Genomic DNA, 57,671 nt, shown 5'->3' on the forward strand with positions numbered 1-57,671 from the left:
ATTGAAACCGTCTTTGACCAGTTAAAAAATATAGCTCAAATTGAGCACACCAGGCATCGTAGCTGTATATCGTTTATGGTGCACTTAATCGCCGGATTGATTGCTTATACATTTAAGCAACAAAAGCCGAGCATCAATGTAACTCGGCTTTAAATCTTATGCAGATCTGAGGTTACTTATCTCGGTATGGGATTGGGTGCTGCGTCTTATAGGAAATAGTGGCAATACTCTCTCATATTTAAATAATGCTTTAAGGCTCGCTTTTTTATAACCCATCGAGTGTCTACAAAAAGAAGATCAGAGGGCTTGTGAATATTTACTATTTTTACTTAGTTAAGTCAGATGTAGTATGTATTTGCTTGATATGGATTCATATGGCAAATGAGTGCTATTAAAAAGCTGCCTTCCTTGTGCCTTATGAAAGAACAATCGTTAAATCAATATTGGAATAATCAAAATGCAAAAAACAATTGTAACCACTTTTGGGGTGTTTGCTTGTAGTTTTGCGATGGTTACAGATGCTTCTAACTTAGAGGTTTCGAAGTCTGTAGTGATGTCAGCTCCAGTAAAGGTATCAAAGCCATTACGGGAAGCGGCAAAGCCATTACCTAAAATTACTCAGCAACGTAAATTTAAAATGACTCAGTCTGGAGAGCAGGTTCCAGGTTATGATAAAACATGGGAAGTTCCTAACAGGTTTCCTTTCAAAGACGAAGATTTACGCTTACCGGAAAATTTTGTCGATCCGGTTGCACAAACTCAATTAGAAAAATCGCCTTACCGACGATTAGCACCTGAATTAGGTGTTAGTTTTGACGGTGTCGCGAACGTCACTGGTGCGGTTCCACCTGATACTAATGGTGATGTGGGCCCTAATCATTATGTTCAGAGTGTTAATGTTGCATTAGCAGTCTTTGACAAAAGTGGAAACGAATTATTAGCCCCAACAGCGATTAATGCTTTATGGACAGGTTTTGGCGGTATATGTGAAACCAACAACAATGGCGATCCTATTGTTTTGTACGATAGCGCAGCTGATCGTTGGATGATCAGTCAGTTTGCTTTAAACGGCACTGATAATCATCAGTGTATAGCTGTTTCAACCACTAATGATCCGACAGGAAGTTATTACCTTTATGATTTCGAATACGGAGAGTTAATGAATGATTATCCGCATTTTGGGGTTTGGACTGATGGTTATTACATGGGGGTTAACCAGTTCGATTCTACCAATGGATTTTCTTTCCAAGGTGGTGGTGTTGTTGCTTACGAGCGAGAAAAAATGTTAGTAGGTGCTCCTGCACAACAAGTTAAGTTTGATATGGACGGAAATGTTCCAACTGTATTTACACCTATGCCATTGGATATTGATGGCTTACTGCCACCACCTGATGGCTCTAACCAATACTTTATTTGGTCTAGTGCCGATACTGGTCAAACAGATCGTCTCCATGTTTGGGAGTTTGATGTTGACTGGAACAATACAGCTAACTCAACATTTACTCCGGTAACTACTATTAATGTTACGCCTTATGGTAGTGCTCCAGCTGTTACACAGCCAAATGGTCAAGATTTAGATTCGTTAAGTATTCGTTCTATGTTTCGTGCTGCTTATCGAAACTTGGATGGACAAGGTAAAATAGTTTTTACTCATAATATAGCTGGCCCAAATGCCGACCAAGCTGCGCTACGTTGGTATGAGATAGATGTTGATCAAGTAGCTGGAAACGCAAGCTTGGTGAATGAAGGCACTTTCGCGCCTGATACTGAGTCTCGCTGGATGGGAAGTGGCGCGATGGACGTAAATGGAAATATTGCGTTTGGTTACAGTATAGCGAGTAGCACTCGGGTACCATCAATTAATGCTGCTAGCCGTTTAGCTGGTGACCCTGCGAATACTTTAACAAATGAAATTACTTTACACACAGGCGAAGGTTCTCAGTCAGGAGCAAGCCGTTGGGGTGACTACTCCAGTATGAGTATTGACCCAACTGATGATTGTACATTCTGGTTTACCACCGAATATTATAAAGCTGGTGATGATGGATCAACGGCTTGGTCAACTCGAATTTCTTCATTTAAAGAGCCTTCTTGTACAGCGGGGCCTAGAGGTGAGTTATCAGGCACAATTACTGATGCGGATTCAGGCGATGCTATTGCCAACGCTACTGTCACAGCCGGGTTGTTCTCAACTCAGACTGATGCTGAAGGTAATTATAGCTTAACACTTCCTATTGGTGATTATGATGTTACTGCATCTCGATATGGTTGGAATGAGTCTACTCCGGTTTCGTCTACTGTAGAGGAAGAGCAAGATACGGATCGAGATATTTCGCTAACCCCAGCAGACGCTGTCGTGGTTACCGGAAATGTTTCTGATGGTGGTGGTCTAACGGCTGCATTATATGCGCGGGTTGACGTTACTGTACCTGGAAATGTATTAACTGCTTATACGAATCCTAGTACTGGAGAGTACTCTATTTCATTGTTTGAAGGCACAACGGTTGTTTTTTCTGTAAGTGAAGTTGGTTCTGGTGGCTATATGTCGGCTGATCGCGACGTACTACCTGAAGCAGGAATGAGCAATGAAGACTTTGTACTAATGCCTAATTCAAACTGTACAGCTTTAGGCTACGAATGGTCAGACCCTGCATTTTTTGAAGCTTTTGATGTATTTCCTGCTGAAGGCTGGAGCGTTATCGATGAGAACAGCGGTGGTTTAGTTTGGAGCTCTTATAGTGCTTCTGGCCGATCGCTTGGCTTTGAGTCAGATGCTGCGATCAGTGATAGCGATGCTGCTGGCCAAAGTGTGACTGGTGATACTTCCCTTGTTTCGCCAGTGATTAATGTGGCAGATTTGGGAACTACTGTTCTTGAGTTTGATTCATATTTTAGAACATTCACAGGAGCCGATTCAGTTGATATTGATATCAATGTGGATAATGGTGGCTGGACAAATATTGGCTCTTTAAGTGCAACAGCAGCAATTGAACCAAACTCAATTGATGTTGCCGCTAATATTGCTGGAGCTACAAGCTTCCAGATTAGGTTCCGTCATTATAATGCAAATTGGGAATGGTACGCTGTTATCGATAATGTTCGATTTGGCAACCGTGCTTGTGTTGTAGCTGATGGGTCGGTTGTTTCTGGTTTTGTGATTGATGCAAATACTGGTACTAGCTTAAACAACGCAGAAGTTCAGGTTGAAGGTGAGCTAGTTGCAATGTCTTCAGCGACGCCGGGTGATGATGTAATCAGTGACGGTTACTTTAGAGCATTTATTCCTACCGATGCGACAGATATTACTGTTTCATTGCCTATGTATGAGATAGCAAGTGTTGACGCCTCCGACATCTCTTTGGCAACGCCTGTTGCATTAAACGCAGGCTTACTGGAAACCAGTGCCGAAACATTGTCTGTTGAACAAACAGCAGGACGTAGCAGCTCTGAAACTCTTTCTGTTACGAACTCGGGTTCCGCTGAGGCAGAGTTCAATGCATTCTTTATTAGAGGTGATGCTACTGAGTTGATGACAGGTCCATTTCATTCAACTACACGTCACTTTGGCCCTAAAGACTTGAATGAGTTTACAACCAAGAAAATCAGACATCACGTAGAGCTCGATATAGAGAGTTTTGCCCCAGGTGATATTGTTGGTGTGTTTCCGACCGAGTTAGCATTAGGCTGGAGTATTTCTACGGATCGCAATACTGGTGAATTCTGGGTTGGTGATTTGGTCGCAGGTGGTGCAAGTGCTGATGCAATACATAAGTATGATTCGTCAGGCGTGCTAACAGGCGAAAGCATAGATGTTTCTGGATGGGTAGAGTCTTTCCATGCAGACACCGCGTTTAATCAGCGTACGGGTAAGTTGTGGTCGGTTAATGTGGGTGGCGATAATTGTATTTACGAGTTAGATACAGAAGCCCTAATATCTACTGGTAATACTATCTGTCCTGCATTTGGTGTTTCACAACGTGGTTTAGCCTATGATCCTGTAACAGATACATTCTACTCAGGCTCATGGAATGACAGCATCATTCATCAGTTTACAACCGACGGAGAACTTTTACGCTCGATAAATGTTGGGTTGGCAATTGCTGGTTTGGCTTATAATCCTGAAACCCGACACTTATTTGTTAGTGTAAACGGAGCTTCATCAGATGGCGACTTTGATATTGTAGTGCTTGATGCTGCATCTCCAACATTATTTAAACTTGGTGGGTACAACATTACTTTAGATGTTGATTCTGATGGAGTTGTTGATGATGTGATTACTGACTTTGGTCAAGCTGGTTTGGATCTTGATTGTGAAGGTAACCTGTGGATGGTTGAGCAAAATCAGCAGTTTGCTATTGGATTTGAATCTGGTGAAACCGGCGTTTGTAATTGGAATAATGTGCCCTGGTTGTCATTATCATCCATTGAAGGAGAGCTTAGTGTTGACGATGCAAATGATATTGAGGTTACTTTTGATTCAGCTGGAATGATGGCTGGAGAATATGCTGCGTCAATTGTATTTGCTAATAACACTCCTTATGGCGTTGAAACTGTACCTGTAACTATGACTTTGAATGAGCCGCAGTTTGGTTCTACACAGTTTGTTGTTACATCAGTTGATGTTAACGAAGGTGAAGATGCTACGGTAATGGTTGAGCGTGTTGGGGGAGCTGACTTCTCAATATCGGTTGATTATGCGACATCAAATGGCTCAGCTACCGCGGGAACTGATTACACTGCAACTTCAGGAACGCTGGTATGGTCTGATATGGATACCTCTGCCAAATCAATAACCGTTCCAACTTTCGAGCTGAATGAGCATAAAAGTTTTACTTTGATGTTATCCAACCCACAGGGCGGTTCCGAAATGGGGACGAAAACCACAATGGTTGTTAGTATTATCGATCAACCGAAAGGTGGTGGTGCTATTGGTGGGGCTGTGCTGGCATTCTTATCACTGATGATGATGTATCGTCGTCGTCAAACCGCAATCTAATTCTAAAGTGAACCTATTGGGAGTTACTCATGTAACTCCCAATTTTTGGAATAATATTAAGAATTAGATTTAGGAGTGTATTATGAATAAATTAATTTGTTCTGCTGGTTTGTTAATAGCAAGCTCATTAATTAGTGCAAACGATAATATTTCGTTTGACTATTTACAAGCAGGCTATTCAACAGTAGAGCTCGAAAGCTTGCCTGGTGATCCAAGTGAGTTTACAGGGTATAGCATTGCTGGCTCATATAAATGGATGGAAAACGTTTTTATTGCTGGTGAATATAATTCGACATCAGATATTGGTGTTGATGTAAACTACTCTAAGTTAGGCGTTGGTTACATTCACCCTTTAGAAAACGACATGTCAATGTTTTTGCAAGCAAATTATATTGTTGCTGAATTAGGCAGTCGACTCGCTGGTGACTTTGATGACAAGGGGTTTAGTGTTGAGGCTGGACTAAGGGCTTTGCTAACTGACAGTTTTGAATTAAAAGGTGTAGTTGAATTTCAGCGAGATGCAGATATGGATCGAAACTATGTCGTTCTGGGCGGAAACTATAACTTTAATTCTTCGCTTTCAGCTTATATTGATTATAAGACAGAGTCAGATAGTGATATTATAGTTTTAGGTGCTAGATATAACTTTTAACCATCATCAGGTGTTTGTATCTACAGGCACCTGAATTTTAACAACAGTGTATATGGTTTATTATTTGAGATTGATATGAAAAATACCGTTATAGTTATCTTAATGCTATTTACTATTGGATGTACGACTAACAATGATGAAAATATGACATCGAAAGACTCTGAGAAAAAAACGCCAAAAGTATCTAAGGTTGAAAGCAAAACATCTCAACCAATTAAACATAACGAAGGAAATGTAGAAAAGAGTGAAGAAACATATGAAGTCCCTAATCAATTTCCACTGGAAGAAAAGGGTACTTTTTGCAAGGGAAAGGATAAGGTTATTGAAAATAAAGATGATAAAACTCAAGGTGGTAAAGCTAAAGATCATAGCTCTTCTGAAAAGTGTGAAAATAAAAGTGAATAGTTTTATTCATTAGCCAGTGATAGAGTAAGTCGATTTATTCTCTCTATCTTATTTGTCCAGCTTTCAAAGCTTAATTTTCTTCTCTATTAAATCTAAAATTATTCACAGCCTTATCTGGTTAGAAAAGTTGTGAGTATCATAACGAAGTCCAGAATGTTTATTAATCAAAAATCTAGAATGTTTAGTTGCTTTTTGCCAAAGCTCAGTTGTTATTATGCGGCTGCTATAATATTAAGTGTTACGCTAGTTACTTCTATAAATTTAAGTGCCTCATCTCCAGCAAGCTTAAGTAAACAACAGAATGGTAGTCATGCTTCGGAATCAGTGGAAGACAAAATAACAATAACCTTGATTGAAGATCCTTTGTTATCGAAAGCACCTGAGACAGTATCTGCAGAAAATATAAACCTTAATGATATTATTGAACAACCTGATTCAATTTTAGATTTTATTGAAAATGCTCAAGGTGTTTCTGCTAATGGGCAGGGAGGATTATTTCAAACTTGGTCTATCCGAGGTGTGGCTAAACATAGAGTGCGAACATTAGTTGAAGGCATTCCTCTGGTTACTGAAAGAAGAGCAGGGATCTCTGCGTCGTTTATTGAGCCGACTATGCTAAGTTCAATTGATATTGTTAGAGGGCCTGTTTCAACATTTTTTGGTACGGGCGCTTTAGGGGGAGCTGCAAATATGTATATGGCTGACCCTGTTGGAACAAGAATTAGTAGTGGATTTCAAACACAAGGGAATGCACGGTATTTTTCACTATTGCATCAAGAGGGTTCTTCTGCACTTGGTATTTCTCATCGCAAGGCAGCAAATAGCGAAGCGGCTAATGGTCAAAAACTAAATGATAGGTTTGAGTTGAAAAACTTTTATTGGAAGCAGCAGTGGGATGCTGAATCAACCCACTACGAGTTCATTTGGTTGGAGGCTCAAACAGATAATATTGGTAAGTCAAATTTACGTTATCCAAGCGAACGTGTGACGACTTATCCTAAAGATGATCATCGACTGATTCGATTGTCAGCGAATCAAGAATCAGGAGCCAGCTGGGCATTATATTGGCATCCAAGCGATTTGATTTCTGAGAACGTTCGCGTTGGTGAGCGAATTAATACAAGCATTAATCAGTCTGATGACTTTGGTGCTAATTTTCGCCAACCTCTATGGTTTTCTGAACATTCCCAAACAACACTAGGTCTGGATTGGTTCGCCAGACGCTCGGTAAATGCAACCGAGAGAGAACAACAAATTAATGATGAAAATAGTCAGTGGTTTTCAATAATGAAGAGTGGGGAGCTAGATGATATAGGAATCTTTTTATCAAGTCGCTTCCAGTATAGTGATACAAATTGGCACATAGGCACTCGTTATAATTGGCATCAGGAATCCGTTGGTCATTCAAAAAGCATAACCGATGAAGCATCGAGTGTTTTTATCGGTTTAGACACAACACTATCCTCAAACTGGATATTAACAAGTAATCTTTCAAGCGGATTTCGTTTTCCAACTTTGTCGGAAAGGTTTTATACGGGAACTACAGCACGAGGTGAAGTAGTTTCTGTTACTGAGCTAGAAACTGAACGTTCTACTAACTTTGATTTAGGGGTGAAATGGTCTTATAAGTCAAGTCAGTTGCAATTGCAGATGTTTCATATGAAAGTAAATAATTATATCGAGCGGGTTAAACTTCAAGATGGTCGAAATTCATATCTCAATCGTGATCAAGGTAATATTTCAGGTCTTGAAATTCGCTATCAACAGCGTAAAAAAGAGCATTTTTGGAAAGTAGATTATAATCGATATATAGGAAAGGATGAAAACGGTCGTTGGCTTTCCGATATACCTGCAGATGAATTGACGGTGACTTATCGTTATCAAATTGAACAGTGGGATTTAGGTTTTAATTGGCGATATCGTAGAGAAAAAAGTGATGTGGGTATCGGAGAGTCGGCAACTGATGATGCTAATATTATAGCGCTGCGCCTGCAATATATGTTGGATCAACAGTGGACATTCTCGGGTTACATCGACAATGCTTTAAATAAATTATATGTTGCGTCAAATGATGATTTAGATACTTGGGCTAAAGGACGCACTGTCGGCTTTAGTGTTCACTGGACCATGCTCCCTTAATTATAGAGGGGAGGAAAGCAGTTAAAAATTGTTTTAGTTAATTCAACATTGGAATTTAGCGTAATCAAAAAAATATAATGTCTAGGCCAATCATTCTTTACTACGATAAGAGGTTAAGTAAAGAATGCTGTTCTCTTCATCACTTCCAGGATTGACGATCTAAATTAACATCGTGCAATTCACTGGTATTAAATACAGGTTGTTTCACACCAGCTTTTAATTGTTGATCGTAATCATTCAGTGCTTTTTGGCCGGTTTTAAATAAGAACGCCAGCGCAATTAGATTACCCAGTGCAAGCAATCCTACCGCTAAATCTACAGGGATTATTTACCTATCGTAAATTCTATTTATCCTGAAAATATTGCAAACAATTACTTCACAAGTAAAGACATGTCAATGCCAACTGCTGATTGTTAGCCGCTATCAAACCACTGATATACGCATCTTGCGGCAATTGATTCACTGCTTAGAATTACTAATTGCACTCTAAAAAGATATTGTTTTACGAAATAATATTTATGCAAAACGTAATAAAAATGTTGTTTTTCGCTATTTTTTAGCCTAGAGTATAGGTTCGTAATCATCAAGTGAGTGTTGTTATGTCTGCTCGTGTTTTGCTTTTATTTTTAACCTTATCAGTGGTGCTCACTGTTGCTGTGACGATGATTTCTGCTGTTGCCGCTATTGCTTTACCTTTATTGAACGAGTCTTTGTTAACTTCCTGGTCGGTGGTTTCTGGGCAGGGGAGTGAGGCTGTTATGGTTGCCGAAGCGAGCCAGTCGTCGTCAGTTGAGTTGACAGAGGGCGTACTAACCGTAAGTACCACTACGATTACTTTCGGCTTTATTCGAGCGATGAATATTTTATTAGTGGGTGGCGTTGTTACTGCAATTATCTGGAGTTTGCGTCAGGTAGTGAGTGATATTCAAAGCGGTCGTCCATTTAATTCGAGTAGTATCCGATATTTAAGGCGCACAGGCTATTTGTTGGCATTGTTACCCGCTTGGTTGTTCATGGAAGTATTTATTCGGTTTTATATGTTTTCGCCCAGTGCAGTCAGTAAGGCAGACTTTTATATGACTCATATAAAATTTTTGACAGAAGATGGAGCTCAGTATTTTATTTACCCAGATTTTGATATGGGCTACTTAGTCGCTGGCATGTTTGTTTTGGTGATTGCTCAGGCATTTAAAGTGGGACATGATTTACAACTCGACAGCGATGAAATTATCTAATGACAATTATTGTAAACCTTGATGTGATGATGGCGCGTCGAAAAATAAAGATGAAAGACTTAGCATCTGCAATGGATATATCAGCAACCAATTTGTCATTGTTGAAAAATGGGCATGTACGAGGCATTCGTTTTGCGACTTTGGAAGCTCTTTGTCGCATCCTCGAATGCCAGCCTGGTGATTTATTAGAGTATAAGGATGATTCTGAATGAAAATATTAATATTTATTTGTACATCAGTATTGCTGATCGGATGTAGAAATATAAAGACGGAACAGTTAACGACTATTCCCGAGAATGTAAAAAGTAGTATTCAAAAAGCGGTTAATAGTGGTCATCGGCCGGGTGTCGTAATTGGGCTAACTAATCCAAACGGTTCCTATTTTTATAGTTACGGAACTGCTGAGGCTGGAAAAGAAAAAGCAATTAACAAGAATACGCAATTTGCTATTGGCTCGTTAACAAAACTATTCACTTCTGAATTACTGCATCTACAGGTAAGAGATAAAGTAGTAACTTATCAAACACAGTTAAAAACAATTTGGCCTCAAGTTAACGATGGTGCCAATACTGAGTTATGGCAGCTTGCGGATCATAAAGCTGCCTTACCAAGAAAAATTTCAAGCAATGCTCTAGCGAATAATGATGCTTCAGAACTTTTAGCTCTATTGAAAAGAGAAGTCACTCTGCCGAGCAATACTCAATATTCAAATGCGGGGTTTGCAATATTAGGATTGGCTCTTATGGAAACAACTGAGGCAGATCTGTCCTCTTTACTTGAAAAAAAAGTACTCAAGCCTATGGGGCTTAAAGACACTGGCTATCAAGCTAGTTTTGAGCATTTAGCCAGTCCGCATCACGTTATGATGTCGATAAAGTCTTTTCGATCAGAAGTTCCATCTATTGCCCATGGTGCTGGAGGTCTTTATTCAACTGCAAATGACTTAATTACCTTTTTAAATGTTAAAATGGAACCTGCATCTAAAAATCTATCCAGTACAAAGTCAGTCGAAGACTTTTCATTTGAAAAACTTGGCTGGAAGAAACATCAAGATGATTCTTTTATCAGTTATTATCATGGTGGTGATGGCAACGGCTATCAGGCCTTTATTGGGTATCGACCGGATAATAGAGCTGGTGTTGTGTTATTAAGCAACTCGAGTGCTGATGATGATTTGCAGCAAATTGCTTTACACTTAATTAATCCTGGTATTGATCTGCCAGACTTTGAAACTCCTCCAGCAAGAATGCTCAGTCATGAAAGTTTAGCGCCATTAGTCGGTGAATATTTCTTAAAAAGTGATCCAGAGGGTAATTCATTTAATTTTATTAGTGATGAGGGGCAAATGATTTATCTGGAAAAAACACCAAATAATAAAGTTGTGCGTCGTACTCGATTATTTGGTGTTACCGACAAAAAATTTGAGATGGCTGAAATGCCGTTGACAATTGATTTTTCAATGTCAAAAAGTGACTCTTTCGATGCAATCATGCGCTACCAGAATAAAGTATTCTATCTGGTTAAAAAGCAATAGTCTCATTTATAAATTATTATGAGAATATTACTTCCATGATTGACGATCTAAATTAACATCTTGCAATTCACTGGTATTAAATACAGGTTGTTTCACACCAGCTTTTAATTGTTGATCGTAATCATTCAGTGCTTTTTGACCGGTTTTAAATAAGAACGCCAGCGCAATTAGATTACCCAGTGCAAGTAACCCTACCGCTAAATCGGCAAAAGCAAATACAGTGCCGAGATCTTGCAGCGAGCCCCATACGATTTGCAGCAATATAATAACGCGGTAGGCATTAAACAATGGTTTATTATTACGGCTAAAAAAGTTCAGGCCGTTTTCGCCTAAGTAATACAAATACAAAATGGTGGTAAAAGCAAACAGCATTAAAGCGATGGTGACAAAAATACCAGACCAGTCGCCTATGTGTTCGCTTAAAGCAATTTGAGTCAGTGCTATTCCGCCGATATCACCACTTAAAATATTGATGTCCGACAATAAAATGATCATGGCCGTGACGGTGCAAAGGATCATGGTGTCAATAAAAACACTGAACGATTGAACAATACCCTGATTCACCGGATGTTTAACATGGGCAACCGCAGCTACATTAGCGGCGTGACCCAATCCGGCTTCATTTGAAAATAATCCCCGCTGCACACCCATTAATATGGCAGCACCCAGGCCACCGCCTATGGCAGGTTCAAGCCCAAAGGCACTGTTTACAATAAGCATTAGAGCTTCAGGGACTTTTTCGACATTTTGGCCAATCACAAACACACCCAGTACAAAGTAACCAATGGCCATAAAGGGCACAATCCATTCGGCCACTTCGGCGATCCGCTTTATGCCACCAAAAATAATCAGTGCGGTGACAATAGCCAGAACAATGCCGGTGTAATGAGTGGGGACGCCAAAGCTTTCGTTAAATGATGACGCAACAGTGAAAGATTGCAAAGCGATGAGTGCTGTACCAACGCTTAAGGCGAGTAAGCCCGAGTAGATAACTCCCATCCATTTTTGATTCATGCCTTTGTGCATATAATAGGCCGGACCGCCGCGATAGGTGCCGTCGTCTTCCGATTGTTTAAAAATTTGGGCGAGCGTGCATTCGTAAAAACTGGTGGCCATGCCGATCAGTCCGACCATCCACATCCAGAATATAGCGCCGGGCCCGCCCAGTGTAATGGCAACGGCAACCCCAGCAATATTACCGGCACCCACGCGACCGGCGACACTTACCAGTAAGGCCTGAAATGAACTGACTCGACCCTTTTCGTGCCGCATGCCCTGCTTAAACACTTTGAACATTTGCGCAAAATATCGAAACTGCACAAATCGTGACGCGACGGTAAACCAAACGCCCACTCCGATCAGCATTACGATGAGTAGTTTGCCCCACAATATTCCGTTAACAGTATCTAACATTTGTTGATGGCCTTTTTATTGTTATTGGTTGGTCGGACACTACTTAACAGCGCTCACAATTTTCAACGAAGCAACAGTTTATTCATAAACCAGTGTTAAACACAAGCAAGCAAAATGACCATTGATATAACGCTCAATTATGTGACGTTAATGTGAGTTTGCTAAATGAATACCTTGCAAAGTTTAATCTTCGCTTGAGGATTGTTTTTGCATCAGGCTGATAACTTTACTGCCGGGTTTTACTTCGTAGTCCAGTTGTGGACTGAATATATGAAGGTGATCGCGCAGGCTAATGGCAAATAGTGGGATCACCCGACCTTTATGATGATTCAGGTAGTCGTTATAACTGAATTCTTCGCTAATATTGGTGGTTTTAATTTCAGCATCATTTTTTATTAACTCGGAAAGCTTGTTAAAGGTGGTGTCTTTATCAAATAAAATCAGCCCCCGATGTTTTTTCGCTACTATGTGTTTATCCACATCGCTTTTGTTCGGATCGTCAGGCAGTTCATAAACACTATCAATACCAAATTCGTATTTAAATCGCTGGCAAGATAAGGAATTGTAATTGCCGCGAGCGGTGAGGGCGAGCAGACGACCTTTGCCCACCAGATCTAGATAGCGATCAGCGTGTTCCGAAATTACGTTACCAAAATAGGTTTGCAAGCCTTTCATGCGCGCTTCCCGTGTATCGCGCCAGCTGGTGGAGCTAAGGGTGACTTCAAAGCCAAGTTCTTGCAGCGCTTTGCCGATGGCTCGAGCCACAGGATTGGCGCCTACTATTAATACACCAATCGGTTCCGGGTGCGCCACTTTCAGAAATTTGGCCAAAGGTTTGGCGGTGAGACTCTGAAAAATTACCGTCCCCATTATGATAAGAAAGGTTAACGGCACCAACAACTCTACTTGTTCCCAGCCTAATTCTCCCAGACGAATCGCAAACAGTGCCGATACCGCTGCAGCAACTATGCCTCTTGGAGCTATCCAACTGATGATGGCTTTTTCGCGCCAGTTTAATTTGGTGCCAATACCGCTGAGCCATACGGCAACCGCTCGTGGCAATAACATCACAGCCAATAACACCCACCAGGCACTCATACCCATATTGCTGTAAGCGCCCAAATCAACACGAGACGCCAGCACAATAAATAAAATGGCAATCAGTAACAGGCTTAAGCTTTCTTTAAAATCGATGATGGATTCCAGATCCAGTCCTTTTTTATTGGCCATGGTGAGACCCATAATGGTGACCGCAAGTAAGCCCGACTCTTTTTGAATAAACTCGGCCAGTGCAAAGAATCCTATGACCACCGCCAGTGTGGCAACGTTGTATAAATAATCGGGCAGCCAACGCCTTTTAAGCACCGTGCTCAACAGTTGGCCGCCAACAAATCCAATCAATAATCCGGCGCCCACCAGCAGGGTAAAGCTTTCGGCAACGTTTAATAATCCTGTGGTTTCTTCTCCGGCAATAAAAAAGTTATACACCAGTACAGCGAGTAAAGCGCCGATGGGATCAATAGTAATGCCTTCCCAACGTAAAATATTGGCAACGGGTTCAACCGGACGAACAGTTCGCAGAATCGGGATCACCACGGTTGGTCCACTGACAACAATAATGGCGCCAAACAACATGGCCAGTTTAATAGGAAAGTCGAGAAACACATGGCTTGCCCAGGCACCGACGCCGCCAGTGATTAAGGTGCCAAGGATCAACAGTCGCCAAACAACTTTGCCGGCATCTTTTAACTCGCTGAATTTTAAACTCAGTGCGCCTTCAAAAAGAATAACCCCTACCGCCAGGGAGACCATAGGGAACAATGAATCGCCGACTAATATTTCCGGATCAATAAAGCCGGTTACCGGTCCCATTAGTAACCCGGCAATTAACAGATACAAAATGGCAGGCAATTTGGTGATCCAGGCAAGCCACTGGCAAAAAATGCCAACCACTATAATCGACGCAAGACCAACGAGTATCATATGTTCCATAGTAGAATTCCGGTTTGTTTATTTGTTTATTTGTTTATTTGTTTTATTCTGTTTTGAGTTGAAGATGTTCAAAGCATGCTTTTGACAGTCGCGGTCATAGTTATCATTACAATCATCGTTATTTTGACAATCACAGTTATTCTGACAATTATAGTTACTCTGATAATCGTTGCTACCATCAGAATCAAGGTTACTATTCTTTTTAAACCACAGCATTAATCAGGCTCAGTACTTAGTGTAGCCGCTGTTGTCAAAATAACACTTGCAGGCTGTTTGCTTAATCCTTTTTACGTTGATTTGTATGGCAATGGAGCAACGAGTAGAAAGCTTTTAAATATGGATCCTTCAAAGACCCTCGATATTGCTTGCCAGCGTCTAAAAACAGGGTTATAACGCAGCCTCTTAAATGTTCAGTGAATTTAAGCTGACACCCTCTTTTCGTAAGGGCAAATCTTTTTGTAAGGGTAAACAATGAGTGCAACCGCTAAACAGTTGGGCCAGCGACTCGAACAACAAACGGGCGAGATTAAAACGCCCGATTTATACGAAGCCATTGCTGAAGATTTGTATCGTCAGGGGTATAGCATTCGACCGGCACAATTGCCGCATCAACTTACCTTTGATTTATTAACGCAATTGCAGAGCATTCCCGAGCACGAATTTGAACAGGCGGGTATAGGCCGGGAAACCGATTTAACCATCAACCAGTTTGTGCGCAAAGATGAAATCGCCTGGATAACCGGTGAGTCTATGGCCGGACAGCAATGGCTCAACTGGGCGGCAGGATTACAGCAGCATTTAAACCGACGCTTGTTTCTCGGCTTATTTTCGTTTGAAAGTCATATGGCCCATTATCGGCCCGGTGATTTTTACAAACGCCATTACGATGCGTTTAAAGGTGAAGCAAATCGAGTGCTGTCGATAGTGGTCTATCTGAATCCGGACTGGCAACTGGATGAGGGTGGCGAAATGGTGTTGTACTTGAATGACGATGATCAACAGGGCATTAAAGTAACACCCGGTTTTGCCACCGTGGTTGCCTTTTTAAGTGAAGAGTTTCCGCACGAAGTTTTGCCAGCCAAACGGGATCGCTTTTCCGTTGCCGGATGGTTCAGGGTGAATACCTCAATCGGTGATCGGGTTGATCCACCCAGTTAATTTAAAGCGGATTGCAGTTGAGTCTTTCCTACTTTTATGTAGTAGAAGAATGGAAGGACTATGGCTTTAACGGCAAATTATAATGGTAAAAGGTTTTGTCCCGCCGGTAGCCTTTCGATTCGTAAACCTGTTGCGCAGCAATGTTTCGCTGCAAGGTGGAAAGCTGGATCACAATAGCGCCCGTGTCCAATGCCATCTGTTTGGCGGCGTCTAACAATGCAAAACCAACGCCTTTGCGACGGGCAATCGAGCGCACATAAAGATCATTCATGGTCCAGATGGGCTTTAGATGAACCGAAGAAAAGCCGGGGTATAGATGAATAAAGCCTACCGGCTGATCATCCAGCTCGGCAATAAAGGCTTTCGACTGATTTTGCTCCAGCCTCTGCTTCAGAAATTCTCTTCCTGCGGAGACATCCGAAGGCTGTTTATAAAACTGTCGGTATTCATTGAACATATCCGCCAGTTTATCAAGTTCATTGGCGGTTACCGGTTTTATTGTCAATTGGTCGCTCATGGCTGTTTCAGGTTACACTGTGTGACGGGTTTAGGCGTAAGCTTACCAGTGTTGGTCGAGGGTTCAATCCATTAATGTGTTATAAGTGATCTATTCAGCAAAATATGCAACAAAATATGCAGCAAAACCATCCAACGTTGTCCGTTATTGCAGACTTAATGGCATGCTCTGCAGCGCTTCTGCCTTCTCGTCATCGATTACCACTTATCTGTTATGAGTCTGAGCCGGTTTGTTCACTGGCAAAGTCGGCCAGCTGGCGATTAATTACTCAGTTACAACAGGCCTTTTCAAACGCACAACAAAAAGATAGCCCATCTCAGGTGATGGAAACGGCATTAATTTTATCTGACGGTTCACTGGATGAGTCGAATACGGACATGAGCGCTGAAATAAACGCTGAAAAGAGCAGTTATCGCCTGTTAAAGACTGCCCAGTATCGACAATTACTGGGGCAGGAGTGGCCGCTGATTGTGATTGATGCCTTGTACGGCGTGCGGGCTAATGCTCTGGCTGCTGCTGTTGGCGCTGTGAAAGCCGGCGGATTTTTAGTGATTGTTGCACCGCCCGAATCAGACTGGCCAGGCGCCGCCTGCGATGAATCGACTCGCTTGTTTGGCAAAGCAACATCAGAGCGCTCATTGTTTATCGAACGAATTCAGCAAACGCTGCACAATTATGGTCTGCGCTATAACACCGACACGGAACAATTGCGGTATCGTGAACAAGATTTCGATGATAACGCTAACGATGATAACCCTAACATAGCTGCTGTTATCGAACGCATAGTATCGGAAGCGTGTCCTACCGGGCAAAGTCACATTGATACAAGTGCTTTGGACACAAGTTCACCAGACGAAAAGCCTTCCAGACAAGATCTTTCGGATAACCCTTTTGCCGAGCAGAGAGCCGCCATTGAGCAAATTTGTCGGGTATTTACCGGCCATCCTCGAAGACCACTGGTATTAACCGCAGACAGAGGCCGTGGAAAAAGTTCGGCACTGGGTATGGCAGCGGCACGTGTAGTTAATCAAACGGGTAAACGTCTGTTGGTGACCGCACCGACAAAAGCCGCCATTGCCGAGCTGATGCGATGGTATCAACAAAACACCGATAACAATCTAGCCGACTCGTTGCAATTCTGTTTACCGGAAGACTTGTTGAGCCATGGCAATCAACTGGCGCAGTCGTTTGACGGTTTACTGGTGGACGAAGCAGCCGGTATTCCGGCATCGCTTTTGACGCTAATGGTGAAAACATTTAATCGGGTGGTGCTGTCAACAACCGTGCAAGGTTACGAAGGAACAGGGCGAGGGTTTGAAATTCGATTTAAACAAACTTTGAATCAATTGCGGCCTCAATGGCGACAGGCTTATTTGCATCAACCCATACGTTGGGGCTCGGGTGATCCATTAGAAGCCTGGAGTAACCATGCATTGTTGTTGGAGCATTCGGTTGAGCAAAGTGAGCGATTACCAATAGATCTCTTGTCAACTGAGTCATTGCCAGCTGAGCTATTACAAACTGAACGACAGGATCCGTTACCGGATCCTAAACTGAACTTATCAACCCTTGTTAAGCAATCGCAATGTCAGCTGGTTAAGCCTTACGAAACGATGGATGAAAATACCATTAAAGCAGCCTTTGGCTTGCTGGTGGATTCCCATTATCAAACCACCCCCGATGATTTTCGTCAGTTTCTGGATCACCCCAATCGATATCTGTTTATCCAAAAAATTAAAAACTCTGTAGTGGGGGTTGCTCTGATATTACAAGAAGGTGAAATCCCTTCAGAGTTGATTAAATTGATCCAGCAGGGCAAACGCCGTTTGCGTGGTCATCTGGTGGCTCAGTCATTGGCGTTTCATATGAATCAACCTCAGCTTGCCGAACAAAAAGCCTGGCGCATTCAGCGCATTGCCATTCAGCATAATTATCGTCGATGTGGTTTAGGAAAGTCGTTATTACACTCTGTTGAACAAACCGCCGAACAAATGCAGGTGCATTATTTGAGCAGTAGCTTTGCCGCGTCGGAAGATTTAGTGCCGTTTTGGTTTGAGGCAGCTTTTAAACCTGTACGCCTGGGTTTAACGCGCGATCCTGCTTCCGGCTGCCACAGTTTGATGGTGGTGAAACCTTTGATGAATGAAAGCAATCATGAGCCGGTCGGCGTTATTTCGGACAACGCACCGTGGAAAGGTTTGTATCAACAATTTTATCAAACCACTCGACTGCTGGCTGCGTCGAGTTTTTGTGATGTTTCTCCTGTTTTAATGGCGCAGCTATTAAGCAGGGGTGTGTGTCCACAGGTAAGCAGCAGTGAGTGTCCGCAGGGCAGCGAGCTAAAAAACAGTTTAAAAAGTGAGTTAACCGATAACACAAAAGCCTTGTTACAATGTTTCATAGCTGGAGAGCGTTCGTTTGAAGATTCGGCGTTAGCGATTGAGTCGTTATTAATCAACCGGCTTAAACAATCGAACTCAAATATTCTCCTATCATCAATGGCTCAGTTGATTGCGAAGCTCTGGCAGGGGCAGTCGACTCAACAGTGGTGCCATTGGTTTGATGCGTCAGGTAAAAAAAATATGGCGCAACGGTTAAGACAGGCGACAAAGCAATTATTGGATGATCAATAATTCAGTCGTAAATGCGAATTACAAAGCAGGATAACAATGAACGAACTGGTTGATGAACTAAGAGAAAAAAATGAAGATCGCTTTGGCAGTGTTGAATTGCCCGATTTGGATTTGCTGGTAGAAATTGAAGAACAGATTTTAATTTCGTTGCCAAAAGAGCTGAAAGAATTATTGTTGAATGTTAGCGATGTTATTTACGGCTCCATTGAGCCTGTGACGGCGAGTGATCCTCAGCTGCATACCTATTTACCGGAGGTGGCCGCGGTAGCCTGGGATCAGGGCGTGCCACGGGAATTTATTCCAATCTGCCAATATCGGGATAACTTTTTTCTGGTCAGTCAGGAAGGTGATGTCAGCTACTGGGTGGATGGCGAGATGCATGAAAAAGAATGGGACTCCATCTGGAACTGGGTCGATGACGTCTGGCTCAATGGCAATATTCCGGAGCAGACTTATTAACGGCGTTTAAATTAAAAGCAGCGTATTTGGTCAATACTTTTTGATTAAGAGCTGAACTCCCTCCCCGCTATTATTTTTCGTTTGGAAGTTCAGCATAGCCTTGTTGAAAACTGGGGAATTTAAATTGGTAACCCAGTTGACGAATCCGCGAGCTGTCGCATCGCTTACCTTGATTTTTAGTTAAAAAGCTGTCAGTTGAAAAGTTGTTAGATGAATCGCTGTTAGAAGAATGATTGCTACTTGCCTTAGGTGATGGAAAGTCAAAACGGTTGGCAATCCATTCAGCCACTTCAAATTGTGGTGTTGGGCTATGATCGCTGCACAGATAAATGGGATCCAGTGGTTGATTAGCTTTCATCTTCTGCAGTAAGAAACAAATAATACCGACACAATCATCCTGATGAATTCGATTGCTGTAGTAAGGTGGCAATTTTTGTAATTCAACACCCTGTTGAACTCGTTTAAAAAAGCGCGTCCGCTTGTGATTATAAATGCCTGAAAAACGTACTACGCAATTATTCAGCGAATGAGAAAGCACCAGGTTTTCTGCTTCCAGCAAACACTTTCCTTTGATTGATGTGGGCAATGTTTCGGATTGCTCATCCACCCATTCGCCACTATTTTGCCCATACACTCGTGTCGAGGAAACGTAAATAAAACGTGTGTTTGCGTGTACCGACTTAAAGTGCTCAAGCAAATGGTGTACGCCTTTTACATAGGTTTGATGGTAAGCGTCATCGGTCATGGCATCCGGTGATAAGGTGATCACGGCAAAGTCAAAATCAGTTGGTAGTGATGTTAAGGTTGTCGCATCGTTTAAATCCAGATAATGCATCGACAATGATGATGGTAGGTTATGGTCCTGAGTTAGAGTTGTGCGTTTAACCCCTGCTAATTCAAAGTCGTTAGAAAGTTGTGTTGCCAGTTGCTGTGCCAGCTTGCCAAAGCCAACCATTAATACCGATGCCATTGTTTTCCTATGTTCCTGAATGTTTGTCTTAAGATTTATAATTTAGCACTTTTTTAGTCTTAATTCGAAAAGCCGCTGTTGCACTTATTTGAACCATTCATTGAATCCATTTCTCTCAGTTTGCATGTTTCTGGTGCATAAACCAATCCCTTCAGCGTTTAAAAAGAGCATTTTATCGCTTGGCATAGCCCCTGCAATGCTCTCGTTGATTGCATTTTAAAAGCCAACAAAAACAGCACTATTAAAATACAGAGGGGAACACCAATGAAGTTAATCGCGGCAATTGTTAAGCCGTTTAAATTAGAGGCGGTACGCACCGCACTTAATGATGCCGGAATATCCGGTTTAACGGTAACCGAAGTGAAAGGATTTGGACGACAACGGGGCCATACCGAACTCTACCGGGGAGCAGAGTACAGTGTCGACTTTTTACCCAAGGTAAAAGTAGAAGTCGCAGTGCCCGATGACAAAGTGGATGAAATTGTAGAAACCATTATTGAGCAGTCACGAACCGGAAAAATAGGTGACGGAAAAATCTTCGTTTACGCATTGGAAAACGTTGTGCGTATTCGCACCAGTGAAATTGGAGAAGAGGCCATTTAACCATTTCTTATAGGCACAGGCTTAGTGTCAATAATGAATTAAATGTTAATGATGGCTTAACTGTCGATGGTCGGGTAATGGAGATCATCAACAAACAAAATTTAAACCGATGCAGCAAAACATCGGTAGTTTTATAAAGGGGATGAACAATGAATGAAGTAAAGTACGCACTGGATACGTTTTACTTTTTAGTATCGGGTGCACTGGTAATGTGGATGGCGGCAGGATTTGCCATGCTTGAGGCTGGACTGGTACGTTCAAAAAACACTACAGAGATCCTTACCAAAAATATTGCTCTGTTTGCCATTGCCTGCACCATGTTTTTACTGTTTGGCTACTCGATAATGTATTCAAGTGCTGCCGGTGGCTGGTTGCCAAATTTTGGTGCCTTATTGGGCAGTGAACACAGCGTCGATGCTGTTAATGCGGGTAATGCTGATCATGCACTCTATTCGGATTTTTTCTTTCAGGTTGTGTTTGTGGCAACGGCCATGTCGATTGTGTCTGGTGCAGTGGCCGAGCGAATGAAGCTGAATGCTTTTCTTATTTTTTGTGTGTTACTTACCGGATTTATTTATCCGGTCGAAGGTTATTGGAAATGGGGTGGCGGATTTTTGCATGAACTGGGATTTCAAGATTTTGCAGGTTCGGCCATTGTGCATATGGCGGGTGCCGCCGCCGCGCTTGCCGGAATTATATTACTGGGTGCTCGTAAGGGTAAATACGACGCTAAGGGCAGCGCAAAGGGTATTCCGGGGGCTAATTTACCCATGGCAACATTGGGCACCTTTATTTTGTGGCTTGGCTGGTTTGGATTTAACGGCGGTTCACAGTTGTTGATTTCCGATGTGGAAAACGCCAATGCTGTGTCGCGAATTTTTGTTAATACCAATGCCTCTGCTGCAGGCGGCGTGATTGCGGTGTTTCTTTATACTCGTATTGTCTATAAAAAGGCCGACCTAACGCTTATTTTAAATGGCGCCTTAGCTGGATTGGTAGCCATTACGGCAGAGCCATTAACCCCAACGCCATTAGTGGCAACCATTATTGGGGCTGCTGGCGGGGTTATCGCATCACTATCGGTAACAATGCTGGATAAATTACAACTGGATGATCCTGTTGGGGCTATTTCAGTGCACGGCGCTGCCGGAATATTTGGTGTATTGGTGGTACCGCTAACCAATCATGGTGAAAGTGTGTCGTTTATTACCCAGCTTCTTGGGCTTGTGGTTATATTCAGCTGGGTGTTCGCCAGCTCATTTGCGGTGTGGTATCTGTTGAAAAAACTGATGGGGATCCGGGTGAGTGATGAAGAAGAATACGTAGGACTGGATAAAGTGGATTGTGGGCTGGAAGCCTATCCTGAGTTTGCAAGGATCAGCTCGACCAATGGCAACTAGTGAAGTCGGAAGGTTTAGAGGGGCTTGATTTTCTTTAACTCAGTATCAGTGATGTAAGTAAGCCCGGTGGTTAAACTGCCGGGCTTAAGCTGTCATGAATTAACGATTATTGAAAAATAACTTCCGCATCCGGCGCTACTTGATACACAGCGCCGTGTCCTTTAACCCATTCACCATTTTTCAGGTAGTGAGCCTGAGTCTTAATGGAGCCATCCTGCTGTATCCAGGCTTTTGATTTTACCTCGGTGACGCCATTGTCGTTCCCGGTTACTTTTTCTCGACTTATCATGGTCTTACCGTTAAAAGTTACGTCCGCTTCGGTATAAAACCCGGCGGTTGTAAAGTAGAAGTAACGTAATTTCCGCTTTGCTTTGTCATAAAAAATAATGGTTTCGCCGCCATATTCTCCATTGTTAATTGAGTGTTCAATACGTATTGCCTGCCCATTTAAATGGCGCTCCCAGCGAGATACATCAATCACACGCTTGTCAGGTGTCGAGCTGTCAAACTCACCGCGATAGGTTTTGCCGATAAAGGGACGAAATTTTTCCAGTTCGGGAATGAGTTTGTCACCGGCCGATACCGTTAAGTGCAGCGACAGTACAAGAAAAAGGGCGATATATTTGAACATAGACAGACCTTATTTATGGTTGCTTACAGGAATAGTTGAATAAAGGATATACGGATATAGGTATAATATACCTTGGGTTCAGACTGAAAGTGAAGGGGGATATGCTGCATAGGATAATTCAAAGCTTTTTAGAGGCACATATTTATGGGGTAATGTATATAGGTCATCAGGTGAGCTCTTTTAGTAAAATAAGCACTGAAATTAACGGCGTTTTCGCCTATAGTTGAAGATAGACCTTTTTTCTTATCAAAGTGTTTCGTAGAAACTAACGGTATTGGGGCAGGATTTGATGGGAAGGGTAGCAATAGCGTTGCGTTGCAGTAATGATTGCGCCTGGATAACATTTATTTAATCGCGACGTTTAGCTTTGCTCTTATAAATAAAGAGTCATCGCAAAATGGACTTATAATGAAGTTAATTACAAAAATAAACTTAATATTATTGCCAGTTGTTCTGTTATTTGCACTGGGCTTCATTGCGCTTACCTATCAGGGAATGGTTTCATTTAATCAAGAACAACTTGAACAGCAGTTAATCTCCGACTTAAATCACTTTGATCAAAAACTGGGTTATGAACGACGCTATATGCTTTACGACTCAAGGCGTATAGCCGTTAACCTGCATGGCGTATTTGCTCTTAAACCAACGCAGCGTAATCAGGCGCTTCAACAAATTGCTTATGACTTGAACAGTCAGGGCGGCCTTATTGATACCATTCAGCTGTTCAATTTGCAGGGGGAGCTGGAGCATTCTTCTGAGCTAACCAATCAATTCAGTAACATACCCCGGGTACCTATAGAGTCGTCAGTCATTGAGCAAGCGAACCAACTTTCTGCTGATGCCGTTAACAGTTCGTTGCAATCGTCTTATTTTGTGACGTTGGATAAACAGGTGTTGTTTTACAGTATCTTTCTGGTTCAGGCCGATACCATTGTCAGTGAACGAAAATTTAACAAGCTGGCTCTCATTGTTCGAAGGCAGTCGGTGATGGATGATTTTATCTTGCAGATGAAACAGAAGTACGGCCAAAGTATGGTCATTAACTTTGAGCCTCATCAATCTTCTATTGCGTCACAAGCCGGTCAGATTGACGTTACTTCCGATTCAGCCATTAACATCACCATGAACACTCAAGACTTTTCTTTGACAATGACATTGCCTTTAACCTATGTGCAAACCATGTTGCCATACAGCTTGAGTCAGATTGGCTTTTTTGTATTTTTTATTTTAATCATTTCATACGGTTTACTGGTTACTTTACTTTATTTTAATGTCGGAAAACCGATACATCAGCTATTGGGTACCATTAAATCTACCCGGTTTGGCGACGATGTTAAATTAGCCAAGAAAAAGGGCAACAGTGAAATTAACGTATTAATAAATACCTACATTGAAATGTTAAATAAAATGAATCGACTGGCAGCGTTCGATTCACTAACTGGCTTGTCAAACCGAAGAAGTTTTCACAGTCAGTTTCAAAAACAACTCAACCGGGCCATCCGGCGGGGGAGTTTGATGGCTCTGTTATACATTGATCTGGATAACTTTAAAAAAGTAAATGATCATTATGGGCATTCAACCGGAGATCGTTTATTAAAGTTATTCAGCGAGCGTCTGCAAAAGTCCATACGTCCATCGGATGTTGCGGCTAACCTGGGTAAAGGTGAGATCGCGCGGTTAGCAGGCGATGAATTTTCATTGTTGTTGACCGATATAGAAGGTCCTATTGCCGCAGAAAAAGTAGCCGATCGAATTTTACAGATGTTTGACAGCGGGTTTCAGCTGGATGGTGTTAATCATAATGTGCAAGCCAGTATAGGAATTGTGATGATCCCCGACGATGGCAATGATGTTCAAACATTATTGCAACACGCTGATGCTGCCATGTATCAGGCAAAGTTAAAGGGAAAAAATCGACTGCAATTTTTTAACCGCGATATTGCCGGTGGCATACAACGCAAACAATATATTGAGCGCGTATTGATAAAAGCAATTCATCACGGTCATTTTAATCTGGTGTACATGCCCATTTTTGACTCGCAAAACTTAAAGCCAGTAGGCGTTGAGGTATTGATTCGAGCACCTTCTTTGGCATCGAAAGGTATAGGGCCCGAAGAATTTATTCCCGTGGCAGAAACAACTGGATTAATTAAGGATATTGATGCCTGGGTGTTAAATGAATCCTTAAGTCGCATTACTTATTTAACCGACAAATATCAGTTTGATGGCTTTTTTGCGATTAATATTTCGGCTGTAGAACTGCATAATCGAGAATTTCCGCAAATGGTGAAAAGTATGTTACTTAAACACCAGGCTGATCCGTCGCGTATTGAACTTGAAATTACCGAAACCAGCTTTGTGGATAACCTTGATAACAGCATTCGTCAGCTGAATCATTTAAAATCACTCGGTGTTTCTCTATCTCTGGATGACTTTGGTACTGGCTACACTGCCTTCACTCAGTTAATCGAGTTCCCGGTGGATAAATTGAAAATCGATCGCTCATTTATTCAAGGATTGGATGAAGGCGCATCTGAGAAAAAGCGAATGGTCGATATCGTATTAGCACTTGCTGATTTATACCAGTTGAAAGTTGTGGCTGAAGGGGTTGAGAGTGAAGAGCAAATAGAATATTTGAAATATCGTGGATGTGAAATGCTCCAAGGCTATTTTTTATCGAAACCTTTGTCTTGGGATGACTTCCAGTTATTGATTGAGCAATCCCACTCTTCTCAAACCGCCTAAAAAGTTTAACCGATAATTTTAATGTTACGATACTTTTTATTATTAGCCATCCTATCTAATTTTGCTTTCTCCGATGAGCTAACCGTGGCGGTGGCGTCAAATTTTGTAAAGCCGATGCGCGACCTGAGCAATATTTATCAAGTATCCACTAACCAGTCGATTACTATTGTTTCTGGATCGTCCGCTAAACTGATGGCACAAATAAAACAAGGCGCGCCTTATGATTTGTTTTTTTCAGCCGATCAGGAAAAAGTTAGCAAGTTAATCGAGTATGGTTTGGCCGATACTGCAAGTCGGCAACAATACGCAAAAGGCCGTTTAGTGCTTTGGTCAGCGCAATGCATGAGTCAATCTAAAGCGACAGCAGAGCCATCAAGCTATCGTCGACTAGTTAACAATGATTTTAATCACCTGGCGATAGCTAATCCAATATTGGCGCCTTATGGCCGGGCGTCGGTAGAATCTCTCAAATCATTAACGTTATACAGCAATTTAAAAAGTAAATTGGTTTACGGTGAAAATATTGCCCAGACATATCAGTTTGTTTACAGTGCAAACAGTGATTTGGGGTTGGTAGCACTGTCACAAGTGATCGAGTATTTATCACCTTCAACTTCATCTTCAACTTTAACGGAAAAAAATGATTCGCAAAAGACGCAGCAATGTGGCTGGTTGGTTCCTGAGCACTTGCACTCGCCAATAATTCAGGAGGTGGTTGTTGTTAAAGGCAAGAATGAAAATGCTGCCCAAAAATTTTTAGACTTTATGGTATCTGATAAGATACAACAACGATTACTGCAGTACGGCTATGAGTCTTTCTAAGGTGGTAAATGGGGTTATCTGAACACGATTTAATGGCTATTTTTTTAACCTTAAAGTTGGCGCTTTTGGTGACGTTGATTTTATTGTTAATCGGAACGCCTATCGCCTGGTGGTTATCAAAAACACGTTCTTTTTTAAAAGGTCCGGTAAGCGCATTAATCGCTATGCCTCTGGTATTGCCGCCAACGGTATTAGGGTTTTATTTGCTCCTGGCCATGGGACCAGAGGGACCCATTGGTCAATTAACTACTTTTTTGGGCTTAGGTACCTTACCCTTTACGTTTACAGGCATAGTTATCGCTTCTGTTATTTATTCCATGCCATTTGTTGTGCAACCATTACAAAATGGATTTGAAGCAATAGGCGAGCGACCATTAGAAGTTGCCGCCACATTACGATGCAATGCCTGGCAGCAATTTTTTTACGTAGCGTTACCTATGGCCAAACCGAGTTTTCTTACTGCATCAATATTGGCTTTTGCCCATACCCTTGGTGAGTTTGGTGTGATTTTAATGATAGGCGGCAGTATTCCAGGCGTTACCCGTGTAATGTCTGTACAAATTTATGATCATGTCGAAGCGCTTCAGTACACTCAGGCGCATTGGTTATCGGCTGGGATGTTAATTTTATCGTTTATTATTTTATTGTTGTTGTATTCGCGAAATGCCTTAGTGCCTCGTATTTTTGGGGTGAAAAACTAGAATGAAACAGTCTGAATTCAATAACAATAATTATCAGATCCAAGGCGATATTCGGGTTAAAAAAAATAACTTTATGCTCGATGTGTCCATCAACTTTCCACTCAATGGTGTGACCGGAATATTTGGGCACTCAGGTGCTGGAAAAACGACGTTACTTCGAAGCATTGCTGGACTGGAAGCATTTAAGGGGCAGCTATTTTTCGGTGAAAGTTGTTGGCAACAAAAAGGATACGGAAAATCATTACCTGCACATCAGCGCTCTATCGGTTATGTATTTCAGGACGCAGGACTGTTTCTTCATTTAACGGCCGAGGGTAATTTACGCTTTGCCGAAAAACGAGCAACAGAGAAATCCATTATAAGTTTTGATCAGGTCGTAGAACTGCTTTCTCTGAACAAGCTTTTAAACAACAAGCCTGAGCAATTATCCGGCGGTGAAAAACAGCGCGTGGCAATTGCTCGTGCCTTACTCATTGCGCCGAAAATATTGTTGCTGGATGAACCTTTGGCATCTCTGGGACGAACCCATAAAGAAGACATCTTGCCCTATCTTGAAAGATTGAAAGGCGAACTCAATATTCCAATGCTTTACGTTTCCCACAATATGGATGAAATTGCTCGACTGTCCGATCATATTTTGCTGCTGGAAAATGGCAATAAGTTAGCGGAAGGACCAATTCATCAGGTCACCAGTCAACTGGCCGTTTCCGAGCAACTTATGAGTGATGCGGGTGTTGTGATGGAAGGCAAAGTAACAGCGGTTCACGATGACTGGCATCTTGTTGAAGCGGCAATTGTCAGTTCAACTGAAACTCCAACAGTTACTAATGAAAGTGCGTCAAGTGGAATTGTTTTAAATAAATCTATTACAAAAAAACCTGAGCTAAATAATAGTCTATGGCTAAAAAATAATAATTTTACAGTCGATAAAACAGTGCGTATCCGGATACTGGCCAAGGATGTGAGTATTTCAAAAGATAAACCAAAATTAAGCAGTATTTTAAATCAGTTGCCGGGAAGTATTGTTGAAATATTAAATGATAAGCATGATCAGGCCATTATGCATGTGAAAGTATGTTGCAATGAGTCGCCCGATCAATTTGTGATTGCCAGCATTACCAAAAAGTCACTAGAGGAGTTGGCTTTGTCTGTTGGCTCAAGCGTTTGGTTGCAAATTAAGTCGGTGGCGGTGATTGCCTGAATATCGTCTATTTTAATTGCTCTATTTTTTTTAGTTTGTCAAAAAAGTCATTTTCAGCAAGTTTATTGGTTGACTCAATTTGATACTTATTGTGAAAGTGAATGGTCAGGGAAACATTGTTATCCTGCAAAATAATGGTGTAGCCATCAAAGTCAGACAGGGCAGTGACGCCGAGTAATGTGTGGCCATCGCCATGTTTTTCACCTGCTTTCACAATTTTATGAAAAACTTTTAAAGCCTGATGAATATTGAGTTCGTTTTCCATAATTTTTCCTGCGTTAGTGATGACAAGTTTGTATATCGAATAGATTAAGCCGGTAACTGAAGACTTTCAGTTACCGGCTGTGTTTGTGAACCCATTGTTTTAATAACAGCTACTTTACTACTGGCTATTTTTCGCTGGCCCGTAACATCCAGGCCGTTTTTTCGTGGATTCTCATACGATCGGAAACCAATGCAGCGGATGATTCATCTTCAGCATCCTGTGCGATCTTTAACGCTTTACGACAGGTTTTTACGACCTGTTCATGGCTTTGGGTTAGAATTTTCACCATATCGTTGGCTTCTGGCACACCATCCACTTCTTTTATGGCACTAAGCTCAGAAAATGCTTTGTAAGTTCCTGGAGCGGCTATTCCAAGTGTTCTGATCCGTTCGGCAATTTCATCTACCGCCTCGGCAAGCTCTGTATAATGTTCTTCAAACATTAAGTGCAACTCTCGAAACAATGGCCCGGTAACATTCCAGTGGAAGTTATGGGTTTGTAAATATAAGGTGTAAGAGTCCGCCAAAACATGTTTTAACGCTTCGGCAACGGATTGACGGTCATCTTTGCTGATACCTATATCAATACTACTCATTACTTTCTCCTAGTTATTGGTTACGGATTCATTTAAACGCAATCAATATTTTAGCTCAAGATATTTAAGCGTAAAAATCATTACAATCGCTTTCTTCGATAATCATATTTGTAAACCACAAAGCAGAGTGTTTAATCATTGTTGTCTAAATTTACTTGACTGGCACAAGCTATGCATTCAACAAGCTAGAGTATTTTTTCAAGTATTTAATAACTGCTATAAATAGAAAAAAGACAGCAGCTATCAGAATAAATCTTTATTTATGCTAACAATCTAAAGAGGTGTTTATGCGAGTAGCAGATGTGCTTGTGGATGTATTAAACCATCATGGAGTGGAGCAGTTGTTTGGTATTCCCGGAGATGCCATCAACTCAATTATGGATGCTGTCAATCACCGTTCAGATGTATCTTTTATTCAGGTCAAGCATGAAGAGTCAGGAGCATTTGCCGCATCGGCGCAGGCGAAATTGAGTGGTCGATTATCAGCTTGTGTCGGCACCAGTGGGCCGGGTGCTTTGCACCTGTTAAATGGTTTATATGATGCAGCGATGGACAATGCGCCTGTTGTTGCGATTACTGGTCAGGTAGAGAGTCATTTGGTGGGCAGTCAATATCATCAGGAAGTGAATCTGGAATCCTTATTGAAAGATGTTGCGGTTTACAGTGTAAGAGTCTCAACGGCTGAACAAGCCGTCAGGGCAATTAATGATGCGTGCCGGGCCGCGCGCTCAAAATCCGGTGTTGCCCATATTACGATCAGCTCAGATATTGCAAAACAGAACGTGAATTATGACTCTGAAGCAATATCCGAAATTGCTATAAGTAAACGCATAAAGCCCGATGAAGAGGCCATGGAGCAAACCATTGAACGCATTAATAACTGTAACAAGATTACAATATTAGCCGGCATGGGGTGCCGACATGTGGCTAGTGAATTAATTGAGCTGTCAACAAAACTTAAAGCACCGATTGTCAGGACATTACCGGCTAAAGACTTTATTGATGAAACCGTTCCTAACTGTGTTGGTGGTACCGGATTATTGGGAACAAAGCCCGGTGTATCGGCGATGGAGAACTGTGAGTTGTTACTAATGTTAGGGAGTGACTTTCCTTACGCAGATTTTTATCCGGACAGCGATAAAATTATTCAGGTTGACACTGACGCCAGTAAACTGGGTCGTCGTCATTCTGTATCACTGGGTATTCAGGGCGACTGTGGATTGGTAATTAAGCAATTACACGAGCAACTCAATGAAAAGAAAAACAGTACATTTTTAGAATCTTTGTTAGCCGAAAAAGAAAAGCAGATAAATAAACAGTTGGATCAGGAAACACCAAATGATGTTCAGACTGAAGCGTCGAAAGACAATAAGCAAAATAATAATCATCCACTTAAACCACAATTAGTGATGCACGAGATTGCTAAGCGCTGTCCTGATGACAGTATTTTTATCTGTGATACAGGAACGGTTACGGTTTGGGCAGCAAGGGATTTACCTATTAAACAGCAGCAGCGATTTTCTTTGTCTTCCAGTTTGGGCTCAATGGCGTATGCATTACCCGGTGCAATAGGTGCAAAACTTCGTTATCCGGACTCTCCAGTAGTTGCTTTAGCCGGTGATGGAGGATTCTCAATGCTAATGCCTGACTTATTGACGGCTGTAAGGTATCAGTTGCCATTGGTGATGGTGATATTTAATAACCAAAAGTTAGGCTTTATAGAGCTAGAGCAAAACGCCGATGGTTATGCGTCAAGTGGGATCGATGTTACCAATCCAGATTTTAAAATGATGTCAGAAGCCTGTGGTGCCATAGGCATTGAAGTAAACAGCTATCAGCAATTGATCGAAGCGTTAGATTCCGTACCAGAGATTGATAAACCGACGGTCATCGATGTCAAAGTGAATCCTGATGAGTGGGTGATCCCGCCAAAAATTAAACTAAAAGAAGCGATGAATTTTGGATTGTCAAAAATTAAAGATGCATTCGGGTAGTCAGTTAACTCAGAATGGCTTTAATCTTTTATTATATTCCAAAACAAAAAAGCCCCGCAATAAATGCGGGGCTTTTTGTTTTTTCTGACTTAAATTCAGAAATTATCCGTCATTCAAAAATAACTTGTTAGTTAAACTACTCTCTGTTTTAACCCTATTCGTCTTCTTCGATCATGGTCATTAATGACGTGTTTCCACCCGAGGCAGTCGTGTCGGTGCTGACGGTTTTTTCTGTTAGCAGTCGCTGGATCAGGTTATCCGAATATTCTGCGGTAATAACCGGTAAAATAGCGCCCGTTCGCTCAGACAGTTTTGCAGCAAAGTAGGCACTCCGATCGGCGTTACTGTCAACCACAACTCCGGCCAGATCAGGATGCATCAGTAGTGCGTCAAGGTGTTTTAATCGGGCAACCTGCAACACGTTTTCCGGGGTATCGGTTGAAACAAATTTATCCCGAAAAGCTAAAGCTTCTTCATAGAATAAATCGGATACCACGGAAACAACGGTATTGCCGGTAGCTAATGCTTTAACAATCGACAGCGCCCAGTATTCAAAGGTTACGTCTTTGTCAGCAAAACACACCAGAATGCCTCTTGACTCAAGAAACAGTAAGTTCGATTCGCCGGTTGGTCCGGGAAGTTGAATCGGTTTGCGTAACAGGCGTTCAATACTGGTGAGCTGAGAGCGCGCATTGGCCAGAGTACGATTTAAGTCATCCGCTAATTCATCGACGATTTCAACTTTGGCTATTTTGGCCAGTAGCTGTCGCACCGATGAAATACGGGTGTTTAAATCCGTCAGACGCCATTTTTCATTTCCGGTTGCTGCCTGCTCCATTATGGTGTTGGCTTCTTTCTGCGCGGCTTCATCACTCTCCAGTGCTTTATCTTCATGCACCGAGTCGTTAATGATTTCCTTTGGTGTGGCTTTTTCTTTCATCAACCGTTGCAGGTAATGTGGGCCACCGGCTTTCGGGCCAGTACCGGATAAGCCGCGGCCACCGAAGGGTTGCACACCAACAATGGCGCCAATCATATTTCGATTGATGTAAACATTTCCGGCGCGGGACAATTTGGCCAGTTCATTGCAGCGCTCTTCGATGCGCGAGTGAACGCCCATGGTCAGGCCGAACCCTGTGCCGTTTATTTTGTCGATCAAGCTTTCAATTTGCTTCGATTTGTAGCGCACAATATGAATACAGGGGCCAAACACTTCACGTTCCAGCACATTAATATCATCGATTTCGTATAAGTGCGGCGCAAAGAAAGTGCCATTCGCGTGTTGCTCAGTCAGCTCCGGTGCAAATAGCAGTTTGGCTTTGTCTTGCATGGCTTCTGCGTGTTCCTGCAACGACTTAAGGGCTTTCTCATCAATTACAGGGCCTACATCGGTGCTTAACATGGCCGGATCGCCCAGTGTTAACTCTTTCATGGCGCCAATCAGCATGTCGATCACGTCATCGGCGATATCTTCCTGAATAAACAGTACGCGAAGCGCTGAGCAGCGTTGCCCGGCACTTTGGAAGCCTGAGGCAATAACATCGTCCACCACTTGCTCGGGCAATGCGGTTGAGTCGACGATCATACAGTTCTGGCCACCGGTTTCGGCAATCAATGGAACCTGCTCACCCCCTCGGGATGCCAGTACCTGTGAAATTAATGTACCGGTTTGTGTTGAACCGGTGAACATAACCGCGCGGATGCGTTCGTCGGGGAGTAATGCTTCACCGACATCGGAACCTTTCGCTATGATTAATTGAACCACATTTTCCGGTACACCCACTGAGTGCATTAATTCAACGGCCCGTTTCGCAATAAGGCTGGTTTGCTCGGCCGACTTGGCCAGTACCGTGTTGCCGGTGGCTATGGCGGCGGTCACCTGTCCAAGGAAGATCGCCAATGGGAAGTTCCAGGGGCTGATACATAACACTACGCCACGAGGCAGCAGGCGTTCATCTTCTGCCAGTTCTTCGGCACGTGCTGCGTAGTAGCGACAAAAATCCACCGCTTCTCGCACTTCGTCGATGCCATCCTGAGCAACCTTGCCGGCTTCTTTAATACACAGAGCGATCAGTTCGCCCATGTGTCGCTCCATGATATCAGCAACCCGGCGCAGCAGTTCTGACCGTTCCTCTACAGGTGTTGCTGACCAGCTATCAAAAGCTTCATGAGCCGCTGATAACTTCTCGATCATTTGCTCTTTATTATGGTGGCGATGATAGCCGACAATTTCCTGACTATTGGCCGGATTACGCACAGCATGGGCGTCTTCGGGGACGTCCTTTTCATCCAGTTTGTTTTCATTAAACCAGCGGTCACAGGTAAATTTAAGATCTTCTAACGTGGTAACGTCAGTGAGATCCAGACCTTTCGAGTTGTCACGCTCATCGCCGTATAGATCCACCGGTTTCAGAATTTTTGTGTGGAATTTGGTTTTTAATCGTTGGGTTTTTTCAACCGGATCTTCCAGTAATGCTTCAACCGGTTGTGAATCGTCTACGATGGCATTAACAAAAGAAGAGTTGGCACCATTTTCCAATAAGCGGCGAACCAGATAGGCCAGCAGATCTTCGTGCTCACCCACTGGTGCGTAAACGCGGCATTGAATTTTATCTTCTTCAACCACCTGATCGTAAAGGGTGTCACCCATGCCATGAAGGCACTGGAACTCAAAGCCTTCTTTATCATCACCCGCCAGCTCAAGAATCACCGAAGCGGTGTAGGCGTTGTGCGTGGCAAACTGTGGGTAAATGGTGTCACGGTAATCGAGCAGTCGATTGGCACAGGCGTGATAGCAAACGTCGGTGGAGGATTTACGGGTAAACACCGGAAAGCCATCTAAGCCTGCCATCTGGGTGTTTTTAATTTCGGTATCCCAGTAGGCGCCTTTCACCAGACGCACCATCAGTTTTCGGCCAGCGCGTTCGGTTAACTCTTTTAACCAATCAATAACGTAGAGGGCCCGTTTTTGATACGCCTGAACCGCAAGACCAAATCCGGTCCAGTTGCCCAAATCGTCGTCCATAAAAACGGCTTCAATAATATCCAGTGAGATATCCAGTCGCTCCGACTCTTCGGCATCAACGGTTAAGCCAATGTCGTACTTTTTCGCCAACATACAGAGATCTTTTAATCGGGCAGGAATTTCTTCAAGCACTCTGTCGCGATGAGTGAATTCGTAACGGGGATGTATGGCCGATAACTTAACGGAAATGCCCGGACTTAATTTTGGTCCGCGACCTTTCGCGGCTTCGCCAATAACATGGATGGCGTCTTCGTAGGCTTTGTAATAGCGATCGGCATCGGCACTGGTGCGTGCGCCTTCGCCAAGCATATCGTAAGAATAGACATAGCCTTTCTTTTCTTTTTCCTGAGCGCGATCTACCGCGTCTTCAATTTCTTCGCCCATGACAAATTGCCGACCCATAACTTTCATGGCAATGTTCATGGCGCGGCGAATCACAGGCTCGCCCAATCGGCCAAGGGTTTTTTTCAATAGGCCAAAGTGTTCCTGTTTGCGTTTATCGGCGTAATTCACCATGTTGCCGGTGAATAACAATCCCCAGGAAGAGGCATTAACGAATAATGAATCGCTATTGCCAAGATGAGGTGTCCACTGGCCTTTCGATAATTTATCGCGGATTAATTCATCCTGGGTGCTTTTATCGGGAACACGCAGCAAGGCTTCTGCCAAACACATCAATACCACGCCTTCTTCGGTTGACAGTGAGTACTCATTTAACAAGGCATCGACACCACCGTGTCCGGCTTGCTGACGGCGAATTTGCAACACCATTTTGCGGGCACGTTCCCAGGCTCGGCTACGGGCACGCATGTTGACTTCGGCATGAGGAAGAATCAAATCAACCGCCTGACTTTCATCAATGCGATAAAAATCACGAATTCTTTGACGGATAGGATCGTCGGTCGCTAACTTGTCGTCAAATAACATAAAACCTCACTTTTTAACGTCGATAAAAGCAAGAGTTACCATAGCAACTCTCGAGAATAAAATTTAGGGCAACGATACTCTTTTCCAGTGGTGAAAACCAGCCTTACCACTAAGAAATACCGGCGCTTAACCTGTCGCTTGATAGTTTTTTTATATAAGCAACGGTTGCAATAACACTTGTAGCATTGAACGGTAAAAAAGGAACTCTGGATCAGATGAGTGAATAAACTTGTAAGAAAAGTTTAACAGGTCAATTTACTTTGAACAAAAAGCAATATAAATGTCAGTAAAGCTTTATATAAGCAGGTCTTTCAATGTGTTATTGATAACATTGAGATTATTTTTAAACGTACTCAAAGGAAGTGGCTTTGCAATTAAAAAGCCTTGCGCAAAGTCGCAACCAATTTTATGTAAAAGTTTAAGCTGGGCTTCGGTTTCGACACCTTCAGCCACCACTTTTATTTTGAGTTTATGAGCCATGGTTACAATGGCTTCACACAGAGCAAGATCGTCGTTATTTTCATCAAGGCTTGAGACAAAGGACTTATCAATTTTAAGGTAATCAATGGGAAACTTTCTTAAATAAGATAGCGATGAATAGCCGACACCAAAGTCATCAAGGGCAACCTGAAATCCTTGATTTCGAAATTCGGACACATGACCGCTGATGCGTTCTTCCATTAGCATGGATTCGGTAATCTCTATGGCTGCCGATTCCACCGGTAATCCCAGGTTACTCATATCTTGTGGCCACTGTTTGGACGTCAACATACGGAATTGCACGGGAGAAACATTAACACTTAGCTGGAATTTTGGCGTAAATTCCTTGTGCAGTTGTTTTACAGCGTCGAGTGACTGTTGAAATACCCAGTTAGCAACTTCATTTATCATGCGGGTTTCTTCGAGCAAAGGAATAAACTGATCCGGTGCAATCATACCGTGTAACGGATGCTGCCACCTGAGTAAGGCTTCGGCTTTATAAATGGAAAGCGTATTGAGATCGAGAATCGGTTGAAAATAAAGCTGGTATTGATGGTTCGCCAGTGCGTGGCGTAAATCGCTGATCATGATCATTCGATTTAATGCTTGCTGCTGCATTTTTGGCGTAAAGTAATGAAAGGTATTTTTGCCTTTGCGTTTTGCAGCGTACATGGCCTGATCAGCATTTTTTAATAACTTTATTCCGTCAGGATCGCCAGAACAATCTTGTGGGAAAAGTGTAATTCCAATGCTAGCACTCACGTGAGAAACATCGCCCGCCAATACAAAAGGCGATGACAGGTTTTCAAGCAATTGTTGAGCAACCATCTCAACCGAGCTTTCGCTGTGGATGTCATTTAAAATAATCACAAATTCATCACCGCCCAAGCGCGCAATAATATCGGTTTCTCGAATACTGCTTTGCAGTCGTTCAGCGGCTTTAATTAATAACTCATCTCCTAAGTCATGGCCTAGTGTATCGTTAATTTCTTTAAACCCATCCAAGTCAATTAAAATTAATGCGAAAGAAACTGGCTGACGATTATGTGCTTTCACCAGCTGTTCCAGTCTGTCCTGAAACAATCGCCTGTTTGGCAGCTTGGTTAAAAAATCAAAGTTCGCTTGTTTCCAGATTGTTTTTTCTCGCTTTTCCAGCTCTCGGTTATGACGGCGCAACTGAAATTGCCAAAACATAAAAATAATAATTAAGATCAGTGCGAGCACACTGATTTGAGTGATAGTTTGGTAGCTTTCCGATACCTCAAATTGTACCTTTCGCCAAGATTTATCAATTCGATTTGCCTCATGTTCTGGGATATCATCAATTAAGTGATTAAAAATGCCCACAAGTGGTTCATATTCTTTACGAACGCCAATGCCCAGTTTAACTTGAGCCAGCTCATCGAATTGGCCATTAATTTTTAAGTTAGTAAAGTTGCCTTCTTGAATAGCGTAACCAGCTAAATGCAGTCCACTAAAGTAACCATAGAGTTCACCGTTGTTTACTTTCTCAAGTCCTTCCTGTCTTGAGTTGACCTCAATAAGATTCATGTCTGGATAAAGGTTTTTAAGTAACTCTACATAAGCATAACCTTTATGCATACCTAGCTTTTTATCTTTCAGTAACTCAAGCTTGGATACAAAAAATTTTTCTTGTGTGGTTACTACAACAAAGGGAATAGTGATATAAGGTTTGGTAAAACTTAAAAATTGTTTTCGACTGGGAGTTTCTGCAATAAGCGCAATAATATCGCACGAACCAGACTTCACTTTGTTCATTGATTCCTCCCAAGTCGATGTAAGCTTCAGACGGATTGGGATGGGAAGTTCTTTTCGAAATAGAGCGATGTATTCGGCATTCATGCCAATATGCTGACCATCAACAATGTCTTCCAGAGGCATTGAGTTTGGACCGACACAGAGGCGAATTTGGGCAATGTCTTTTAAATATTTTTGTTGTGATTTCGATAGCTCAGCCGCGCGCGCCGTAATGGTCATACAGAGCAAAGCACTAATAGCACAGACAGAGAAAATAACACGACAGCGACTTGGCATTAGGGGTAGTAGTATCCGAGCTTTTTTCTTTTTTGAAAGAGGGATGAACTCAGTATAGATGCAATTATGCATTTATACACACTATGGAAGTGTCACTTTTATAAGTATTTCTTAAAGCGATAACTCAATTCACCGAGGTTTACCGGTGCTTATGGGATAATTTACGCATTCTCAACTGATGATAGAGAGGTTCGATAATTGATTTTAAGAAATAGAATTGGTGAAAAGTAAGTGTTAAACAATAGCAGGTACCAACTTAAGGCGATACCCGCTTATGATGTTTTGCTCGTTTATGGGATGAGGTCTGTTTTACTTTTACCGCATGAGGCCCGGCTTTCTTCTGGCCGGCGCGCTTACCGTGGGTTCTATTTTTTGAATAGCCTTTGGCATCGTCGTTCCATGGGATCAAACACTCGGGTCCATCACCAATTAAATGGGTTAGCCCTTTTTCTTGTAAGGTTTCACGAATGAATGGCCAGTTTTTGGGATCGTGATAACGCAGCAATGCTTTATGCACTTTGCGTTGAGACAACTCTTTGGCGGTGTACATTTTGTCCGACTTGTAACTGACTTTATGCAGTGGGTCGCGATCGGAATAATACATGGCGGTGGCTAACGCCATGGGAGAGGGGTAAAAGGTTTGCACCTGATCAGGTCGGAAATCATTTTTCTTGCACCAGAGTGCGAGATTAATCATGTCTTCATCGGTACAGCCCGGATGAGCCGCAATAAAGTAAGGGATCAAATACTGCTCTTTACCGGCTTCTTTGGAATATTTATCAAACAGCTTTTTAAACGCATCGTAGCTGCCGATGCCCGGCTTCATCATTTTATCCAGTGTATTGCTTTCGGTGTGTTCCGGCGCAATTTTTAAATAGCCGCCAACGTGGTGTTGCACCAGCTCTTTAACGTATTCCGGATCTTCCACGGCCAGGTCGTATCGTAAACCAGAGGCAATGGCGACTCGCTTAACGCCGTCGACATTTCGCGCTTTTCGATACAGTTGTGTGGTGGGCGAATGATCGGTAACCAGATTCGGGCAAATGGTTGGGTACACGCAGGACAGTTTTCGGCAATTGGACTGGATCTCATCGCTGACGCAATTCAGTTGATACATATTGGCCGTGGGCCCACCCAAATCGGAAATGGTGCCGGTAAATCCCGGTGTTTTATCGCGAATGTTTTCAATTTCTTTCAATATGGATTCTTGCGAACGGCTTTGAATCACCCGTCCTTCGTGCTCGGTAATGGAACAGAAGGTACAACCGCCAAAACAGCCGCGCATAATATTGACCGAAAACTTGATCATCTCATAGGCGGGAATGTGCGCATCACCATAGCTTGGGTGTGGTTTGCGTTGGTACGGCAAATCAAATACACCGTCCATTTCGTCGGTTTCTAACGGAATGGGTGGGCGATTGACCCAAATTTCTTTGGTGCCGTGTTTTTGCACTAACGCCTTGGCGTTGTTTGGGTTCGACTCCAGGTGCAACACACGAGAGGCGTGAGCATAAAGCGCCGGATCTTTGCTGACTTTTTCAAACGAAGGCAGTCGCACCACGGTTTTCGCCGGATCGAGCTTTTCTTTCCGCGTCAGTGGCATCGGGATCACCCGAATAGGAACGGCATCGCTATTAGTTGCAGTAGAATTAGTTGCAGCAGAGTCATTCTGCATGGCTTCCTGTTTCGAACAGCCACCAGAATCATGATTGGTTTCACCTTCCTGATGGACATATTCATAGGGCGATGGGATCGCATCAATTTGCCCTGGCCAGTCAATACGCGTGGAGTCGACTTCGGTAAAGCCACCCGGTACAGCATCTCGAATAAACGCTGTGCCACGAATGTCGGTCAGTTGCTGGATCGGTTTGCCGAGCGATAACTCATTGGCAATTTCGGCAATGGCACGTTCTGCGTTACCGTATAAAACAATATCGGCGCCCGAGTCGAGCAATACCGAACGTCGCACTTTGCCCGACCAGTGATCGTATTGAGCAATTCGGCGCAGTGATGCTTCGATACCACCGGCGACAATAGGTACGTCTTTGTAAATTTCACGCAATTTCTGGCAGTAAACCGTTAATGCCCGGTCGGGGCGCTTGCCCGCCACACCATGAGGGGTATAGGCATCGTCGTTACGCACTTTTAAGTCGGCGGTATAACGGTTGATCATTGAGTCCATATTGCCGGCGGACACACCAAAAAACAGATTGGGCGTGCCCAGTTTGCTAAATTCATCGGGATTGTTCCAGTCCGGCTGGGCAATGATGCCCACACGAAAGCCCTGAGATTCCAGAAACCGGCCCATCACAGCCATACCGAAGCTTGGATGGTCGATGTAAGCATCACCCACAACAAGAATGATGTCGCAGCTGTCCCAGCCCAGTTCGTCCATTTCTTGCCGGGACATGGGTAAATAGGGCGCTGTGCCGTAACATTCAGCCCAGTATTTGGGGTATTCAAAAAGATGTTGCGCGGTTTGTTTCATGAAATGCCGTAGTTGATTATGCGAAAAATTCAGATACCAACACTGAGAACACTCGGAGCTGGTCAAAAAATGGTCGCATATTATGCCAAACTTAACCGCTGGCGAATAGTTATTTTTTGCAACAATAGTGGTTTTAACGGCCTTTTACCGCAATCTATCGGCAAATAATCGAAGCGGATTGGCTGAATGCTAAACTGGCCTGTAATAAAGCCGATTCTAAAATGACTAGTGCTACTGGTTACTTATTTGAAAAATCAGGAGTTTACGTTGAAAAAAATCGTTATTGCTGCACTTATAGTATTTAGTGTTTTATCCAGTCAAAGTTCGGCTAAAACTTTTGTCTGGAAAGTGGAAAAGGATCAAAAGTCGGCGTTTATTGCCGGTACCATTCATGTACTAAGAGAGCAGGATAAGTCATTACCGGAAGCCTACAACCTGGCCTATCAACAGGCGGATGTGGTTGCCTTTGAAGTGGATTTGAAAGAGATGATGGCAGCCGTATTCAAAATGGCACATCGGGGTATGTATCAGGATGGTACTAAACTTAGCGACGTATTAAGCCCAGAAGTTTTTCAACAGCTGGAAAATTTTTGTAATGAAAACGGTTTTCCATTGAAGCCAATGCTTGAAATGAAGCCCACTTCGGTCAGTGTGAATATTATGTTGGGTATGATGATGCGCGAAGGTGCAAAACCAGAAGGCATTGATATGATGTTTAATAAAAAAGCACGCCAAGATGGAAAAGGTTTGTTAGCGTTAGAATCTATTGACGATCAGCTAGACGCATTATTTAATGATGACGTTGATGGTGATGCACTAATAAAAAGCACAATACGAGATGCAAAAAATGCTGACAAAATGTTAGATAAAATGGTCTCGGCGCTTTATCAAGGTGATGTAGATACTTTCAAAAATGATTTTTTGCTGCCGTTCGAAAAAGAATCTCCCGAGTATTATAAAAGTTTAATTGTGGTTCGTAACAATAACTGGATACCGAAAATTGAAGCCATGCTGGCAACCCCGGAAAAAGAACTGATTATGGTGGGTGGGTTGCACCTGGTTGGCGATATTGGTGTGATTGAGCAGTTAAAGTCGCGTGGTTACACTGTTACGCAAATGGATTAATACGACAGGCCATGTCAACACGTCAATGGATATTGAGTGCGGCTGTGTTAGTCGCAACCGCACTCAGTTTAATGTTCTGGCATCATTCAAAAATGCTCGCTGATTTAAATGTTTCTGGCGTTCAGGAAAGCGAGCAATCGATACATCCGATATCCAATATTTCTTTACCGATAGAACAGAAGAAGCAACCGTCAGAACCGGAAGCTCCTGTGACGGTTGATCCTAATGATTTACAAGACAATCATCTGGATGTGGTTACATGCAAGCAAGATCTGGATGAGCTGCTTGATACCGAGCAGTCGAATCGATTTCTTCAGCATAATGCCTTAAAAGAACAGCTTGCGGCGTTAAACACCGTACCGGCAAACTTAATGGTTGCCTTACTGGAAAACAATAAGGAGTCGTTAAACACTTATCTTCAATACAGTCAGTCATCACAGTTTTCTAACTACGCCAATTACTTACTGTTAACTAAATGTTTACAAGAATCGGAACAGAATAATGTTTGCAAGGAATCGCGTTTCGCCAATATTGTGTCGGAAAATTATCAGGAAGGTCGTTTCTGGTTAATGCGTGCGGAACAGTTTGCAAAAAATAAAAAAACAACCCAAGCCATACAGGCACTCAATGGTTTTTTGGCGGCTTCAAACTTATATGATTTTCATGGTGACTCATTAATTATGAGTTTACGGGCGTTTAATCAATCTGAAATTGATAGCTTTCCACTGCGTTTGGTGGCGTCTTTTGCTGTTGTGGTTAGCTCCCCCAGGCTACCTGCCAATAGCACATTAAATTTTTGTGAAAACCAGTCTTTATTTCGCCCTGATATTTTAAATCTTTGTGCCCAGGTGGGAGAGAAGCTTTATAAGCAAGGCAAAACCATTGCAGATAAACAACTGGGTTTAACTCTGCAAATAAATGCTTATAACGGCAGAGATGATGATATGGTCAAAAAGCTTTCCGAAGAAAAGCATCGGATTGATAAGCAGCTGGCTGAAATGGAAAAGGTCAGTAATCTTATTTTGATGGATGAAAATCTGGGACGTTATCTGGTTGAGCAATGGATCAAATTTGGCGAATTAGAAGCTTATAAAAATACCATTGAAGAAGCCGTCCGTTTATCAAAAAATCCTCAGTACGATCCGTGCAATTCGCGTCAAGTCGGAACCGAATAATCAGTTCCGACTTGTTGGTTTATTCACAACTGTTCATGGTTACTCTGAATCATTTTTGCTTAGCATAGACTGTTGTTGGATAAGCGATTCCAGTGCCTGAGCCACTTCAAACAATTTTGCTTCCTGATGGGGTAATCCCATAATGGATACGCCTATGGGTAAGCCATGTACCTTGCCAAGTGGAATGGTAATGTGTGGATAACCGGATACTGCGGAGTAGGTAGAGACACCACCGTTGGCGTTGTCGCCATTGACGCGATCGATTTTCCAGGCTGGCCCTCGTGTTATGGCAGTTAATGCATCCAGTTTGTTTTCATTGATCATGGACTGCAGCGTGTTGCGCGTTTCTTCCCGAATTTTTTTCAATGCTGTTTGGTATTCCTGACTGTCAAGATCGTCTTTTTGTTGCGCTTTTTCAAATATTTCTTGTTGAAAATACGGCATTTCAATGGCTTTATTGTTTTCATTAAATTCGATGAGTTTTTCTAGTGTCAGTGCATTGTATTGATTCGGTAATCCACCGAGGTATTGATTTAAATCGTGCTTTAATTCAAACAGTAAAACTTGATAGGTATCGTTCCAGAATCCCGAATAAGGGCTGGTTTTTAAATCCTTTACCAATGAAACCTGTTGCTGCTCTAACCATTCGATCAGTTGTTGCTCCAGCGCTTTAACCTGCTCATGATTGGTGGCGGATGAATGAAACATTCCTAACTTAAACTGATCCAATGGTTTTGTTGTAGGCACTAAATTCACACTGCGATCGAATACACGGGCACTGGTGGCGCTGTCCAGTTCATCTGCAGAGCTCATGTGTTGCAAAATTAGCGCGGCATCGGCGACAAACTTAGTCATGGGGCCCGCGGTGTCCTGAGTGTGTGAAATGGGCACTATGCCAAATCGGCTTGCCAGACCTACGGTAGGTTTAACCCCGACGACACCATTAACGGCCGCTGGACAGGTAATGGAACCATTGGTTTCGGTGCCTATGGCGGCAATGGCCATATTGGCGGCGACTGAAGCCCCTGAACCTGAACTGCTGCCACAGGGCGTTCGACTAGGATCGTGCGGATTGCGGGTTTGCCCACCAATGGCGCTCCAACCGGATGAGGAACGTTCCGAACGAATATTGGCCCATTCACTTAAGTTGGCTTTGCCCAGAATAACGGCACCGGCTGTGCGTAAATCTTTGGTGATGGTGGCATCACGACGGGTGTGATTGTCTTTTAATGCAAACGAACCTGCCGTTGTCGGCATGTCCTGAGTTTCAATATTGTCTTTCAGTAATATCGGCATGCCATGCAGTTTGCTGCGGATTTTGCCTTGCGTCAGCTCCTGATCCAGTTGCTTTGCAATGGTAAGCGCATCCGGGTTGATAAGAATGACACTGCTTAGCTGAGGGTTTTTGGTTTCGATTTGATGGATATAAAATTCGGTTAAATCAGTAACACTAAATTCGTTATTCAATAGTCGTTGATGCAGTTGCTCAATGGTTTCAGTACTGGTCCATTGCTCGAGTGAAGTGTGCAAGGCTGGTTTATCATGAGTAACCGTTGCACAGGCCGATAAAAAGCTAATCAGTATTGCGGAAATAAATACCGATACAGAGCGGGCAAAAAAATGGTTTTGGGTACTTGGTGTTGGCATAGCGATATTCTTTATTATTGTTGGTGGCGAATATTACACCTTAGCCCATGGTGAAATGCAATAGGTTATAACGGACAGTTGTATAGTGATGTGTTGGTCGTGTTAAGTATTGGAAATAGAGGTTTAAGGGTAGTTTTTTTATTGTTTAATATTTATTGTCTGACGCTTATTTATTTTCAGAGTCCTTTTTATTCGCTTTGAGAGGTTTATTCGAAGTTTGAGGCTGCTCAGGTTGTTGCAAAGCTTTTTCCCGTTGCTGCTGATATTCGCGATACGATAGAGAGTGTTCGGCCATGCATTGGTCGTATTGCCCGGGCGGTGATTTTAAACAAGCTTGTTGCCGGTTTTCCTGAACGGCGTTGTACAGTTGTTTCGAACTGCAACCGCTCATAACCAACATTAAGCTGCCACAAGCGACGGCTGTTAATTTGCTAGCTGTGTATCGAATATTTATCATCTTGAGTTTGTCTTGGTGGCGTCTCTTAGTGCTATGTTTTAGCGGGTTGGCCTGACTGGGTATGGCTTAAATGTCTAAGCAACTGCTTGGATAAGTGTTCACCCGAGAAGTTCCCTCTGTCAGCGGTCATTTATACCTAATAATAGAACATTTATTTTTGTTTAACAGTAGGGAAGGGATATTAGATTTTGTTAAACAGTGACAGCTATTCGGTAAGCTGTCACTGAATATAGGATTAACTCAATTCTTGGTTAAATCGCTTAACGTGTTAACTGCTTTGTTTGCGCTTGATGTATCGGGTTAATTGCGCTTTTAATGATTTTGGAATGTGTTTCACAATTAACTCGTCGGAGTCTTCATCAAATACAATGTTGTCGCCAAACATCTCCGATGAAAAGCTGATGCTGAGGTTTTTATCGCGCCCAAAAAAGCGCACGTATTTTTTCAGGCTGGCTCGGTCAGTGTAGATTTCTTTTTTAACTTCCGGTTTATTTTCGGACACAAAACTTGAGAACTGAGCCGGATTGTCATCGTCCAGTTGTGTTGACAGGTCGTCCAGATCAACCGGCGCACCAGACATATCCTGATCAATACAGTACTCAACAATTTTACTTTTTAACTGTTCGCCCTTTGTTGGCTCCTGCTGATCAATGTAATCATCAACCACGGACAGGAAGTCTTCGGTTTGTGCTTTTAAGTCGACGCTGGATATAAACCCGGCGAAGGATTTAAAGGCTTCGGTTAGTTCTTTGTTGCCCTTTGAGGCGATAAACGACAGGTATTGATCCCAGCCCTCTACTTTCCACTGTTCCATATCAATCTTGAAGGCAAAGTTGAGTTTGGCGGGGTTAATATATTCCAGTGTATCCACATCCAGCTCATTATTGATGAACTGGGCATCGGTGTGATTGATCCAGAAAACATAAAAAAACTGTTGCTCAACCAGTTCATCCATCACAAATAAAATGTGACTGTTCATCGGCTCCGGTGTCTTTTCGAACTGAAGCTTTAAGTGATCCATGGCCTGATGGGTTAGGCTGGAAAAACTGATCGAATCGGATTCGTGGTTTTTCAACAACGCGGGCAATGGATTGTCCGATTGCTCCGGATCAAATAAACCGTATTGTTTTTGCGTACTGCGCTGAAAAGTCAGTTTGAGTTGTTCAAACAGCGAAACAATGGGGCCTTCGGCATTCACTTCATCGGGACGCAATTGTATTTTTGCTTCCGAGCCGGGTTTGGAGCGTTGCAACTTATGAATAGAACAATGTTTTATGGTCATACAGCACTCTAACAATCAAATGGGCCACGATTATATATCAGCTCAGATGTTTGAAAAGAGGTTAGCTGAGCCTTTTTGCCATAGTAAACTTTTTCGAGTTGATAACTTGTTGAATCAGAACGGGAAAACGTTATTGTTAAAGTTACTCTTCATTAACATCACTGATGTGAATGATTCTTATTACTGTGCTAATCTGTGGAGCATAACGTTTTCTATTTACTGACGCTTTTTATTTGCTGAAGATAGTGCGCACAGCTGTTATCACATAGTTGTCAGCGCATAGTTGTTCAATTTGTTGGTCAATATAATTAAATCGGGTGGACTTATGAGTCACAAGTGGAACCGTAAAACGCTAAAACGGATTGATGGTCGCTCTGGTTGGGTACCAGGCCTTGCGATAGTGCTGGTTGCCGCAATAATAACCGTCATTATTTTTAATACCGAACCGGAAGCCAAGCGTGAAGGGGCTACCCGCAAATCAGCCATGTTGGTTGATACGCTTGTTGTTAAACGCCAAGATTATCAACCTTCCATAAAAGCCATGGGCGTGGTCACGCCTGCTCAGCAAGTGGCGTTAAAATCGAGAGTATCGGGCGAAGTTGTCCAGATGGATGAGGCCTTTGTACCGGGGGCTTTGATCGCCCGGCAGCAGCCACTGATTCAACTGGATACCGACGATTATCAGTTGGCGGTGCAGCAAGCGAACAGTGAGTTAACTGAGGCGCAGTCGGCTCTGAGCACTGAAATGGGTGAGCAGGAAAGAGCGAAAAATGTGTATCAGTCACTCAACACCGAGCTATCGGAGCAAAACAAGGCGCTGGTGTTGCGTCAACCACAACTGCTGAGTGCACAAGCAAGAGTGACGGCTGCCAAAGCAAACCTGGCCAAAGCCAGACTGGACTTAAAACGCACAGAAATTCACGCACCTTTTGATGCGCAGGTTGTGTCTCGTGAAGTTAGCATGGGTTCTCAAGTCAGTGCTGGCGATACTCTGGCTCGCTTAATTGGTGTTGACGAATACTGGATAGAAGCCAGTGTGCCGCTGAATAAAATGAGCCGGTTAAAAGCATCAGTCGCAGCAGGGAGTAAGTCAGAAAATGCACCTGAAAATTCCAGCACAACCAAGGTGACGGTTCGCGATCATAATGCCTGGCCGAAAGGCTATACCCGCCAGGGGCAGTTTAAACACCTTGTTTCTGAGCTCGAGCAAAGTACCCGAATGCTGACGGTATTGGTGAGTGTTGATGACCCACTTGGGTTATCCAGCAATGAGAAACCCTTGGTTGCGGGCAGTTTTGTTGAGGTGGCATTACCGGCAAAAACTTTGTCGAATGTGATTCGATTGCCGCGTCAGTATTTACGTAAAAATGACACCCTTTGGTTGCTACAAGATGACGTATTGGCCATCAAATCGGTTGAGGTGGTTTTTCGAGACGAACAATTTGTTTATCTGGCCAGTGGCATCATGGACAGCGCAGAAGTCATCACCACCGACTTATCGACGGTAAAAGAAGGGGCTGCCGTTGCGCGTAAATCAGGTACCAGCAATAACCCGCAAACGGTTGATGGAATAAAATCAGGTTCAAATGAATCATAAGCGTTAGAAGAGAACCGTTACAAGAGAGGCATTACAATAGAATAAGCGATTCAAAACAGTGTTCGATATAAAACAGTAATCGATAGAGAAGAGTGAACGATAGAAAGAGTTTTCGATATTAAAAGCAATGCAGACAAACAAAAAATAACGGATAAGTCATATGCTTGATCAAGATAATTCATCAGGAGGTTTTGTTAGCCCAATTGAGTGGATGGCTCGCAATTCCATTGCGGCCAATCTGTTTATGATGATTTTACTTGGTGGCGGCCTGTACATGGCGATCCAGGTGCAAAAGGAAGTGTTCCCACAATTTGAGCTGGGCATTGTTGAAGTGGATGTGCAATATCCTGGCGCCTCACCCGAAGAAGTGGAAAAAGGCATTTTGCAACCAGTGGAAGAAGCGGTTCGAGGGGTACAGGGGATACGAGAAATGACGTCAACCGCCCGCGAAGGCTCGGGGCGTGTCCGGCTTGAATTGGTATCGGGTTTGGATCGCAGCAAAGCGTTTCAGGATATTGATCAGGCAGTTAATCGAATTCGAACCTTTCCGGAGGATACTGAAGAACCGGAAGTCTCGATGCAGGTTCAGCAGCGCGATGTGATGGAAATAGGTATTTATGGCGATCTGGATATCTGGTCGTTGCGTAAACTGGGCGAGCAAGTCAGGGATCGACTGTTGAGCGAGCCTGGTATATCTCAGGTGTCATTGAATAATGTGCCGGCCTATGTCACGCACATTGAAATTTCACAGACTCAGCTTCGACAATACGGATTAACACTGAGTCAGGTGGCGTCGCGTATTCGCGAATCGGCGCGCGATGTTCCAGCGGGCGCCATTGAGACCAACGAAGGTGAGATCCTGCTGCGATTAAAAGAGCGTAAGCAATGGGCTGATCAGCTGGCGAAAATAGCCATCGTCACCTCCCCTCAGGGCGCCATTGTTCGGTTGGGTGATATTGCCCGGTTGGACGATGGGTTTGAAGACGACGGTTTTCATGCGCAATTTAATGCCCAACCCTCCATTGAAGTTGAAATATTTCGAATTGGAAAACAGTCGCCTCTGGATATCGCTGAAACCGTCAATCGGGTTTTGGCGGATTTAAAAACAACATTGCCTGATGGCGTTGAGGTTCGGATCGACAGCAATCGTGCTGCCGACTTTCGGGATCGGCTCAACTTATTATTGGAAAATGGTGCTTTGGCGATAGTCATCGTATTGTTGATCCTAGGTGCCTTTCTTGAGTACCGGCTGGCGTTCTGGATCATGATGGGGATGACCATTTCCTTTGTCGGCGGTTTGCTCTTTTTGCCCATGCTCAGTGTCAGCATAAATATGATTTCAATGTTCGCCTTTTTGGTTGTGCTGGGCATTGTGGTGGATGACGCTATTGTTGTGGGTGAAAATATTTATGAGTACCGCGAGCAGGGGTATGACTTTATGACCGCGGCAATAAAGGGGGCAAAGGATATCGCCGCTCCGGTTACCTTTACCATTTTGACCACCATAGTTGCGTTTATTCCGGTGATGTTTATACCGGGCACCACTGGGTTATTTTGGTGGCCATTGCCGGTTGTGGTAATAACGGTACTGGCGATATCTCTGGTTGAAGCTTTATACATTTTGCCAGCGCATCTGGCGCACAGTACCGATAAAGCCACGACAAAGCTGGGGCACGTAGTACATCGTCGTCAGCGTGCTATTGCCCGACGGTTTAACGGGTTTATTCAAAATCAGTACCGGCCTTTTTTGGCCTGGTGTCTGCATCGACGCTACCTAACATTAAGTGCAGCGTTTTCACTACTATTGGTAACTGGTGCGTTTGCAGTCAGCGATCATATGGGCATGGTAATGATGCCGCGAGTGGCGGCCGACGAGATCGAAGCGGGGGTATCATTACCGGTGGGCACTACACAGCGACAGGCTGCCCGTGTCGCCAATGAAATTACCGACGCAACCCATAAAATGTTCCTTGAACATAATTTATTTGAAGTGGCCGACGGTATAAAAACCAATGTTCGCGGAAAGAGCTTTATTGATGTAGAAATTGTGATGAAGCCGCCCGACCAGAGAGATATGTCGGCCGCTGAAGTGATTGAGCTGTGGCGTAATGAAATTGGCGATATAGATGGGGTCGATCAAATTTCATTTGAGGCAGAGCGTGGTCCGGGGGGCTGGCGAGATGATATCAGTGTCGACTTAAGCCATTCGGATCTGGAAGTACTGGCACTGGCCAGTCAGCAGTTTCTTGAGCGTATGAAAACGTTTACCGCCACTCGTGATGTTAACGACAGTTATAACAAGGGTAAATTGCAATATGATTTTACCTTAAAACCGGAAGGCGAAATGCTTGGCCTGACCTCGGCCGATATTGGGCGGCAGGTTCGGGATGCGTTTTACGGTGCCGTGGCATTAAGGCAATTAAGAGGAACCAATGAAATAGAAGTGCGCGTAAAATTACCAGAGTCCGAACGACAGCAAGCGCATACCTTGGAAAACTTTATCATACGCACGCCTGATAATATCGAAGTGCCGTTAATGGATGTGGCGAATGTGAGCTTGGGAGAGGCTTTTTCATCGTTGGATCGCCGTAATGGACGTCGTGTTATTACCGTCGGTATGGATGTTGAACCGCAAAGCGCCAATTCGCGAATCATCAAAGCGATTAATCAAGAAGTGCTGCCTGAACTACGGCAGGCGTATCCTGGGATCACCTGGAACTTCAGCGGTACGCAGGCGCAAATGCGAGAATCAACCCAGGTACTTTGGGGCGGCTTTGGCATGGCCATGCTGGTGGTTTACTCGTTGCTGGCGATTGCCTTTCGCAGTTATTCGCAACCGGTTATTGTTATGTTGGCGATCCCATTTGGCAGCGTAGGAGCGGTTTTTGGTCATCTGTTACTGGGCTATGATTTGTCGCTTATCAGCATGATGGGGGTGGTTGCGCTGGCCGGTGTGGTGGTCAATGGCGCGTTAATCATGGTGGATTACGCCAATAAAAAGCGCAAACAGATGTCTGTTTTTGATGCCATTCATGAGGCCGGTGTAAGACGCTTTCGACCCATTGTTTTAACCACACTGACAACGTTTGGCGGTTTAACGCCGATTATTTTGGAACAGTCACGGCAGGCTTATCAGTTAATCCCTATGGCTATTTCATTAGGGTTTGGAATTATTTTTGCCACGTCGATTATGTTAGTGATCATTCCTTGTTTTTATCTGGTACTGGAAGATTTCCAATCCCGCTATAACCCCGAAAAAATCAGTTAGAAAAAACAAACAGTTACAGACGTTAATAGCAGATGTAATGGGTGTTATTGCTTCTGCTATTTAACCGCGACTACCTCAATATGAAATATATCTCAAAGCTTAAGTTGTTGAAAAATTAATCAGGGATTAACCTATAAACAAGAGCGTGTTTAACTTTCCAATCTCACCATCGCTGATTTCGTTAACGATAATTTACTTGTCTGTCAGCAACGCAAGTTGAGAAAGAAGGAATAATGTTTAAAGTATTCCATTAACACTAGCTCAAGGTTGGATCTTGCCAGGGAATAGGATCATCACGCCGCTATTGTCTGTCCTGTATTCAGCGTTTCGTTTTTTCAGGTATGAACTATTCATGTGGAAAGATATAAGGAGCGAGTTATGGCGGGTACATCCGAAGCCGTTAATCAGGCAGCTAGATTATCAGAAATTGGTTTTCCGGAATTTACAACCAAACTTATTACCGATGTGTTTGATTCTCTGGTTGCGACCAATTTACGACAAACAGAAGCTTACATTGAGTTATTGCAACAAACCGGCAAGACATTAACCACTTTTATTAATGATACGAAAGACGATATTGGTGGCGAGTTATTGTTGCAGTTTCTGGCGCATGCTTTACCTCCTCGTGATGATAAAAAAGAAGAGGATGGGACTCACGTTAAAGAAGGCAATTCATTAACCAATGAAGAAGCGTCAACGTTAAATAATGCGCTGGAAGTAAAAGATGCGGGCATCAGTAGTGATAATAAAGTGGCTTCTGCAGGAGCGTTAAACGAAACCAAAGTAAACGCTATTCTTGAAGCCGTTGCCAATCGAATTTCTGCGGATAAATATTCACTGTTAAAAGAAATGGTTAAGCAAGGTATTTTACGCTTGGTGGTGGAAGATGGTGAAATTGAAACTCGACTGACATTTAACACTTACGGCTCATCCTTTTATCAAAATAAAACCTCTGATTATCAGCGTAAAAACTTTGCGTTTCGTGCGAAAGCGAAAACCGGCGGCTTGTTATCGGCCTGGGTTAAAGCGTCAGCATCTACGTCCTACAACAGTGTTAAAGTGTCAACCGCCAATAAAACCGATCAGGACCGTTCGGGTAGTCGGGTGCAAATATTTGGCCGTGTGCATGTGAACTTTAAAACCGATTATTTACCGCTTGATCAATAACTCATGAACAGAAAAATTATAATGAATAACTAAGGGATTAGTGCATGTCTGACAATGCCAGTACGCCCATCGAACTGGGCTTCGCAGAATTTGTTGCGAAGCTCATTTCCGATGTGTTTGATGCCACTATTAACTCTCAACTTGAGCAACAGGAAAAGTTACAGGAATTGCAGGCAATGTTGTCTCAGTCTGATGATGATTTTGTTGACGTCCTGTTATCTCGTACGGAATTTATTGAACAGGTTGATCTTTTATTGCAAGGTTATTTCCCAATCAAAAAGGATGATGAGCTTCATGCCATTTATGAAGGTGCGCCTTATCAACCCGCTAAAGGAGATGTGCCGGAACAGCCTGCAGTGTTTGAAAAGCTGGCATTAAAGTTAGCCGAAGGGGATTTTAAGCCCAGAAGCAAATCGCTAACTGAGCAGGGTGTTATGGCAATTTATCGTGCTGCTGCAAAACCCTTGGCGGCGCAAAAACGTGGGTTGTTCATTCAGATGATGGAGTCCGGGTTTCCAAGCATTGTTATCGATAGCGGAAAAATTAATGCAAAGTTAACCTTTAGTACCACTCAGGTAAGTCAGAATAATCAAACTGAAGACACTGGTGCTGAAGATAATAATAGTCCCGAAGCCTCAGCAGGAGCCGGTGCAAATAACTCACTCCCATCCTTATCGAGTGAGCGATTAAGCCGGGTTAATTTATCGTCGCGATTCAGTGAACGAATTTCATCAAGGCTGGTTACGCCTATACAGCCGCTCAATCGCTATGTTGGTCTGATTAAACCGAATATTAATGATCAGGTTCGACTTACTGTAAAGCAGGCGAGTAATAAATCGCCGCAAGATACCCAGGCGACCACTAATATTTACAGTGAAGTCGAAATTCATTTTAAAACCATTAAGTAATTGGTAGAGCGTGATTGATGCCTGAACTAACGCTTGATGACGTTGTACTATTAATTCACAGTGAAGTGGCGTCGGCGGTGACGTCAGCTCAACAATATGGTGCCATGGATGCGGTTGTTCTTGATGCTATAAGGGTGCGTATGGGGCAGTCTGTTCTCGATGACGGTTCAAATGAAAACAACACTCTTTCCGAGCACACTGCTCTTTCAAATAATAATCACACCTCAGAAAACAGCATTTCTTTAAATACTTTGCGTTATCCCACTGCAGAGTCGGGCTGGCAAATTGATGTGTATTATAAAGCGGGAGACAGTCAGGCTGGCAGCATTAAAAATACACACGATGAGCCGCTTTGGTTGGCATCGGAAGCCATGCGTTTTTTTTCTCAGCAATCGGTGGAACGACTTAGCGGTATCGGCAAGCGTTGGGCTAAATTGCTAAAGCAGAATGATGTGATAAGTATTGAGCAGTTACTGGAGCATTCGCTGCTCAATAATGAGGCGCTATTAGAGGCTTTGTCTGTTCGGCAATTAAGGAATTTTCAGGCGCTGGCAAGGCTTGCTCTGTCTGTACCAGCCATTACTGTTCCTGAAAGCATTAATCAATATTGCTTGATGGATGTACTGGATGACTATTCAGCGTTAAAAAATCAATTGTTGAATCAATCGATGACCGATGACCAACAGGTTCAACTATATAATTGGTTGCAGCAACTGGAGTTTTGTTTCGACGATACTCTATTAAAAGAAACTTGCTTTGTTGACTTAAGGCAGAGTTAACCAAGCGTTACTCCAGGTGCTGAACAACGATTAAATATAAAAATCATAAATAACCACAAACGCTAAACAAACTCTGGTTATTAACAATAAAGATTGTTTGCGTTTGTGGTTTTGCCAATCAGTAAAACGATTTATTTTTTATGCTTGGCTAATAATTGTTTTAAAAACTTACCGGTATGGGAGACTTTACTTTTTGCCACATCTTCCGGGGTGCCGGTTGCGATTATTTCTCCGCCTTTATTGCCGCCTTCCGGTCCTAAGTCGATAATCCAGTCTGCGGTTTTAATGACATCAAGATTATGTTCGATAACCACAATCGTATTGCCATGATCCCGTAAGCGGTCCAGTACCGAAAGCAATTGATTCACATCATGAAAATGAAGCCCTGTGGTTGGTTCATCAAGAATGTAAAGTGTTTGGCCAGTGTCTCGTTTGCTAAGTTCTCGTGACAGTTTGACACGTTGCGCTTCACCGCCAGACAGTGTTGTGGCGGCCTGCCCTAAACGAATATAAGAAAGACCAACGTCCATCAGTGTTTGCAGTTTTCGTGCAATGGCCGGTACGGCATCGAAAAACTCGCGCGCGTCTTCTACCGTTAAGTCGAGTACCTCATTGATGTTTTTTTCTTTATACAGAACTTCCAGCGTTTCCCGGTTATACCGCTTACCTTTACAAACATCACAAGGCACATAAACGTCGGGCAAAAAGTGCATTTCCACTTTTATAACACCGTCACCCTGACAGGCTTCACAGCGACCCCCTTTGACATTAAAGCTAAAACGTCCGGGCTTGTAACCGCGTGCTCTGGCTTCCTGTGTGCCAGAAAATAATTCTCGAATGGGCGTGAATATTCCGGTGTAGGTGGCCGGATTGGAACGTGGTGTACGACCTATTGGGCTTTGATCAATATCCACCACTTTATCGAAATGCTCAATGCCTTCAAAGTGGGAATGAGGCGCAATGGTTAAGGATTCATTGCGGTTTAAATTACGCGCTGCAATAGGATATAAGGTATTGTTGATCAGTGTTGACTTGCCGCTGCCGGATACACCCGTTACACAGGTCATCAGACCTGCTGGGATTTCCAGATCAACCGATTTCAGGTTATTGCCGGTGGCGCCAAACAGTTTAAATGTTTTTTCCGGATCCACTGGGCGACGATTTTTCGGAATGACTATTTCCAGTTTGCCCGATAAGTATTGACCGGTAAGCGACTTTTTTGATTGGCAGATTTTTTCCATCGGTCCTTCGGCAATTACTTCTCCGCCATGAACACCGGCTCCGGGGCCTATGTCTATCACATGATCCGCGGTGCGGATGGCGTCTTCGTCATGTTCCACAACAATAACCGTGTTACCCAAATCACGTAGGTGAGTTAAGGTTTGCAGCAATCGATCATTATCCCGTTGATGTAATCCAATGGAAGGTTCATCGAGTACGTACATAACGCCAACAAGTCCGGCGCCAATTTGGCTGGCGAGTCGTATTCTCTGGGCTTCACCGCCCGATAATGTGTCGGCGCTGCGTTCCAGAGTCAGGTATTCAAGACCAACATTTACCAGAAAACCCAGTCGGGCCTGGATCTCTTTTAAAATTTTATCGGCAATTTTTCCTTTCGCACCAGCGAGTTTTAATGACTTAAAATATTCAAAACTTTCACCAATTGCCATTTGAGTAATTTCTGGCAACGCCTTGTTTTTGATCAGCACGCTTCGCGCGTCTTTTCGCAATCGGGTGCCTTCACAACTGGGACAGGATTGGTGAGTCATGTATTTGCTGAGTTCTTCCCGCACCGCTTGTGATTCTGTTTCGCGGTAGCGACGTTGCATATTTGGGATCACACCTTCAAACGGGTGATTGCGCACATAAAGATCGCCACGGTCATTAACGTAATTAAACTCGATGGCGGTTTTACCACTGCCATAAAGAATGGTGTTTTGTACTTTTTTCGGTAATGACTCAAAGGGTGCTTCTATATCAAAGTCAAAATGCTCGGCCAGAGATTTCAGCATGTGGTAGTAATAAACACTGCGTCGATCCCAACCACGAATGGCACCGCCCGCCAGTGAGAGTTCCGGGTTATGGATCACTCTATCCGGATCAAAAAAGTTATCCACGCCAAGTCCGTCGCAGGTAGAACAGGCGCCAGCTGGGTTATTGAATGAGAATAGACGAGGCTCAAGTTCGGTCAAACTGTGACCACATTGCGGACAGGCAAATTTTGCAGAAAATAACAGGTCGTCTTTTTCACCGTCCATAAAGTGAATTTGCGCAAGTCCTTCGGCCAGATCCAGAGTGGTTTCAATGGACTCGGCTATTCGTTGCTGTAAGTCGGGGCGCACCTTAAAACGATCAACAATGACTTCGATGGTGTGTTTTTTGTGCAGATCCAGTTTTGGCGGTGAGGCCAGCTCATACACTTCGCCGTTGATCCTGGCTCGTACATAACCATTGGCCTGAAGCTCTTTAAACAGCTGGACGTGCTCACCTTTTCGGTTTCGAACCACCGGTGCCATTACCATCATCTTGGTGCCTTCCGGCTCTGCTAACACCAAATCGACCATTTGCGATACGGTTTGTGCTTTCAGTTCAATACTGTGGGTTGGGCAATAGGGCGTACCAACCCGTGCAAACAGCAGGCGCAAGTAATCGTAAATTTCGGTGATGGTGCCCACCGTGGAGCGAGGATTATGGGACGTTGATTTTTGTTCAATGGAAATAGCCGGTGATAAACCTTCTATGTGATCTACATCGGGTTTTTCCATCAAGGATAAAAACTGCCTTGCGTAGGCCGACAAGGATTCAACATAACGTCGTTGACCTTCGGCGTAGAGTGTATCGAATGCCAAAGAGGACTTCCCGGAACCGGATAACCCGGTTATGACGATCAGTTTGTCTCGAGGTAACGTCAGATTAATATTTTTTAAGTTATGGGTGCGTGCACCACGTACTTCTATGTTATCCATCGTGTATAATGACCGCCTTTTTTGCCCAACGACTGAATATATTTGTCATATATACGTCTGTTGACGAATTTCGAACTAAGCCGTCGATCATAATATGGAAAACACACAACAATCCAGTGCTATGAATGCCACCGAGAAATCGGCCGCACTTTCGTTAAGTGCGGTTTTTGCGGTGAGGATGCTTGGGTTATTTATGATCCTGCCTGTATTCGCAGTACTCAGTGACACCATTGAAGGCAGCTCACCGTTTCTGATAGGTCTGGCAATTGGAGCCTATGGCCTTACTCAGGCAATATTTCAAATTCCATTTGGCCGCTTATCCGATCGCTATGGCCGAAAACCGGTGATCCTGGCCGGGTTAATTTTGTTTGCGATTGGCAGTGTCATAGCGGCCCTGTCCGATCACATTCTGTGGATTATTGTTGGTCGACTGTTTCAAGGCTGTGGCGCCATTGCCAGTGCTGTAATGGCTCTGGCCGCGGATCTGTCCCGCGATGAACAGCGCAGCAAAGTTATGGCCGCCATTGGTATGAGCATAGGTGCTGCATTTACCATTGCCATGTTTACCGGACCTTTTATTGCCGAACTGGCGGGGTTATCCGGTTTATTCTGGAGCAGTGCCTTAATGGCGGTGGTGGCCGCTGTGATCATTATATACTGGACACCTACGCCTGAGCATCGATACAGCCAGCGCGATGCGGTGGCTGCCAAAGGTCAGATTCGGCAGATTGTAAAGCATCCACAATTATGGCGGTTAAACCTTGGCATCTTTTCACTGCATTTTTTATTAACCGCTTTTTTTGTCGCCTTTCCGGTTAAACTTTCTGAAATGGGACTGTCATTGTCCAGTTCGGGATGGGTGTATTTTATTGTCATGATCATCGCCGCTGTTGTGATGATCCCGCTTATTATAACCGCTGAAAAATCCTGGAAGCATCGTCAAGTAATGGTGTTGACCATGTGCGCCATAGCCATTCTTGAAATTACCATCAGTCAATTTAGCGGTGCATTCTGGTTGCTGGTATTACTGTTAGGATTATTTTTTGCCGGATTTAATGTGATGGAAGCTATGTTCCCCTCATTAATTTCGCGCATAGCCCCGGCCTCAGCGAAAGGAGCGGCATTGGGTGTGTATTCAACGTCGCAGTTTTTAGGTGCGTCTTTGGGTGGTCCGGTTGCCGGTTATCTGGCGCAAAGTTATGGATTATCAGCCACTTATATTGCAGGTGCTGTGGTTGCCGTTATTTGGGCGGCTGCCGGAATT

The 57,671-nt window shown here is 43.3% G+C and carries 41 protein-coding genes (1 of these 41 running past the window's edge); 26 read left to right on the forward strand and 15 right to left on the reverse strand.

The features are described from left to right. From C8D97_RS17060 to C8D97_RS17080, 5 genes are all read left to right on the forward strand, one after another. A partial coding sequence (locus C8D97_RS17060) for a transposase (protein ID WP_280951647.1) occupies nucleotides 1-153 on the forward strand: 153 nt, incomplete at its 5' end. Between the two features lie 304 nt (nucleotides 154-457). Beyond that, entirely contained in the window at nucleotides 458-4,996 is a 4,539-nt protein-coding gene (locus C8D97_RS17065) for a carboxypeptidase regulatory-like domain-containing protein (protein WP_109765021.1), read from the forward strand. An 82-nt stretch (nucleotides 4,997-5,078) separates the two neighbouring features. Beyond that, nucleotides 5,079-5,648, forward strand: a complete 570-nt coding sequence (locus C8D97_RS17070) for a porin family protein (protein WP_109765022.1) — start codon at nucleotides 5,079-5,081, stop codon at nucleotides 5,646-5,648. A gap of 75 nt (nucleotides 5,649-5,723) precedes the next feature. Then, on the forward strand, nucleotides 5,724-6,053 hold the full coding sequence (locus tag C8D97_RS17075; RefSeq protein ID WP_109765023.1) for a hypothetical protein: 330 nt from the start codon (nucleotides 5,724-5,726) through the stop codon (nucleotides 6,051-6,053). A gap of 153 nt (nucleotides 6,054-6,206) precedes the next feature. Beyond that, entirely contained in the window at nucleotides 6,207-8,192 is a 1,986-nt protein-coding gene (locus tag C8D97_RS17080) for a TonB-dependent receptor domain-containing protein (RefSeq protein WP_109765024.1), read from the forward strand. A 139-nt stretch (nucleotides 8,193-8,331) separates the two neighbouring features. On the opposite strand, the gene C8D97_RS17085 is transcribed toward C8D97_RS17080, so the two are convergent. Further along, entirely contained in the window at nucleotides 8,332-8,520 is a 189-nt protein-coding gene (locus tag C8D97_RS17085) for an alanine:cation symporter family protein (RefSeq protein ID WP_109765025.1), read from the reverse strand. 272 nt (nucleotides 8,521-8,792) lie between these two features. On the opposite strand from C8D97_RS17085, the gene C8D97_RS17090 reads away from it, so the two are divergent. Genes C8D97_RS17090 through C8D97_RS17100 form a run of 3 tightly spaced genes read left to right on the forward strand, consistent with a single transcriptional unit; the run spans nucleotide 8,793 to nucleotide 10,962 of the window. After that, on the forward strand, nucleotides 8,793-9,428 hold the full coding sequence (locus C8D97_RS17090; RefSeq protein ID WP_109765026.1) for a DUF2975 domain-containing protein: 636 nt from the start codon (nucleotides 8,793-8,795) through the stop codon (nucleotides 9,426-9,428). Further along, on the forward strand, nucleotides 9,428-9,640 hold the full coding sequence (locus C8D97_RS17095) for a helix-turn-helix domain-containing protein (protein WP_109765027.1): 213 nt from the start codon (nucleotides 9,428-9,430) through the stop codon (nucleotides 9,638-9,640). Before C8D97_RS17090 ends, C8D97_RS17095 begins: the two co-directional genes overlap by 1 nt. Next, a complete protein-coding gene (locus tag C8D97_RS17100; protein ID WP_109765028.1) occupies nucleotides 9,637-10,962 on the forward strand; it encodes a serine hydrolase domain-containing protein in 1,326 nt (441 codons plus the stop codon). Before C8D97_RS17095 ends, C8D97_RS17100 begins: the two co-directional genes overlap by 4 nt. Nucleotides 10,963-10,989: 27 nt before the next feature. Here C8D97_RS17100 and C8D97_RS17105 read toward each other — a convergent pair whose 3' ends face one another. Both C8D97_RS17105 and C8D97_RS17110 read right to left on the reverse strand, forming a co-directional pair. Next, nucleotides 10,990-12,375 carry an alanine/glycine:cation symporter family protein gene (locus C8D97_RS17105; RefSeq protein ID WP_109765029.1) on the reverse strand — a complete coding sequence of 462 codons (1,386 nt, stop codon included), beginning with the start codon at nucleotides 12,373-12,375 and terminating at the stop codon, nucleotides 10,990-10,992. Between the two features lie 183 nt (nucleotides 12,376-12,558). Continuing rightward, complete coding sequence (locus tag C8D97_RS17110) at nucleotides 12,559-14,367, reverse strand: cation:proton antiporter (RefSeq protein WP_109765030.1); 1,809 nt, start codon at nucleotides 14,365-14,367, stop codon at nucleotides 12,559-12,561. A gap of 471 nt (nucleotides 14,368-14,838) precedes the next feature. Between C8D97_RS17110 and C8D97_RS17120 the strand changes: the two genes are divergently transcribed. Beyond that, nucleotides 14,839-15,525 carry a 2OG-Fe(II) oxygenase gene (locus C8D97_RS17120; protein ID WP_109765032.1) on the forward strand — a complete coding sequence of 229 codons (687 nt, stop codon included), beginning with the start codon at nucleotides 14,839-14,841 and terminating at the stop codon, nucleotides 15,523-15,525. A 58-nt stretch (nucleotides 15,526-15,583) separates the two neighbouring features. Here C8D97_RS17120 and C8D97_RS17125 read toward each other — a convergent pair whose 3' ends face one another. Further along, nucleotides 15,584-16,042, reverse strand: coding sequence for a GNAT family N-acetyltransferase (locus C8D97_RS17125; RefSeq protein ID WP_109765033.1), 459 nt, complete (start codon nucleotides 16,040-16,042; stop codon nucleotides 15,584-15,586). A 104-nt stretch (nucleotides 16,043-16,146) separates the two neighbouring features. Between C8D97_RS17125 and C8D97_RS17130 the strand changes: the two genes are divergently transcribed. Continuing rightward, the gene (locus tag C8D97_RS17130) at nucleotides 16,147-18,675 is read left to right on the forward strand and encodes a GNAT family N-acetyltransferase (RefSeq protein ID WP_109765034.1); all 2,529 of its coding nucleotides are present in this window, start codon (nucleotides 16,147-16,149) and stop codon (nucleotides 18,673-18,675) included. Between the two features lie 36 nt (nucleotides 18,676-18,711). Continuing rightward, nucleotides 18,712-19,134, forward strand: coding sequence for an SMI1/KNR4 family protein (locus C8D97_RS17135; RefSeq protein WP_109765035.1), 423 nt, complete (start codon nucleotides 18,712-18,714; stop codon nucleotides 19,132-19,134). A gap of 70 nt (nucleotides 19,135-19,204) precedes the next feature. Here C8D97_RS17135 and C8D97_RS17140 read toward each other — a convergent pair whose 3' ends face one another. Further along, the gene (locus C8D97_RS17140; RefSeq protein ID WP_109765036.1) at nucleotides 19,205-20,104 is read right to left on the reverse strand and encodes a sugar nucleotide-binding protein; all 900 of its coding nucleotides are present in this window, start codon (nucleotides 20,102-20,104) and stop codon (nucleotides 19,205-19,207) included. Between the two features lie 264 nt (nucleotides 20,105-20,368). Between C8D97_RS17140 and C8D97_RS17145 the strand changes: the two genes are divergently transcribed. Together C8D97_RS17145 and C8D97_RS17150 are read left to right on the forward strand one after the other, a co-directional pair. Next, entirely contained in the window at nucleotides 20,369-20,707 is a 339-nt protein-coding gene (locus C8D97_RS17145; RefSeq protein ID WP_109765037.1) for a P-II family nitrogen regulator, read from the forward strand. Nucleotides 20,708-20,856: 149 nt separating this feature from the next. Beyond that, nucleotides 20,857-22,107 (forward strand): ammonium transporter, encoded by a 1,251-nt coding sequence (locus tag C8D97_RS17150; protein ID WP_109765038.1) that lies wholly within the window; start codon nucleotides 20,857-20,859, stop codon nucleotides 22,105-22,107. Between the two features lie 106 nt (nucleotides 22,108-22,213). Here the strand turns inward: C8D97_RS17150 and C8D97_RS17155 are convergent, their stop codons facing one another. After that, nucleotides 22,214-22,738: a hypothetical protein gene (locus C8D97_RS17155; protein ID WP_109765039.1), complete on the reverse strand. Its 525-nt coding sequence runs from the start codon at nucleotides 22,736-22,738 to the stop codon at nucleotides 22,214-22,216. Between the two features lie 408 nt (nucleotides 22,739-23,146). On the opposite strand from C8D97_RS17155, the gene C8D97_RS17160 reads away from it, so the two are divergent. The 4 genes from C8D97_RS17160 to modC are packed head-to-tail and all read left to right on the forward strand — an operon-like array spanning nucleotide 23,147 to nucleotide 28,207. Further along, on the forward strand, nucleotides 23,147-25,483 hold the full coding sequence (locus tag C8D97_RS17160; protein WP_146196174.1) for a putative bifunctional diguanylate cyclase/phosphodiesterase: 2,337 nt from the start codon (nucleotides 23,147-23,149) through the stop codon (nucleotides 25,481-25,483). Between the two features lie 21 nt (nucleotides 25,484-25,504). Continuing rightward, entirely contained in the window at nucleotides 25,505-26,305 is an 801-nt protein-coding gene (gene modA, locus C8D97_RS17165; protein WP_109765041.1) for a molybdate ABC transporter substrate-binding protein, read from the forward strand. Nucleotides 26,306-26,313: 8 nt separating this feature from the next. After that, nucleotides 26,314-27,006: a molybdate ABC transporter permease subunit gene (modB, locus tag C8D97_RS17170; RefSeq protein WP_109765042.1), complete on the forward strand. Its 693-nt coding sequence runs from the start codon at nucleotides 26,314-26,316 to the stop codon at nucleotides 27,004-27,006. 1 nt (nucleotide 27,007) lies between these two features. Further along, nucleotides 27,008-28,207 (forward strand): molybdenum ABC transporter ATP-binding protein, encoded by a 1,200-nt coding sequence (gene modC, locus C8D97_RS17175; protein WP_109765043.1) that lies wholly within the window; start codon nucleotides 27,008-27,010, stop codon nucleotides 28,205-28,207. 7 nt (nucleotides 28,208-28,214) lie between these two features. Here modC and C8D97_RS17180 read toward each other — a convergent pair whose 3' ends face one another. Further along, nucleotides 28,215-28,472, reverse strand: a complete 258-nt coding sequence (locus C8D97_RS17180) for a DUF3081 family protein (protein WP_109765044.1) — start codon at nucleotides 28,470-28,472, stop codon at nucleotides 28,215-28,217. A gap of 124 nt (nucleotides 28,473-28,596) precedes the next feature. Then, nucleotides 28,597-29,067 (reverse strand): Dps family protein, encoded by a 471-nt coding sequence (locus C8D97_RS17185; protein WP_109765045.1) that lies wholly within the window; start codon nucleotides 29,065-29,067, stop codon nucleotides 28,597-28,599. 287 nt (nucleotides 29,068-29,354) lie between these two features. Here C8D97_RS17185 and C8D97_RS17190 point away from each other — a divergent pair, with 287 nt between their 5' ends. Beyond that, nucleotides 29,355-31,061 (forward strand): thiamine pyrophosphate-dependent enzyme, encoded by a 1,707-nt coding sequence (locus C8D97_RS17190; RefSeq protein WP_109765046.1) that lies wholly within the window; start codon nucleotides 29,355-29,357, stop codon nucleotides 31,059-31,061. Between the two features lie 154 nt (nucleotides 31,062-31,215). Here C8D97_RS17190 and putA read toward each other — a convergent pair whose 3' ends face one another. From putA to C8D97_RS17205, 3 genes are all read right to left on the reverse strand, one after another. Next, on the reverse strand, nucleotides 31,216-35,013 hold the full coding sequence (gene putA / locus C8D97_RS17195) for a bifunctional proline dehydrogenase/L-glutamate gamma-semialdehyde dehydrogenase PutA (protein ID WP_109765047.1): 3,798 nt from the start codon (nucleotides 35,011-35,013) through the stop codon (nucleotides 31,216-31,218). 294 nt (nucleotides 35,014-35,307) lie between these two features. Then, nucleotides 35,308-37,491, reverse strand: coding sequence for an EAL domain-containing protein (locus C8D97_RS17200; RefSeq protein ID WP_170115290.1), 2,184 nt, complete (start codon nucleotides 37,489-37,491; stop codon nucleotides 35,308-35,310). A gap of 313 nt (nucleotides 37,492-37,804) precedes the next feature. Next, a complete protein-coding gene (locus C8D97_RS17205; protein ID WP_109765049.1) occupies nucleotides 37,805-40,036 on the reverse strand; it encodes a YgiQ family radical SAM protein in 2,232 nt (743 codons plus the stop codon). Between the two features lie 267 nt (nucleotides 40,037-40,303). On the opposite strand from C8D97_RS17205, the gene C8D97_RS17210 reads away from it, so the two are divergent. Together C8D97_RS17210 and C8D97_RS17215 are read left to right on the forward strand one after the other, a co-directional pair. Next, entirely contained in the window at nucleotides 40,304-41,161 is an 858-nt protein-coding gene (locus tag C8D97_RS17210; RefSeq protein WP_170115291.1) for a TraB/GumN family protein, read from the forward strand. 11 nt (nucleotides 41,162-41,172) lie between these two features. After that, the gene (locus C8D97_RS17215; protein WP_109765051.1) at nucleotides 41,173-42,336 is read left to right on the forward strand and encodes a hypothetical protein; all 1,164 of its coding nucleotides are present in this window, start codon (nucleotides 41,173-41,175) and stop codon (nucleotides 42,334-42,336) included. 39 nt (nucleotides 42,337-42,375) lie between these two features. Here the strand turns inward: C8D97_RS17215 and C8D97_RS17220 are convergent, their stop codons facing one another. From C8D97_RS17220 to C8D97_RS17230, 3 genes are all read right to left on the reverse strand, one after another. Beyond that, complete coding sequence (locus C8D97_RS17220; protein ID WP_109765052.1) at nucleotides 42,376-43,983, reverse strand: amidase; 1,608 nt, start codon at nucleotides 43,981-43,983, stop codon at nucleotides 42,376-42,378. A gap of 166 nt (nucleotides 43,984-44,149) precedes the next feature. Further along, the gene (locus tag C8D97_RS17225) at nucleotides 44,150-44,440 is read right to left on the reverse strand and encodes a hypothetical protein (RefSeq protein WP_109765053.1); all 291 of its coding nucleotides are present in this window, start codon (nucleotides 44,438-44,440) and stop codon (nucleotides 44,150-44,152) included. A 268-nt stretch (nucleotides 44,441-44,708) separates the two neighbouring features. Beyond that, nucleotides 44,709-45,722, reverse strand: a complete 1,014-nt coding sequence (locus tag C8D97_RS17230; protein WP_109765054.1) for a nucleoid-associated protein — start codon at nucleotides 45,720-45,722, stop codon at nucleotides 44,709-44,711. Nucleotides 45,723-46,047: 325 nt separating this feature from the next. On the opposite strand from C8D97_RS17230, the gene C8D97_RS17235 reads away from it, so the two are divergent. The 5 genes from C8D97_RS17235 (at nucleotide 46,048) to C8D97_RS17255 (ending at nucleotide 53,441) form a co-directional block, all read left to right on the forward strand. After that, on the forward strand, nucleotides 46,048-47,319 hold the full coding sequence (locus tag C8D97_RS17235) for an efflux RND transporter periplasmic adaptor subunit (RefSeq protein ID WP_109765055.1): 1,272 nt from the start codon (nucleotides 46,048-46,050) through the stop codon (nucleotides 47,317-47,319). A gap of 160 nt (nucleotides 47,320-47,479) precedes the next feature. Further along, on the forward strand, nucleotides 47,480-50,587 hold the full coding sequence (locus tag C8D97_RS17240; RefSeq protein ID WP_109765056.1) for an efflux RND transporter permease subunit: 3,108 nt from the start codon (nucleotides 47,480-47,482) through the stop codon (nucleotides 50,585-50,587). 378 nt (nucleotides 50,588-50,965) lie between these two features. Next, complete coding sequence (locus C8D97_RS17245) at nucleotides 50,966-51,754, forward strand: hypothetical protein (protein WP_109765057.1); 789 nt, start codon at nucleotides 50,966-50,968, stop codon at nucleotides 51,752-51,754. 44 nt (nucleotides 51,755-51,798) lie between these two features. Beyond that, nucleotides 51,799-52,662: a hypothetical protein gene (locus tag C8D97_RS17250; RefSeq protein ID WP_109765058.1), complete on the forward strand. Its 864-nt coding sequence runs from the start codon at nucleotides 51,799-51,801 to the stop codon at nucleotides 52,660-52,662. 17 nt (nucleotides 52,663-52,679) lie between these two features. Continuing rightward, entirely contained in the window at nucleotides 52,680-53,441 is a 762-nt protein-coding gene (locus C8D97_RS17255) for a hypothetical protein (protein ID WP_109765059.1), read from the forward strand. Between the two features lie 131 nt (nucleotides 53,442-53,572). Here C8D97_RS17255 and uvrA read toward each other — a convergent pair whose 3' ends face one another. Continuing rightward, nucleotides 53,573-56,407, reverse strand: coding sequence for an excinuclease ABC subunit UvrA (gene uvrA / locus C8D97_RS17260; RefSeq protein WP_109765060.1), 2,835 nt, complete (start codon nucleotides 56,405-56,407; stop codon nucleotides 53,573-53,575). Nucleotides 56,408-56,501: 94 nt separating this feature from the next. Here uvrA and C8D97_RS17265 point away from each other — a divergent pair, with 94 nt between their 5' ends. Next, a protein-coding gene (locus tag C8D97_RS17265; RefSeq protein ID WP_109765061.1) for an MFS transporter crosses the window boundary here: on the forward strand, nucleotides 56,502-57,671 show its 5' portion. It continues 213 nt past the right edge of the window; the window shows 1,170 of its 1,383 coding nt (coding positions 1-1,170); its start codon is at nucleotides 56,502-56,504; its stop codon lies beyond the right edge, outside the window.

This window comes from Pleionea mediterranea (assembly GCF_003148745.1).
Taxonomy (GTDB): domain Bacteria; phylum Pseudomonadota; class Gammaproteobacteria; order Enterobacterales; family Kangiellaceae; genus Pleionea; species Pleionea mediterranea.

Bases quoted from the DNA above. Each gene is read 5' to 3' on its own strand.
- C8D97_RS17130 (WP_109765034.1), top strand. From the start codon at position 16,147: ATGCAACAAAATATGCAGCAAAACCATCCAACGTTGTCCGTTATTGCA.
- C8D97_RS17220 (WP_109765052.1), bottom strand. From the start codon at position 43,983: ATGCCAACACCAAGTACCCAAAACCATTTTTTTGCCCGCTCTGTATCG.
- C8D97_RS17135 (WP_109765035.1), top strand. From the start codon at position 18,712: ATGAACGAACTGGTTGATGAACTAAGAGAAAAAAATGAAGATCGCTTT.
- C8D97_RS17250 (WP_109765058.1), top strand. From the start codon at position 51,799: ATGTCTGACAATGCCAGTACGCCCATCGAACTGGGCTTCGCAGAATTT.
- C8D97_RS17090 (WP_109765026.1), top strand. From the start codon at position 8,793: ATGTCTGCTCGTGTTTTGCTTTTATTTTTAACCTTATCAGTGGTGCTC.
- C8D97_RS17200 (WP_170115290.1), bottom strand. From the start codon at position 37,491: ATGACCATTACGGCGCGCGCGGCTGAGCTATCGAAATCACAACAAAAA.
- modA (WP_109765041.1), top strand. From the start codon at position 25,505: ATGTTACGATACTTTTTATTATTAGCCATCCTATCTAATTTTGCTTTC.
- C8D97_RS17095 (WP_109765027.1), top strand. From the start codon at position 9,428: ATGACAATTATTGTAAACCTTGATGTGATGATGGCGCGTCGAAAAATA.
- C8D97_RS17255 (WP_109765059.1), top strand. From the start codon at position 52,680: ATGCCTGAACTAACGCTTGATGACGTTGTACTATTAATTCACAGTGAA.
- C8D97_RS17105 (WP_109765029.1), bottom strand. From the start codon at position 12,375: ATGTTAGATACTGTTAACGGAATATTGTGGGGCAAACTACTCATCGTA.
- C8D97_RS17110 (WP_109765030.1), bottom strand. From the start codon at position 14,367: ATGGAACATATGATACTCGTTGGTCTTGCGTCGATTATAGTGGTTGGC.
- C8D97_RS17100 (WP_109765028.1), top strand. From the start codon at position 9,637: ATGAAAATATTAATATTTATTTGTACATCAGTATTGCTGATCGGATGT.
- C8D97_RS17140 (WP_109765036.1), bottom strand. From the start codon at position 20,104: ATGGCATCGGTATTAATGGTTGGCTTTGGCAAGCTGGCACAGCAACTG.
- uvrA (WP_109765060.1), bottom strand. From the start codon at position 56,407: ATGGATAACATAGAAGTACGTGGTGCACGCACCCATAACTTAAAAAAT.
- C8D97_RS17180 (WP_109765044.1), bottom strand. From the start codon at position 28,472: ATGGAAAACGAACTCAATATTCATCAGGCTTTAAAAGTTTTTCATAAA.
- C8D97_RS17145 (WP_109765037.1), top strand. From the start codon at position 20,369: ATGAAGTTAATCGCGGCAATTGTTAAGCCGTTTAAATTAGAGGCGGTA.
- C8D97_RS17150 (WP_109765038.1), top strand. From the start codon at position 20,857: ATGAATGAAGTAAAGTACGCACTGGATACGTTTTACTTTTTAGTATCG.
- modB (WP_109765042.1), top strand. From the start codon at position 26,314: ATGGGGTTATCTGAACACGATTTAATGGCTATTTTTTTAACCTTAAAG.
- C8D97_RS17205 (WP_109765049.1), bottom strand. From the start codon at position 40,036: ATGAAACAAACCGCGCAACATCTTTTTGAATACCCCAAATACTGGGCT.
- C8D97_RS17155 (WP_109765039.1), bottom strand. From the start codon at position 22,738: ATGTTCAAATATATCGCCCTTTTTCTTGTACTGTCGCTGCACTTAACG.
- C8D97_RS17120 (WP_109765032.1), top strand. From the start codon at position 14,839: ATGAGTGCAACCGCTAAACAGTTGGGCCAGCGACTCGAACAACAAACG.
- putA (WP_109765047.1), bottom strand. From the start codon at position 35,013: ATGTTATTTGACGACAAGTTAGCGACCGACGATCCTATCCGTCAAAGA.
- C8D97_RS17190 (WP_109765046.1), top strand. From the start codon at position 29,355: ATGCGAGTAGCAGATGTGCTTGTGGATGTATTAAACCATCATGGAGTG.
- C8D97_RS17185 (WP_109765045.1), bottom strand. From the start codon at position 29,067: ATGAGTAGTATTGATATAGGTATCAGCAAAGATGACCGTCAATCCGTT.
- C8D97_RS17080 (WP_109765024.1), top strand. From the start codon at position 6,207: ATGTTTATTAATCAAAAATCTAGAATGTTTAGTTGCTTTTTGCCAAAG.
- C8D97_RS17070 (WP_109765022.1), top strand. From the start codon at position 5,079: ATGAATAAATTAATTTGTTCTGCTGGTTTGTTAATAGCAAGCTCATTA.
- C8D97_RS17230 (WP_109765054.1), bottom strand. From the start codon at position 45,722: ATGACCATAAAACATTGTTCTATTCATAAGTTGCAACGCTCCAAACCC.
- C8D97_RS17240 (WP_109765056.1), top strand. From the start codon at position 47,480: ATGCTTGATCAAGATAATTCATCAGGAGGTTTTGTTAGCCCAATTGAG.
- C8D97_RS17225 (WP_109765053.1), bottom strand. From the start codon at position 44,440: ATGATAAATATTCGATACACAGCTAGCAAATTAACAGCCGTCGCTTGT.
- C8D97_RS17245 (WP_109765057.1), top strand. From the start codon at position 50,966: ATGGCGGGTACATCCGAAGCCGTTAATCAGGCAGCTAGATTATCAGAA.
- C8D97_RS17065 (WP_109765021.1), top strand. From the start codon at position 458: ATGCAAAAAACAATTGTAACCACTTTTGGGGTGTTTGCTTGTAGTTTT.
- C8D97_RS17160 (WP_146196174.1), top strand. From the start codon at position 23,147: ATGAAGTTAATTACAAAAATAAACTTAATATTATTGCCAGTTGTTCTG.
- C8D97_RS17235 (WP_109765055.1), top strand. From the start codon at position 46,048: ATGAGTCACAAGTGGAACCGTAAAACGCTAAAACGGATTGATGGTCGC.
- C8D97_RS17125 (WP_109765033.1), bottom strand. From the start codon at position 16,042: ATGAGCGACCAATTGACAATAAAACCGGTAACCGCCAATGAACTTGAT.
- C8D97_RS17075 (WP_109765023.1), top strand. From the start codon at position 5,724: ATGAAAAATACCGTTATAGTTATCTTAATGCTATTTACTATTGGATGT.
- C8D97_RS17215 (WP_109765051.1), top strand. From the start codon at position 41,173: ATGTCAACACGTCAATGGATATTGAGTGCGGCTGTGTTAGTCGCAACC.
- modC (WP_109765043.1), top strand. From the start codon at position 27,008: ATGAAACAGTCTGAATTCAATAACAATAATTATCAGATCCAAGGCGAT.